This window comes from Aeromonas sp. 601039, assembly GCF_049174415.1.
GTDB lineage: Bacteria > Pseudomonadota > Gammaproteobacteria > Enterobacterales > Aeromonadaceae > Aeromonas > Aeromonas veronii_A.
In genome coordinates this window covers 115343-160459 of sequence record NZ_JAAKTL010000007.1, presented here as the reverse complement: position 1 = coordinate 160459, position 45117 = coordinate 115343, and the positions used below count along the sequence as shown (strand labels likewise).

Below are 45117 nucleotides of genomic sequence, written 5' to 3'. Positions count from 1 at the left end.
CACCACAATAATGGGATACCGCCAGCAAAAGCCGAAGATCGGCCTAACCAAGTGTCCGGATTTAGTTGACCACTACACCCCAGCCGATTGCGGTAGTGCAGCCCCTAACTTCCCAACCAACCAACCAACCAACCAACCAACCAACCAACCAACCAACCAACCAACTAACCAACTAACCAACTCGCCCCAGCCAATCCGCTATCAACATCCCAACCTGTCACTCTGTATTGATGGGCACCTGTGATAACAAGAGCACACTCCATCACCTCCTATCCCCTACCCCCAACGAATTACCCTGACGGGCAGATATGAGCAGTCAACGCCATCTCAAGAGCTAAAGGTGTGATAAACAGGATAAGCGGAGCCTCGCTAACGCAATGCAGCAGAACTGCGACTGGCATACGTACAGGGCCAACCAACTGGCAGAGACAGAGCAATGATAATTCGCAGAGAAAACGGGAAAGATTGTCAGTGAAGAGAATTGTTGCGCCGATTGCTCAACCGACACATCAGCAGTTGCCACGATGCAAAGATAAAAAAATGGCAGCCATCAGGCTGCCATCGGGAGAGCACGATTCAGCGATCAGAGGGTCGCAGCGACTTCATCGGAGATGGAGCCGTTGTGATACACCTCTTGCACATCGTCCAGATCTTCCAGCATGTCGATCAGACGCATCAGCTTGGGTGCAGTTTCTGCATCCAGCTCCGCTTCGGTGGAGGGGATCATGGTCACTTCGGCGCTCTGGGCCTTGAAGCCGGCAGCTTCCAGACCATCCAGCACGGTACCGAAGTCGTTCGGGGTGGTGTACACCTCGATGGTGCCATCCTCTTCGGTGACCACGTCATCGGCGCCCGCTTCCAGCGCGGCATCCATCAGGGCATCTTCGTCTACGCCCACGAAAGTCAGCAGACCTTTCTTGCTGAACAGATAGGCAACGGAGCCGTCGGTACCCAGGTTGCCACCGCACTTGCTGAAGGCGTGACGCACTTCGGCTACGGTACGGTTACGGTTGTCGGTCAGGCACTCTACCATCACGGCAGAGCCAGCCGGGCCGTAACCTTCGTATACGATGGTCTCGAGCTGTTCGCCATCGCCACCACCGGCGCCACGCTGAATGGCACGGTTGATGGTGTCGCGGGTCATGTTGTTGGTCAGGGCGGCAGTCACCGCAGCACGCAGACGCGGGTTGTTGGCGGGATCGGCATCACCCAGACGCGCGGAGGTAGTGATTTCGCGGATCAGCTTGGTGAAGATCTTGCCACGCTTGGCGTCCTGAGCGGCCTTGCGGTGTTTGATGTTGGCCCATTTACTGTGACCTGCCATAGAGACTCTCCGTTATTTTTTAAATGTCAGTAACACTGATCATGACTAACCCAAGGGAAACACAGAGGCCGCACGGCGGCGGCCTCCGGTGCCGGTATCGGCTTACTCGTCGCCCTTGACGGTGGTTGCAATCGCCAGCTCACCCAGTTGGGCGGCGTTGGCAAGGCTGGGGGCGTCTGTCATCAGACAGGCGGCCGCGGTCGTTTTCGGGAAGGCGATGACGTCCCGAATGTTTTCGGTGCCGGTCAGCAGCATGCTGAGACGGTCCAGACCGAAGGCCAGACCGGCGTGCGGCGGGGTGCCGTACTTCAGCGCATCCAGCAGGAAGCCAAACTTCAGGCGCTGCTCGGCCGGGGTGATACCCAGGATATCGAACACGGTGGATTGCATCTCGCTGTTGTGGATACGGACAGAACCGCCACCCACTTCGTAACCGTTGATCACCATGTCGTAGGCGTTGGCGTAAGCACCCACCGGGTTGGCTTTCAGCTCGGCCGGGCTCATGTTGCTCGGCGCGGTGAAGGGGTGGTGCATGGCAGCCAGACCGCCTTCGCCATCTTCCTCGAACATCGGGAAGTCGATGACCCACAGCGGCTTCCAGCTGTTCTCCAGCAGACCCAGATCACGGCCCACTTTCAGACGCAGGGCGCCCATGGCATCGCAAACCACTTTCTTGGAGTCGGCACCGAAGAAGATGATGTCGCCGTCGGCCGCGCCGGTACGGGCCAGGATCTCGCGCACGATGGAGTCAGAGAGGAACTTGGCAACCGGAGACTGCACGCCTTCGATGCCATTGGCCGCTTCGTTGACCTTCATCCAGGCCAGGCCCTTGGCACCGTAGATACCGACAAACTTGGTGTACTCGTCGATCTGCTTGCGAGAGAGCTCGGCACCACCCGGTACTTTCAGGGCTGCCACACGGCCTTTCGGATCGTTGGCGGGGCCCGCGAACACGGCGAACTCGACGGCGGTCAAGAGGTCTGCCACATCGACCAGCTCCATCGGCAGACGCAGGTCCGGCTTGTCGGAGCCGTAGCGACGCATGGCTTCGTCAAAGGTCATGATCGGGAAGTCGCCCAGATCCACGTTCAGGATGTGCAGCCACAGTTTACGGATCATCTCTTCCATCACTTCACGCACCTGCGGCGCGGTCATGAAGGAGGTCTCCACGTCGATCTGGGTGAATTCCGGCTGGCGGTCGGCACGCAGGTCTTCGTCACGGAAGCACTTGACGATCTGGTAGTAGCGATCGAAGCCGGACATCATCAGCAACTGCTTGAACAGCTGGGGGGATTGCGGCAGAGCGTAGAACTTGCCCTTGTGCACGCGGCTCGGCACCAGATAGTCACGGGCACCTTCCGGGGTGGCCTTGGTCAGCATCGGGGTCTCGATATCGAGGAAGCCGTGCTCGTCCATGAAGCGGCGTACGAAGGCGCTGGCCTTGGCACGGGTCTTCAGGTACTTGGCCATCTCGGGACGACGCAGATCCAGGTAACGATACTTGAGGCTGATCTCTTCGCTGTTGACCTGATTGAAGTCCAGCGGCAGCGGCTCGGCACGGTTGATGATGTTGAGTTCGTGGGCGAACACTTCGATGGCGCCAGTGGCCATGTCGCTGTTGCGCTGGGACTCGGGACGGGTGCGCACCACGCCGGTCACCTGGATGCAGAACTCGCCGCGCAGCTCGGAGGCCAGGGCGAACGCGTCCGGCTTGTCCGGATCGAAGAACACCTGAACGATCCCTTCCCGGTCGCGCATATCGATAAAGATCAGACCGCCGAGATCACGACGACGATGAACCCAACCGCACAATGTAATGGTCTGCCCTGCATGGGCCTCATTGACCTGTCCGCAATAGATAGAGCGCATGGACTTCTTCCTTCGAAATTGTAGAGAGACGGTTAACCTTGGGCCGCCGGGCACGACTGGCAAGCACCGTCTGTCTCACAGCTGGCCAGATTCTTTTTCTTACCCGGTTTGAAATCAGTCTCGTACCATCCGGTTCCCTTGAGCCGGAAGCCTGCCGCCGATATCAGCTTGACCAGATTCGGCTTGCTACAGGCCGGACAGTCGGTCAGGGGGGCATCGGAAAGCTTTTGCAGTTTTGCCAATTCATGGCCACAGACGTCGCAACGATATTCGTAGATAGGCATGGGTCACAAGAAATTGAAAAACAAAAGGGCTGGCATTATAGAGGAAAACCCCCTTTTGGGTAAAATGGCCAGCAGCCTCCTTTCGCCAGTTTTTTGCACTCGATGGCAAAAAGCGGGCAAAAAATCGGCTCGAATGCACCAAGAGCGAAGAGAATAGCCATCATGAGCCTCTATTTGGGCCTGCCACAGTGGTCCCACCCCAGCTGGCCCGGCCAGTTGCTGGGCCTTGGCGCCAAGCCTGCCGAACACCTCGCCCACTACGCCACCGTGTTCAATTCGGTTGAGGGCAATACCACCTTCTACGCCCTGCCGACACCGGACACGGTACAGCGATGGGCCGATGCGGTGCCCGACCACTTTCGTTTCAACTTCAAATTTCCGCAAACCATCAGCCACCAGAGCGATCTGGTGAGCGCAGACAAACAAGTCGCCGACTTTATTCGCCTGCTCGCCCCGCTGCACGACAAGCTGGGGCTGCTCACCCTGCAGTTGCCCGCCCGTTTCGGGCCACAGGGGCTGGCCAGACTGGCGGCCTTCATCGATCGGCTGCCGCGGGCGTTTCGCTACGCCCTCGAGGTGCGTCACCCTGACTTCTTCGCCAAGGGGGAGGCCGAGCGGGCATTGAACCGGCTGCTGATGGAACAGGGAGTGAACCGGGTGATGCTCGACAGCCGACCACTCTTCTCGGTGCCAGCAACCACGCCAGCCCTTGTCGATGCCCAGGGCAAGAAGCCACGCCTGCCGGTGCATCTGCTGGCCACCGCCAACGCCCCCATGGTGCGCTTTATCGGCCTGCCGGATCCGGCGGCCAATCACCCCTTCCTGCCCAGCTGGCTCCCCCACTGGCGCCAGTGGCTCGCGGAGGGGAAAGATCTCTACCTCTATATACATACTGCCGACAACGCCCAAGCACCTGAGCTGGCCCGCCAGATCACCCGCTTGCTGGAGCAGGAGATGGCCCCCTGGCCGGGGGAAAACGATCGCGCACGGCAGGGAGTGCTGCGCTTTTAGCCAACCCATTCTGTGGCCATCGTTTCGCTGTAAAAAAAGTACTTTTTTGTGGCGTGGCAAGCCCTGGCGTCAAGACAAACGGCCATCAATCCTCTACACTACCGCCCCAAGTAAGGGTCCGGAACATGGCCCGTACGAACAGGACAGGTCCAAAGGATTTCATGACCAGCCACCCCGTTCGTAAACAGGTGATAAATCTACTCTGATGGGTGTCACCCAACGACTCAATTGAACAATACAGCCGGGTGATGTCCCGACTGTCAGGTTGCGCCAGCATGCATACCAAAGATCAAATTTTTGCCGCCCCGATCGCCCGATTGGGTGACTTCTGTTTTGACGAACAGGTCGTCGACGTATTCCCCGATATGATCCAGCGCTCGGTGCCGGGTTACAGCAACATCATCTCTGCCATCGGCATGATGGCCGCCCGCTACGCCCAACCCGAGAGCCGACTCTATGATCTCGGCTGCTCACTGGGCGCCGCGACCCAGGCGATGCGTCGCCATGTCAGCCAGTCCGGCTGCCGCATCACCGCGGTGGATCTCTCCCATCCGATGATCGAGCGCGCCCGCGCCCACCTCTCCGGTTTCAAATCCGAGGTGCCGGTGGAGCTGGTGGAAGCAGATATCTGCGACATCGAGATCGAGAACGCCTCAGTGGTGGTGCTCAACTTCACCCTGCAATTTGTCGAACCAGAGAAACGGGCCGCCCTGATCCAGCGCATTCACGATGGTCTGCGCCCGGGCGGGATCCTGATCCTGAGCGAAAAGTTCCGCTTCGAAGATGAACCGGTCAACGAGCTGCTGATCGATCTGCATCTCGACTTCAAGCGGGCCAATGGCTACAGCGAGCTGGAGATCAGCCAGAAACGCACCGCCCTTGAGAACGTGATGCGCACCGACAGCCTGCCGGTGCATCAGGCACGCCTGCGGGATGCCGGTTTCGTCCATCAGGATCTCTGGTTCCAGTGCTTCAACTTCGGCTCCATGATTGCCATCAAATCCAGCGACGCCCAGCCATGATCGACTTTGCCAATTTCTATCAACTGATTGCCAAAAACCGGCTGAGCCACTGGCTGCATACCCTGCCCGCCCAGCTGCACACCTGGCAACATGACAACCAGCATGGCGATCTGCCGCGCTGGAACCGCGCCCTCAACAAGCTGCCGGTGGTCTCCCCCGGCAACATCGAGCTGAAAAGCCGGGTCGAGATTGGCTCGGCCGAGAGCCTGGGCGAAGGGGAGCGCAAGAAGGTCGAGAGCCTGCTGCGCCACTTCATGCCCTGGCGCAAAGGGCCGTTCATCGTGCACGGCATCCACATCGATACCGAGTGGCGCTCTGACTGGAAGTGGGATCGGGTGCTGCCCCATATCAGCCCGCTCGAAGGCCGTTACGTGCTGGATGTGGGCTGCGGCAGCGGTTACCACCTCTGGCGCATGGTGGGTGAAGGGGCCAAGCTGGCGGTCGGCATAGACCCGAGTCCGCTATTTCTCTGCCAGTTCGAGGCCATTCGCCACTTCGCGGGCAATGATCAGCGCGCCCACCTGTTGCCGCTCGGCATTCAGGAGCTGCCGGAACTGCGTGCCTTTGACACCGTTTTCTCCATGGGGGTGCTCTATCACCGCAAATCCCCCATCGAGCACATCGAGCAGTTGCGCAATCAATTGAAAGATGATGGCGAGCTGGTGCTGGAGACGCTGGTGATTGACGGCGGGGTCAACGACGTGCTGATGCCCACCGACCGTTACGGCAAGATGCGCAACGTCTGGTTTATTCCCTCAAGCCGCGCCCTCAAGCTGTGGGTCGAGCGCTGCGGCTTCACCGACGTGCGGATAGTAGACGAGAATATGACCAGCACCGACGAACAGCGTCGTACCGACTGGATGATTAATGAATCCCTGAGTGACTATCTGGATCCAGACAATCCGGCACTCACGGTAGAAGGACACCCGGCGCCGAAACGTGCCGTACTGATTGCCCGCAAGGCCAAAGACTAGCCGATGGCGATTCAGGAAGTTACACTGACCCAATTCCAGGAAGCACAGTTAAATGAATGACATGAAAAGCAAATTAAAAGGAATGACCCTGCTCTCCCTGCTTAGTCTCGGCGGGTGTGTCAATATGGAAAAAGCGCCTCAGGTCCCTGCTCTGACGCTGGCCGAGCTTCGTAGCGAGCTGAGCCAGAGCGAGCAGCGCCTGCAAACATCCATGGAACAGCAACAGAAGCAGTATGTGCAGCAACAGCACCTGCTGGTTCAGCTCAACACAGATGTCACCAATATGAAAGAGTCCGTCAAGCAAGTAGACCACAAGCTCGCCACCCTCCCCTCCGAGCCGCCCAAGCCGATGGCCATCCCCACCGAGAAGTGCCCGGCCCCCAATCAGGGTCACACCATCGATGGCAAGCTGATGGTCGGTGAAGCCGAGTGGATCTGGGTTGATGCAGCCAACGACGCCTTCCAGGCCCGGGTCGATACCGGTGCGACCACCTCCTCCATCAGTGCGCAGGAGATCACCATTTTCGAGCGCAACGGCAAAAACTGGGTGCGCTTCTTCCTGAGCCATCAGGAAGTGGACGACAAGATCCAGATCGAAGCGCCGCTGGTACGCCATGTACGGGTGCGTCAGGCCTCTGCCGACGATCTGGACCGCCGTCCGGTGGTGCGTCTGGCCGTGCGCATTGGCGACATGACCGAGAAAGCCGAATTTACCCTGAAAGACCGTAGCGACATGACCTTCCCTGTGCTGCTGGGTCGCGAATTTTTGAAAGACATCGCCGTGGTTGATGTGGCCCGCGAATATATCCAACCCAAACCCAAGCTCAAGGATGTGAAATAATCCATGGTTTCCCGTAAGCCGTTCTATTTGCTGGTAGCCCTGCTGTACATTGTCGGCCTGGGGATGACGATCTATCACCATATCGCGTTGGATGTGCCACTGACGCCCGGTGAAAAGCGCCAGATCTGGTCCATCGAAGCCAAGCTGGAGTTTGAGGCGACCGGTGAGCCGGTGATCGCCTCTCTGGCCATTCCGGGCACCCAGCCCGGTTTCACCCTGATGAACGAGAACGCCGCCAGCCCCGGCTACGGCCTCTCCTTCGTCGAGAAAGATGGTGATGCCCGCGCCGAGTGGTCCATCCGCACCGCCTCCGGCCGTCAGGAGCTCTACTACCGCGTCGACATGATGGCGGATGCCCACGCCAAACCGGCAGCCAATCCGCAGCCGCCTGCCATCGAGAAGCAGATCGAGAGTGAGCCTTATGCCACCGCGATGAAGCAGATCCTCGAGCGGGCACAGGAGCGCTCTGCCGACGGCTACACCCTGACTCGCGAGATCATCAAAGAGATCGAGAAGCAGGAGCAGAACGCCGAGCTGCTGAAAAAGCACAAGAGCCGCGCCAACCTGATCGCCGAGCTGCTCAACAATGCTGACGTCCCCACCCGCGTGGTGCATGCCCTGAATCTGGAAGATGGCCGCCGTCGTCAGGAGCTGGTGGATTACCTGCAGGTATTCAACAGCCCGACCGACTACAAACTGTTCAATCCGCAAACCGGTGAACAGGGTCGTCCGGCCAACCTGCTGCTGTGGGAATACAACTCCGGCGCCCTGCTGGACGTGACCGGTGGTCACAACTCCCGTGTCAGCTTCTCGATGATCGAGCAAGAGCAGCCGGTGAGCGTGGCACTGGCGCAGAAGTTCGAAAAATCAGAGATGATGAACTTCTCCATCCACAGCCTGCCGCTGGAAGAGCAGACCCTGTTCAAGGGCTTGCTGCTGATCCCGATCGGCGTGCTGATGGTGGTGTTCCTGCGGGTGCTGGTGGGGATCAAGACCTCAGGTACCTTTATGCCGGTGCTGATCGCGGTCGCCTTTATCCAGACCTCGCTGGTCACCGGCCTCATCGGCTTCCTGCTGATCGTCGGCACCGGTCTCATCATCCGCTCCTATCTGTCGCGGCTTAACCTGCTGCTGGTCGCCCGAATATCGGCCATCATCATCATGGTTATCTCGATGATCGGTATCTTCTCCGCGTTCGCCTTCAAGCTGGGGCTGACCGACGGCATGAAGATCACCTTCTTCCCGATGATCATCCTCTCCTGGACCATCGAACGGATGTCCATCCTGTGGGAAGAAGAGGGCCCGAAAGAGGTGTTCCGCCAGGGCGGCGGCTCTCTGCTGGTTGCAGTCATCGCCTATCTGGCCATGGATAACGAGCTAATTCGTCACCTCACCTTCAACTTCCTCGGCCTGCAGCTGGTGCTGATGGCGACCGTGCTGTTGATGGGTAACTACACCGGCTACAAGCTGAGCGAACTGAAGCGCTTCAAGCCGCTGGTGGACGAGATGAAATCTGGCGTCACCCCGGGTAAGGACAAGTAACCGATGTGGTTCTGGGAAAAATACACAACCCCGTGGAGCCTATCCCAATCAGGCATCCTCGGCATGAACAAGCGCAACCACTCCTACATCAGCCGCTACAATCCGCGCAGCCTCTATCCGCTGGTGGATGACAAGCTGCAGACCAAGCAAATTGCGCTGGATGCAGGGGTCACCGTGCCTGAGCTGATCGGTACCATCCGTGCCCAGCACGATGTGGGTCGCATCACCGAGCTGGTAAAAGATTGGCCGGGCTTCTGCATCAAGCCGGCTCGTGGCTCGGGCGGCAAGGGGATCCTGGTGATCCTGCGTCAGGAAGATGGCCTCTTCTACAAGCCCAACGGCAGCGCCTCCAACGGTCAGGATCTGGAGCGCCATGTCTCCAACATTCTGGCGGGGCTCTATTCGCTTGGTGGCAAGCCAGACGTAGCGCTGGTCGAAGGCCTTATCAACTTCGATGACGTATTCGACGGCTACTCGTTCGAAGGGGTACCCGATGCCCGGGTCATCATCTTCAAGGGGTTCCCGGTGATGGCGATGATGCGCCTCTCCACCGCAGCGTCCGACGGCAAGGCGAACCTGCACCAGGGCGCCGTGGGGGTGGGTCTGTGCCTGCGTACCGGTCGTGCCCTGCGGGCGGTGCAGTTTGGCAATCCGCTGCGCCACCATCCGGATACCGGCCTCGACCTCTATGAGCTCAAGGTGCCCCACTGGGATACCCTGCTCACCCTGGCAGCCTCCTGCTACGAGATGTCGGGTCTGGGCTATATCGGGACAGACATGGTGCTGGACAAGTTCCGCGGCCCCATGCTGCTGGAGCTCAACGCCCGCCCGGGTCTGGCCATCCAGATCGCCAACGGTCGCGGCCTGGTGCCCAATCTCAAGACTATCGAGAAGCTGGGCCAGGTGAAGATGAACGTGGAGCAGCGGGTCAATTTCGCCAAGGATCACTTCGGGATCTTTGAGGAATAACTTCTTCGCTTGTGAACTGAGCGCGCCTATGGCGCGCTTTTTTTATGGCGATTGTCTGTCGGCATATCCCCCCACCCAGCCATTCGGATCAGCATCTCATTTCGAAACAACGAGTACGCCAGCGAACAGCTGCTTGGAATAGCGATGGAGCGAGAAGAGTGTGACCGCAATGTCAGGGGATGGATAAATCTCAGGTATAAAAAAACCGGCGCCAAGACGCCGGTTCTTCAAGGAGAGTACGACTCGATTACAGGGAGTCAGCATTCTCGGACAGGTACTTGGCAACGCCGTCAGGAGAGGCTTGCATACCTTTTTTGCCTTTTTCCCACTGAGCCGGGCACACTTCGCCGTGCTCTTCGTGGAATTGCAGGGCATCGACCATGCGCAGCATCTCGTCGATGTTGCGGCCCAGCGGCAGATCGTTGACAACCTGATGGCGAACGACACCGTTCTTGTCAATCAGGAAGGAGCCACGGAACGCCACGCCGGCTTCCGGATGCTCAACGTCATAGGCTTTGCAGATTTCGTGTTTCACGTCGGCGATCAGCGGGTACTTGACCTGACCGATACCGCCATCTTCCACTTTGGTGTTGCGCCATGCATTGTGGGAGAATTGGGAATCGATGGAAACACCGATCACTTCCACGCCACGCTTGTTGAACTCTTCCAGACGGTGATCGAAGGCAATCAGCTCGGACGGGCAGACGAAGGTGAAGTCGAGCGGATAGAAGAACAGGACGGCTGCCTTGCCTTTGATGTGGGATGAGAGGGTGAACGAATCAACGATCTCGCCATTACCCAGAACGGCTGCGGCGGTAAAATCGGGTGCGGGACGGCCTACCAATACCATATTCAATTCCTCTTTAAGTGAAGTGAACAATCCAGTCAGGATTGGGCTACCAAGAGCCTAGTCCGTCTAATTCAAGCGACAAACTATAGACCCGGTGGTAGATTAGTTAAATCAAATTAAATAGATAGCATTAATCGGATTTTCCTATGCAACGTTGGCCCAGCCTCAAACAGCTGCAATATCTGGTCGCTCTCGACGAGCACAAGAACTTCAACCGCGCCGCCAAGGCCTGTCATGTCAGCCAGTCGACCCTGAGTACCGGGATCCAGACGCTGGAAGAGATGATGAACCTGCAACTGGTGGAGCGGGACCACAAGAGCTTCATTATGACCCCGGTCGGCATGGAAATCGTCGAGCGCGCTCGCAATTTGCTCTCCGATGCGCGAGATCTGATGGAACTAGGTCAACACCAGGGTGGTGTGATGCAGGGGACCGTGCGTCTGGGCTGTATTCCCACCATCGCCCCCTTCCTGCTCAGCAAACTGCTGAAAGTATGCAGCAAAACCTATCCTGACCTCGAATTGTTACTGCGGGAAGACACCACCAGCAATCTGCTCAAGCAGCTGGAACAAGGTCAGCTCGACTTGCTGATCCTCGCTCTCCCCATCGAGATCGGTGGTTTTCACTGCAAGACCGTCGGCCAGGATCCGTTCCACATGGTGATGCCCGCCAGCATGGCGGCCGGTCTGCACACCCCGTTCGACTACAAGGAGCTGCCAAACCAGAGCATCTTCCTGCTGGAGCGGGAGCACTGCCTCACCGAGCACGCAGTGAGCGCTTGCCGTCTGCGGGACAAGAGCAAGATCAATCCCTTTGCCGCCACCAGCCTGCACACTCTGGTGCAGATGGTCGAGGCGGGACTTGGCACTACCTTCCTGCCTCAGATGGCCATCGACGCCGGCATTCTTGCCAATTCGGATCTGGTCGCCATTCCCCTGCCGGGGGAAAAATCCTATCGCGAGATCGGCATGGTTTGGCGTCCCAGTACCACCCGGGTGCAAACCTTCTATAAGCTGGCCGAATTGCTTACCCCACTGATCAATCCCGCCCACTGACCCCGAATGCCAGCCGCAGGCTGGCGTTTTTCGCTCACTTGCCGCATTTTCTCCTTGCGGGACTAGGTATCAAGCCAGATCCCTGTTTATGATGGAAAAGTTGTCACGCCACTGGCGGCCGTCACCATATTCTGTCCGGGGTGGCGGTTAACAGACGTATCTATTGGTAGACCCCGTTGTGGAGAGCTCTCCGATGTACCGCAAGCTGATGCTATCCCTGCTGACCCTGCTGCTGGCCGCCTGCTCCAGCACGCCAGAGCCACCGCCGCCCCGCCAGCAGAGCAGTGCCTTTGACGGTTTCTACCAGCAGTGGCGTGGCGTCCCCTACCGGATGGGCGGCACCAACCGCGCCGGACTCGACTGCTCCGCCTTCACCCAGCTCGCCTACAATCAGGTGCTGGGAGTCAACTTGCCAAGAACCACCGAATCCCAGGCCAGTATCGGCAAACCGGTGGATCGCTACCGGCTGCAACACGGGGATCTGGTCTTCTTCAAAACCGGCTGGCAGCAGTACCATGTGGGGGTCTATACCGGTGCCGGCGAGTTTATCCACGCCTCCACGAGCAAGGGTGTAATCCGTTCGAGACTCGACAATGTCTACTGGAACAGCCGCTATTGGCAAGCCCGTCGGGTAACCCAGTAAAGGTTCAAACACCTGCCCGTTATACTGCTGGACTCCGTCAATCCCGGTCGCCAGGTCGAGATAATCCCCTGCACTGAAAACTCAATTGGCCCCAAAACCTGCCTTTCATACCATTTTGTGATAAGGTGGTGGCCAATTTTTAGCACTTTCGCGCTTTTCTCATACGCTATCTGTCCTGATTGACAATAAGCGAAGCCGCGAAAGTGGCTGTGACAGCACTGCCGGACGGGTGGCTCACAGCAGCAGTATCAAGGGTTAAATAGATAAGGAGATCATCCAATGAAACAGTATCAAAACTGGCTGGGGCAATACCTGATGAGTCGCCGTGACGGCGACCACGCCATGGCATGCGAGATGGCGAGTTCCATCTGCGAGTTCTGGCAACAACAGGGAGATGAAACCGAACTGGACAAGTGGCAGCAGATTTACCAGAACCATCTGGAAAAGACCACCTGATCCCGACCGTCACCTTGCTGCCAGCCATCTGTTGGCAGCAAGGCTGCCCCCTATTGCTTCGCGCATAGCCAGTTCCCGCATAACGCCCTTTTGCATGCCCCCTCGACCATTTCTTGAGTCCATGACAGTGCTCATCCAGAACCAAGTGTCGAGCTCGTCGATGCAACCGGACACAACAGGGTTCCCCACCCTGTTTCCCCGGGTTTCATCCAAACCAACCGCGTCCTCACGGCGGGTTTTCTGTTTTGAGAACAAGGGGATGGGCAGTTCTGTCGCAATCCATGGCGACAATTTCCCCAAGTTGGTCAGTTTGTGCTAAAATGGCGCTCATTTTTTGACATCTCGCGTCACGTTCGCCGCCAGATTGCTTATCGGGCTCTCTGCCCGGGTCGTGACTTTGCACCATCATGCCTGATGATGTTCCCCCCAGGATGAGCCGACAGGCTCCCGTCAAGGTGGGCGCCTTCAAGGGCACATGAGATAAGGAGATCGGGTAATGAAACAATATCAAAGCTGGCTGGGAGATTATCTGATGAGCCGACGTGACGGAGATCACGCGATGGCTTCGGAACTTGCCAACACCATCTGCGCCTTCTGGAAGGCCCAGGGTGATGAAGCAGAAACCAGCAAATGGCAGCAACGCTATCAGCAACACGTAGAGCAGGCGCAATAAGCCCCTGCACTCTTTCGCGATAAGAAAACCGGCGCACATGGCGCCGGTTTTGCGTTTCTGGCAAGCAGCAGATTACATCTGGTCGATCATGTCCTGAGCAAACTGGGAACAGGAGCGCAGGGTGGCCCCTTCCATCAGACGCTCGAAGTCATAGGTGACGGTCTTGTTGCGGATCGCCGCTTCCATCCCCTTGATGATGAGATCGGCCGCTTCGACCCAGCCCATGTGGCGCAGCATCATCTCGGCGGAGAGGATCAGCGAGCCCGGGTTGACCTTGTCCTGACCGGCATATTTCGGTGCAGTACCGTGAGTTGCCTCGAACAGAGCCACGCCATCACCGATGTTGGCACCCGGCGCGATACCGATACCGCCTACCTGAGCGGCCAGCGCGTCGGAGATGTAGTCGCCGTTGAGGTTCATACAGGCGATGACGTCATACTCGGCCGGACGCAGCAGGATCTGCTGCAGGAAGGCGTCGGCGATGACATCCTTGATGACGATGGTCTTGCCGGTTTTCGGGTTCTTGAAGGAGCACCAGGGGCCGCCGTCAATCAACTGGGCACCGTACTCGTTCTGGGCCAGGGCATAACCCCAATCCTTGAAGGCACCTTCGGTGAACTTCATGATGTTGCCCTTGTGCACCAGGGTCACTGAGTCGCGATCGTTGTCGATGGCATACTCGATGGCGGCACGCACCAGGCGCTCGGTACCGGCCTTGGACATCGGCTTGATGCCGATCCCGCAGGATTCGGGGAAGCGAATTTTCTTCACGCCCATCTCGTTTTGCAGGAAGGCGATTACCTTGTTCGCTTCGGCGCTGTCGGCCTTCCACTCGATGCCGGCGTAGATGTCTTCGGCGTTCTCGCGGAAGATCACCATGTCGGTCAGATCAGGACGCTTCACCGGGCTCGGGGTGCCCTCGTAGTAACGCACCGGGCGCAGGCAGATGTAGAGATCCAGCTCCTGACGCAGGGCCACGTTGAGGGAGCGGATACCGCCACCGACCGGAGTAGTCAGCGGGCCCTTGATGGCCACGCAGTATTCGCGAATGAAATCCAGGGTTTCGGCCGGCAGCCAGGCACCTTCGCCATAGACATGAGTCGATTTCTCGCCGGTGTAGATCTCCATCCAGGCGATCTTGCGCTCGCCCTTGTAGGCTTTCTCGACCGCAGCATTCACCACATTCAACATGGCAGGGGTTACGTCAACACCGATGCCATCCCCTTCAATAAACGGAATGATCGGATGGTTGGGAACCTGCAGCTTGCCGTTGGCATCGACTGTGATTTTCTGGCCCAGGGTCGGGATTACTACTTTGCTTTCCATCGGCATCTCCTAACTTCCGTTTGTTATCAACTTGTTTGTTGCGCGCGGCCATCTTAGCCCATTCATTTTCATAATAAAACGACAAGAAAGCATGTCAGACCAAAGAGGTAGCCACCCGCCAGTGCTCCGTCACAACGCCTTGCCGACCCCGCCCCGTTATCCCTCCAGCTCGCTGGCCGCCGCCTGCGGCTGACTCAGGGAACGGTACTGGGAAGGGGTCAAGCCGGTCTTCTGTTTGAACACCCGGCAGAAGTAGTTCACGTCGGTAAACCCGCAGCGATTGGCGACCTCTTCGAGACGGAAGCGATACTTTTTCAGCATGAACTTGGCCCGCTCCAGCCGCACCCAGCTGATGTAGTCCGCTAGCCGCATGTGCCCCTGCTGGCGGAACAGGCGTGAGAGATGGCTGGGGGAGAGATTGAAGCGGGCGGCGATGCATTCGCGACTGATGGGGCGGTGGAAATTTTCCTGAATGTAGATGCAGATGCCGTGAAAAAGATCGGAGCCACGAGGACGACCGCTCTCCGACTCCACCAGCAACTGCCGTGAGTAACTGAGCAGCGCCTGCAGCAGGTGATTGTCCATCGGTGCCCTTATCGGCTCCTGCGCAAGGGTGTTGAGGGAGAGCAGTATATGATCGAGCGCCCGTCCGGCACCGGCCTGAATACTGTGCTTCTGCACATCGAAGAAGCCGGTGTCTCCCTTGTGCTTGCTCACCAGACTGAACCCTATCTGACGCTTGCCGAACAACAGGCTGAGCACGGAACAGTCATTGTCCCAATCCGGCTTGTTCCAGCCGTTGGGGGGAATGTACATCGCCTCCCGCGGCCCCATCTGTACCGACTGCACATCCCCTTCCGGGGACCAGATCTGGTTGAGATAGTGACCACTGAATACCAGCTCGAGACGCGGAAAATTGACCTGATAACTGAAGCAGGGAGGCACCCCTTTGTCAGAGGCAAACAACACCTTCTCAAAGCCTCCCCCCTCACTTAGAAAGCCGTCCAACAGCTGGGTAAAGATGATACTCATGAATGATCCTGATCAAGATGCAGAGAGCAACCGATTGCGGTGCGCTGCCCCTGCCATGCTATAGTCCGCGCCAGACTGAAATTCCCCAAAAATCGTTCTGATACAAGGAGCCATCCATGAGCTACCCGCCGTTTTTTCTAATGTGCAACCCGATCCAGGATTATGTCTGGGGCAGTCGTGACTCCCTGACCACGCTGTTTGGCATCAAAAATCCCGAAGGCAAACCACAAGCTGAACTGTGGATGGGCGCTCACCCCAATGGCTGCTCCGAAGTGACCCTGGCAGGCGAGACCGTGAAGCTTTCCAGCCTGATTGACGCCAACCCCGTCGCCATGCTGGGCGAAGCTACCCAGGCTCGTTTCGGCTCACTCCCCTTCCTGTTCAAGGTGCTCTGCGCCGAGCAAGCCCTCTCCATTCAGGTACACCCGAGCAAGGCACAGGCCGAAGCCGGTTTTGCCAAAGAAGAAGCCGCAGGCATCGATATCAAGGCGAGCAACCGCAACTACAAGGATCCGAACCACAAGCCGGAGCTGGTCTTTGCCCTCACCCGCTATCAGGCGATGAACGGCTTTCGCGCCATCCCGGCCATCCTGGCCCTGTTCGATCGCATGGCGCTGCCCGCACTGGTCGACCTGACCGCGGCGCTTCGCCAGTCACAGGATGAAGCTGGCCTGCAGCACTTCTTCCACCAGTTGCTGATCCTCAGCGGTGATCGCAAGGACGAGGCGCTGGCTGGCCTGCTGGCCTATGCCGCCGCCCATCAGGATGAAGAGACTTTCGCCACCATCAGCAAGCTGGCCAACCAGTACCCGGGGGATGTGGGGCTCTTCTCGCCGTTGCTGCTCAACGTGGTAACACTTGAGCCGGGTCAGGCGATGTTCCTCGACGCCCAGACCCCCCACGCCTACATCCACGGCACTGGCCTCGAGATCATGGCCAACTCCGACAACGTGCTGCGTGCCGGTCTGACCCCCAAATACATGGATGTGCCGGAGCTGCTGGCCTGCACCCGCTGTGTCGCCAAACCGGACGACCAGATCCTGCTCACCCCTCGCATGGAAGGCACAGTACAGCACTTCGACGTGCCGGTACCGGATTTCACCTTCAGCGTATATGGCGCAGGCGAACATGCCCTCACCACCGGCAATGCCGAGATCCTGTTCGCCATCGATGGGCCCATCACCCTCATTGGCCAGGATGGCGAGCGTCTGACACTGACCATAGGGCAATCTGCATTTGTACCCGCCAGCACCAGCGATTATCGCGTGACGGCTGAAGGGCGTTTTGCCCGCGCCAGCAACCGCTGATCCTGGTGGGCCATCGGCTCATCACCCTCTGTTCAAAGGGCCCAGCAGGGCCCTTTTTTTCAGCTCATCTGACCATGTGGAGCCCGGTACGACTCACAAAATCGGTCATTTAACTCAACATCGAAGAATAACACGCTGACTTATAATGATTAATATCATTTAGCCTCCCTGGTCACGCCACCCTGCAGTTATGCGAGCCAGCTCACACCCTTCCCCACACGTCATAAAAATCCAGTTAATGCCATTTTTTTCCTCTGTCCCAGGATATTAATCAACGAAATAATAGAAACCGTTAATTTACAGGCAGCAGGAAAAACATTTAAGAGCATTTATATATTCCAGATGTAACACAGCTCAGCCACTTATTTCATAAGTGTAAGGGGCGATTTTTTAAATCAGGCTCTGGGTGCCTGTTATTTTTCTGCGCATTTATTTTTCCGCCTGTATGGCCAGATCGTTTTCACGATCCATTTTATCTGGCTGATATTCCCCCCGTCACCCTCTATATCCAGTGACAGTCGGGGTAATACATGCAGATGGCTCTCTCATCCGGCAGATATTCATTGGCTGGCCCGGCGTTCTGCATTATCTGTTTTTATACGTTCGATACCCTACTTTCATTAACCTGTGGCGACAAATATGAAACTGAAACGTTCCCTGCTCGCGTGTGCCGTACTGGCTGGCCTGGTTGGTATATCCGGTTGTCAAAATGACTCGGATACCGCTGTCGATAACAATAAAGAGACTAACGTCTCCCGTTACGTCAATCCATTCATCGGCACAGGTAATTTAGGCAACACCTATCCCGGCGCCACGACCCCGCATGGCATGGTGCAGCTGTCGCCCAATAATGGGGCCAATGGCTGGGAATATATCTCCGGCTATTACTACCACGACAACCGCCTCGCCGGGTTTTCCCACACTCACCTCTCGGGGGCCGGAGCTGGAGATCTCAACGATATTCTGGTGATGCCGATCAACTCACGCTCCAATTTCATGCTGAACGAGGGGTCGGCCTCACTGAATCTGGAGGCCTCCCGCTACAGCCACAAGGATGAAGAGGCAACGGCGGGCTACTACAAGGTCAATCTGAAGGATTACGGGATCAAGGCCGAGCTGACCGCCTCGGATCGGGTGGGGGTTCATCGCTACACCTTCCCGCAAGATAAAAAATCGGAAATCGTGGTCAACCTCGGCTTCAAGGTCAACTGGGACTACACCTCCGACTCCTATCTGAAATGGGACAAAACCCACAACCGGATCGAGGGCCATCGCTTCTCTGACGGCTGGGCCCCCAGCCAGAAAGAGTTCTTCGTGATGGAGTTCGACCAGCCCATCAAAAACATCCGCTTCGCCTACTTTGACAAAGACCAGAACCGCTATCTGGACCTGCCGGAAGGCACCACCGAGATCGGCAACGAGACCCGTGGCAAATATCAGTACGCGCGTGCCTATGTGGAATTTGATACCGCGGCGGCGGGCTTGGTCGTCGAGGCCAAGGTAGCCCTCTCCAACGTCGAGATCGGCCGGGATGGCAACGCTGGCGCCTCACTCAACATGACCGAAGTGGCCAATATGTCGTTTGACGATGTCCGGCAGGCTGCGACCCAAAAATGGGAAAAGGAGCTGGGCAAGATCCGGGTCAGTGGGGATGAGGAGTACAAACAGACCTTCTATACCGCGCTCTACCACACCTATCTGGGCCAGACCATTCACTCCGATCTGGACGGACGCTACCGCCAGGTGCATCAGGGGCGCAACGCCTATCCGGATGGCAACACACCGTGGGGCGAGCAGATCGATACCCTCAAGGAGTCGGTTCGCACCGCCGATGCCAACCGGGATGGCAAAGCGGACTTTACCCGTTACGACACCTTCTCCCTGTGGGACACCTACCGCGCAGTACAACCCCTCTCGTCACTGCTGGAGCCGGATCGCCTCGCCGATGTGGTGCTCTCCATGCTCTCCTACGCCGAGGAGGAGTGGATGGACGATCTGGGCAACCTGCGCAAGGGCAGATTGCCGGAGTGGACCTTCAAGGGTAACGAGACCGGCATGATGATGGGGATGCACTCCACGCCGGTGATCCACGACGTACTCTCCAAAGGCTCGCTGGACAGACGGATGATCGCGCTGGGCTTCAGCGATGCGGAACGTCAGGAGATCAAGGAGCGACTGGTGACCGCCATGATCACCGACGCCCGCGCAGCCACCAGCCAGGGGGTCGCCTGGATCAAGGAGTACGAGCAGCAAGGCTATGTACCTGCCCAGTTGCATGACACACCGCCGGGCAATGACTGGGAATCTCACTCCCCCTTCAAGGATGCCTGGACCTCATCCTACTCGCTGGAGTACTCCATGAATGACTGGGCGATCGCCCAATCGATCAAGGCAGTATTTGGCGAAAGTGACCCCCGCTATCAGGAGTTTGCCGATCGATCCAAGAACTGGCAGGCGCAGTTTGACTTTGGCGGCAAGCAGTACAAGGGGTGGTTCAAGGCCCGCGACTACGCTGGCAAGTTCATTGATGCCGGTTGGGTAGACCCGAAAACCGGCCGGGCAGTGGGCAAGGATTGGCGCCCCGACATGTTCAACTGGTCATTCGCCGAGTCCAACGGCTGGCAATACGCCTTCAGCGTTCAACATGACATTCATGGCCTGGTCGATCTGATGACCCGCTTCGACCAGACCCAGAATCCTCAGGCCAAACGGGGCGAACTGTTTGCCAAACGGCTGGACGAGTATTGGAGTACCTATCCGGATCGCAACGCTGGCGACAACCAGTTCCCGGTATTCAACACCGGCAACGTGGGACAGCATGTGCAGGGCAACGAGCCCGATATCCATGTGCCCTACCTCTACAACTACGTAGGACAGCCCTGGAAGGGACAGGCCGCCATCGTGGCAGCCACCAACGTCTGCTACAAGAACACCCCTGACGGCATCTGTGGCAACGATGACTTTGGCACCCTCTCTGCCTGGTTCGTGTTCCGGGCGCTGGGCTTCTTCCCGGTCAATGCCTCCTCCGGCATCTACGAGATTGGCACCCCCATGTTCGAAACCGCCTCGCTCGATGTGGGTGCGGGCAAACAGTTCACCGTCACGGCCCAGAATGTCAGCCGCGACAACATCTACATCCAGTCCGCTCGCCTCAATGGCAGCGAGTTCAATCGCAGCTACCTCACCCATGAGGAAATCCTCAGTGGCGGCAAGCTTGAATTCGTGATGGGCGATAGCCCCAACCAGAATTGGGGCAGCCAGCCGGAAGATCTGCCGCCCGCGCAAGGTATCGGCACCTTCCTGCACGAAGGCGACCTGCCTGCCGGTTCCCGTTAATCACCTGTTCGGGGGAGGACTTCCTCCCCCATCACCACTCAAAAATGGAATGACCATGTTCAAGTGCAATCTTCTTTCTCTTGCGGTGATTGCCGCACTGACCGGTGGCATCGCCGGTTGCAACAGTGAGAGCGAGTCTACCGCTATCGAGAAACCGGTAACTCCGGTTGTCGATCTGTCGGTACTGAAATACGTTGACCCCATGATAGGCACCGCCGCATCAGGCCACACTTTCCCCGGTGCCACCCGCCCTGCCGGCATGGTGCAGCTCTCGCCGGATACCTTTATTGGCTCCAACACCGATCACGAGAGCGGACTCAACCCCTGGCACTCAGCCTCCGGCTACTGGGACTCTTCCAATTACCTCACGGGCGAGATCGTCGCAACCGATGTTCCGCTCTACGGCTTCTCCCATACCCATCTCTCCGGCACCGGTGCCACCGATCTGGGCGACATTCTGGTACTGCCCTACGCCGAGATGGCCGACGCCCAGATAAACGCCTTTGACAAAACCAATGAGCACGCCAGCGCCGGTTATTACAAAACCAGACTGAACAAGGGGGAGATTGAGGTTGAACTGACCACCACCAAACGAGTCGGTTTGCACCGTTACACCTTCGCCAAAGGAGCGGATCGGAATGTGAAATTCGATCTGGGTCATACCCTGCTGAACAACAACGGCCAATCGCTGAAAAACAAAATCGAAGTGGTGGATGAGTACACCCTGCGTGGCCGCAAAACCTCCACTGGCTGGTTCCAGGGACAGAACCATCAGGGCCAGAACATCTTCTTCTACGCCAAATTCAACCAACCTGTGGCCAGGGCCATGCTGGGCGAGCAGGACAAGATGCCCACCCGGGAGATGCGCCCCAACAGCGTCTATCAAGGGGATGACCTGACCGCCTACCTCAATTTTGGCCAGGGTGACCAACCGCTCGAGATCCGGGTCGGTATCTCGGCGGTGAGCTGGCAAGGAGCACAGAAGAATCTGGAGGCGGAAGCCCCCACCTTTGATTTTGCCAAGGTGAAGTCAGACGCAGAATACGCGTGGGCCGAAAAGCTGGCAACACTCAAAACCGAAGGGGGGACGGAGACCGAGAAGACCAATTTCTACACCGCTCTCTACCACATGATGATCGCCCCTATCGAGCTCTACGATGTGGATGGCAAGTATCTTGATATGCAAGGCACCCTGCGCACCCTGCAACCTGGCGATACCCCCAACTACTCCATCTACTCGACCTGGGATACCTTCCGCGCCGTTCACCCCATGTGGACCATCATGGACCCGCCACAGGCGACTCTCTACGCCAAGGATCTGATCCGCAAATCCAACGTGGAGTTCGGCCTGCTGCCCAAATGGGAAGGCCACGGCTCGGAAACCGGCACCATGATTGGCTACCCCTCGGCGGCCATCCTTGCCGATGCGGTGACCAAGGGGCTGATCGATGCGCAAGAGGCACTGGAAGCCTCGGTCAAATCGGCCCACTACCGGCCTGCCGATTACCCGCAGATCCATGACGACATCCTGAGCTCGCTGATGGCCGGTCAGCTCAGCTATCACGAGAAAGAGCAGTGCGTCCGTTATCCCAACTGGAACTCGGTCTCCTACTCGCTGGAGTTCTCTTTCTACGACTGGACCATCGCCGAGATGGCGAAAGCCGCGGGCGACATGACTACCTATCAGGAGTTCAAGGCACGATCCTACAACTCGCTCAAACATTGGGATCCCCAGGCTGGCAATGCCGATGGCAAAGGCTTCTTCGTACCGACCGAGCTGAAAAACGGTGACCCGTGCGCCCTGAAATACGCGCCAGCCGATTTCGATCCCTACAAGTCGGATGCCTTCTACTACACCGAGGGCAATGCCTGGCAGTGGCAGTGGTCCTTCATGCAGGATCTCGACAAGCTGACCGAGATCATGGGCGGCCAGCAGGGACTGAACGACAAGCTCGACAACCTGTTCAACGCCGACCCCAACGGGGGCGAAGCACATCAGGACATGACCGGTTACATCGGGCAGTACATTCATGGCAACGAGCCCTCACACCACGTCATCTATCTCTACAATCGCACCGCCCAGCCCTGGAAAGCGCAGGAGTACCTCGACCGGGTCTATAAGGAGTTCTACAAAACCACCCCGGATGGCCTGATCGGCAATGAAGACGTCGGCCAGATGTCGGCCTGGTACATCATGAGTGCCATGGGCTTCTATCAAATCTCCCCGGGCGACCCGACCTACACCATCGGTCGTCCCATCTTTGACAAGGTCACCATCAACCTGCCCGACGGTCAGTTCAACGTGGTAGCGCAGAACAACAGCCCGGACAACCTCTATGTCAAAGAGGTCACCATCAATGGCAAGCCACTCAACCAGTACAACACCTTCGCCCACAGCGAGATCCGTCCCGGTGGTGAGCTGCGTTTTGTGATGACCAACCAGCAACCGACCCCGTAACTCTACAAGCGGCAAGCCACCCGGCTTGCCGCTTTTTCATCTCCGGAATTTGAGGAACAACAATGTTCAAACCCCACAAGCTGGCCATCATGGTGACAGCCCTGCTTGGCCTCTATGGCTGCAACACAAATGATGAGACTACTGACAATGGCCGTCCCGATAATGCCCTGCAGGTGCTGCAATATGTCGATCCGCTGATCGGCACCGATGGGCTGGGCAATGTCAATCCGGCCCCGGTCATGCCGGAAGGGATGATCCAGCCGGGCCCGGACAACTGGAATCCGGCCAACTGGAATGGCAAGGGATCCCCTTCCGACTATCACCACCATCTGGCCAAGCTTTCCGGCTTCAGCAGCACCCATATCTCGGGGGCAGGCAAGGGGGATCTCAATGATTTCGCCTTCTTGCCCTTCATCGGCAGCAATACCGACCCGGTCACCATCAACAAGACGAGCGAACAGTCGGAAGTAGGCTATTACAAAGCGGATCTGGTGGAGACCGGCATCAAGGCCGAACTCACTGCCACCCAGCGGGTCGCCTTCCACCGTTACAGCTATCCGGCGGGTGAAGATCGCAAAGTCCAGCTTGATCTGCAGCACGAGCTGCTGGAGCAGTACGGTAACCACTCCCGCAATATTTACTTCAAGCGGGTGAGCGACAACGCCATTGCCGGAGCCAGAACCAGCAACGAGTGGGGGCAGTGGCAGACGGTCTTTTTCTACGCCGAGTTTTCCGAGCCGTTTGTGGATCAGATCCTCTATGTCGATGGCAAATTGAGCAACGACACCGAGGTGGGGTTGGCCGATTACATCGGGTATGGCGAAACCAGACCCCGGGTACGGGATGTGGTGACCCAGCTCAACTTTGCCAAAGGGGAACGGCCCATCACCATGAAGATGGCCATCTCGGGCACCGGCATTGAGGGGGCCATGGCCAACCTGCGCGCCGATGAACATGACTACCGCTTCGATCAGGTGGTGCAGGAGAACAAGCAGGCATGGGCGAAAGTGCTCAATAAGTTCACCCTGGAGGGTGGCAGCGATGCCGACAAGACGATGTTTTATACCTCGCTCTATCGCACCTACATCGCCCCCTTCGTCTATCAGGATGTGGATGGTCAATATCGCGGAATGGATGGCAAGGTGCATCAGGCCAAGCCGGGCTTTACCAACTATTCGGTCTACTCCATGTGGGACACCTTCCGCGCCGCCCACCCATTGAAGACCATCATCGAAAAAGAGCGATCCATCGACTATGTGCACGATCTGCTCAACAAATATAAAACCGGCGGCATCATGCCCAAATGGGAGCTGCACTCCGACTATACCGGCGAGATGGTCGGCTACCCGGCGGTCTCCATCATCGCCGACGTCATCGTCAAATACCCGGATGCATTCACACAGGAAGAGATAACGCTGGCGCTGCAGGCGGCCAATGTCTCCGCCAACTTTGACCTCGCGCTGACCAAAAGCTGGGTGCCCTATCAGGATCCCTGGAACGGCGACAAGCGCTTCACCGTGATGACCCGTCACGGCCAGTATGCCGAGCAGCACGGCTATGTCCCCGCCAACGTCAAACTCAAGCCGGAAGAGGGCGGCATGGCGCAGGACAAGTACGATGAACTGGTCAACGAGTCCGTCTCGTACGGTGTCGAGAATGCCTACTATGACTGGTGTATCGCCCAGCTGGCCCGACTGGCTGGCGACAAATCTGCCGAGAACCGCTATCTGGCCCGGGCGACTACCTGGCGCGCCTATTTTGACTACAACCCGGCGCAATATGGCAAATATGGCGCGACCGGCTTTATGCGCCCCAAAAATTACGATGGCAGCTGGGTCAACAATTACCCCTCCTGCGCCATCGATGAAAACGGCAATCCCGTTACACCACCACAAAACTGTGACACCAACGACAGCAGCCGTTATGACATCTTCTGGCCCTATCGGGCCGAGCACAGGGGGCAGGACTTTACCGAAGGCAACACCTGGCAGTGGAGCTGGTTTGTTCCCCACGATATCGAGGGGCTCAAAGAGGTGATGGGGGGCGAGGAGGGATTCCGGAAGAATCTGGATGCCCTCTTCACCGCCAACTCCAACGCCGATACCTCGCAAGGGGATATGACCGGCTATATCGGCCAGTTCGTGATGGGTAACGAGCCGGATCACCATGTCCCCTACCTCTATAACTGGACCAGAGAGCCGTGGAAAACCCAGGAGTATGTGGATCAGGCGGTACGCAGCTTCTTCCACCCGACCACCACAGGGCTGATTGGCAATGAGGATGTGGGGCAAATGTCCGCTTGGTACATCATGAGTGCGCTGGGCTTCTATCAGGTCACGCCGGGGCTCCCGGTCTACACCATAGGTCGGCCACTGTTTGACAAGGTGACCATGGATATCGATGGCGGAAAATTCACCGTGATCGCCGAAAACAATGGTCCCCAAAATATCTATGTGGAATCGGTCACCATCAATGGCAAACCGTTGGGGGAAAACCTGACGTTCAGCCACAGCGATATTCGGGCTGGTGGTGAACTGAAATTTATCATGACGGCGCAAAAACCGATCCGCTCAGATAATAAATAACCATCATGCATTATCAATATATGTTCAGGCCCAAAGCTTCCTTTGGGCCTCTTTTTTTGTCGACTCACCAAGCACCTCAAAAAATATGAGATGTTGCATCAGATGATGCGCAGATCACAAACAGACTGCCTTGCCACAAAAATCTAGTGAATGACACTTTTTTACTCTGTCGATGAAACAGATGGCATGGGAATAATAGTACTCGCCGGGATCAATGCCATCGAGCACCAATATTGCTCAGGGATCGCTCCGGTCTCATAAAAATAGATCATGACTGCTCACCCTCTACCCGATGGAGCCGCTCAATATGTTCAAGAAAAATATTCTGGCCATTGCCCTGACCAGCACAGTAGCCATGTTATCCGGCTGCGATTCAGATAACAGCAGCGACAATAACGACGATCAAAAGCCAACGCCAACCAATGTGTTGCAATATGTGAACCCATTCGTTGGCACTGGCTTTAACGGTCACACCTTTCCCGGCCCTGTGGTACCGGAGGGCATGGTGCAACTCTCGCCGGATACCGAGTTGATAGGCTGGCACTCCTCCTCCGGCTATCACTTTGACAAAGATACCCTGTTCGGATTTTCCCACACCCACCTCTCAGGCACCGGCATGGGGGGGCTGGGGGATATTCTGTTCCTGCCCTTTACCGAAGATAAATCCAAATACATCGAGCAAAGCGATGATTACCGCAAAGCCATCTCGGTCAAAATGGACAAAAAATCCGAGCAGGCCGAGCCTGGCTACTATGCGGTGCGCATCGCCGAGAATGGCATCAAGGCCGAGCTGACCGCCTCCGAGCGGGTGGGCTTTCACCGCTACACCTATCCGCAGGGGCAACCCCAACGGCTGAAGATCGATTTGAACTCGATCCTCAACAGCGACTGGGGATCGAGTTCGCTGCGCAACAAACTCACCGTCAGCGAAGATGGCTACACCATCACCGGCGAACGAGATGCGACTCACTTCTCCGGCTGGGCGAAAAACCAGAAGATCTTCTTCCACGCGACCTTCGACAAGAAGATCAAAGAGGTCTACATCCTCGCTGGTGGTGTACCGGTAGAGGGCTTGAGCGCCGAGCACAAGGCCAAATCCAAAGCGGATGTCACCGCTTACGTCGAATTTGAAGAGGGCGGTTCCGCCCAACTGAACGCCAAAGTAGCCCTCTCGGCGGTCGATGCCACCGGCGCACGGAACAACTACCAGGCCGAAGGGGATGTTTCGTTTGACGAGGCCCGCGCCAACGCCCGCGAGAAGTGGGCCAACGCCCTCAATTTCACCATCGAGGGGGGCAGCAAGGAGCAACACGAGATCTTCTACACCGCCCTCTACCACACCAAGATCGCCCCCATCGTCCATCAGGATGTGGATGGCAACTACCGCGGCATGGGCAAAGGGGCGCAGGCCAAGGGGGAAGGCAACTACTCCATCCACTATGGCCAGGCAAGCGAAGATCAGCCCAACTTCTCGATCTACTCACTGTGGGACACCCAGCGAGCGCTGCACCCGCTCAAAACCATCACCGAACCTACCCGCGCCGTGCAATATGCCAAAAACCTGATCCAGAAGTATCTGGAGAGCGGCCTGCTGCCCAAGTGGGAGCATCTGGGGGATGAGACAGGCACCATGGTGGGCTATCCGGCAGTAGTGGTGATTGCCGACGCCATCACCAAATACCCCGATGCCTTCACCGCGCAGGAGAAAAATTTGGCGCTCACGGCCGCCATCGACTCCTCCACCTATACCAACTACCCCATGCTGGCGACCGAGTGGGACAAGGCGGTGCTGGACAAGACCCTGACCAACCACATCGATTACATCGAAAAGAACGGCTTTGCCCCGGCAGTGCAGCGGATCGACGGTCAGCCCGTCTTCGCTGACTACACCCTCGAGTCGGTCTCCTACGGTCTGGAGAACGCCTTCTATGACTGGGCCATCGCCCGGATCGCCAAGGCGGCCGGCAACCCGGCGGCCGAAGCGCGCTATCTGGCCCGTTCTAACGGCTATCAGCGCTACTTCGACCACAATACGGCCGAATACGCCCAGTACGGGGTGACCGGTTTCATGCGTCCGGTGATGATCGATGGCGCCTTCATGACGCCGTTTGATCCCTATGGCACCGAACATGAGACCGGCAACTATACCGAGGGCAACGCCTGGCAGTGGACCTGGTTTGTGCCCCATGACATCAAGGGTCTGAAAACCGCGATGGGCGGAGAAGAGGCCTTCAAGCAGAATCTGGACGCCACCTTTGCCGCCGAGAGTCAGGGGTCGGAGACCGCTGACATGACCGGGATGATGGGTCAGGTGGCCTTCGGCAATGAACCCTCCCACCATATTCCCTACCTCTACAACTGGACATCGGAGCCCTGGAAAACTCAGGAGACGGTCGACTACATCCTCGACACCATGTACTCGAACACCCCGGCAGGCATCATAGGCAACGAGGATGTTGGCTCCATGTCTGCCTGGTATGTGATGTCAGCACTTGGCTTCTATCAGGTGAATGCGGCAGACCCCGTTTACACTATTGGCCGCCCGCTATTTGCCAAAGCGACCATCCCGGTCAAGGGGGGAACCTTCACCATCATCGCCGATAACAACAGCGCCAAGAACCGCTATGTCCAGTCGGTCACCATCAATGGCAAACCGCTCAAGGATGGTCTCTTCTTCGAGCACAAGGAGTTTGTACCGGGGGGCAACCTCCACTTCGTGATGGGCGATACCCCGCCACAAAAGTAACGGTCGATAGCATTGAAGTGACATTCAGCACACAACTTGAAAATGTCACTTTGTGATACCCGACGGCCCACGCCAGATGGATTGATAAAATCCAATTAGCGCTGGGCCATTTTATTTTCCAGTGGGAAGCCCTGGTTCAGCCATTAACCCGTTTTTCTCAAATCAGCCTTAAATCGGGTAATAAACCGCAAAAAATGGCGGTAAATCCCATTACAAGGGTTTTTCTGTCATATCTTGACCGCTGTCACATCCTGCCATTAATTAAACAAAAACCACTACTGAGTTAAAGATCAACACTTTGCGAGCTGGATCACACCAGCAAAACCATGCAACAAAAATCCAGTTATTGCTACATTCATCGCCTGTCCAACCCTACCCTTGAGGGCAATAATGAGCCCAATTCGCAACGCATGACTTAGCCCTTACAGGGAAGGAGAGTGAGATGTTACCCACCATGACCAACGGCAGACTCATCTGCCTGGAGTTGAAGGCCACCAGCAAGGAGGCTCTGTTCGACGAGATGGCACAGATGCTGGCGCGCGATGGCGCCGTGTCTGATCAACAGCAATTCGTCAAGGATATCTGGGCCCGCGAGCAGCTGGACTGCACCGGCTTCGAGCAGGGTGTCGCCCTGCCCCATGCCAAGAGCAAGGCGGTCAGTCGTCCGGCCATTGCCATCGGTGTCAGCCGTCAGGGTATCGAGTACGGCGCCGAAGATGGCAAGCCAACTCAACTGATCTTCATGATCGCCTCCCCGGATGGCGGCGCCAACCACCACATCGAAGTGCTGGCCGAGCTCTCCACCCGTCTGCTGGAACCGGGCTTTATCGAGCAGATGAAAGCCGCCACCACCGTCGAGCAAGCGCTGACCCTGCTCAAGCAAGGCCCGAAAGTGCAAAAACCGGCCCCAGCCGCCAAACCGGCTGCCACTGCACCGGCTGAACCCGAAGAGCGCACCTTCAAGGATCGCCTCAATACCATGAAGCAGCACCTGCTGTTTGGTACTTCCCACATGATCCCTTTCATCGTGGCGGGCGGTGTGCTGCTCTCCCTGTCAGTGATGATGAGCGGCAAGGGCGCCGTGCCGGAAGCGGGCTTCCTCAAAGACATGGCAACCATGGGGATCGCCGGTCTGACCCTGTTTACCGCCGTGCTGGGTGGCTATATCGCCTACTCGCTGGCTGACAAGCCGGGCCTGGCCCCGGGCATGATCGGCTCCTGGATTGCCGTTCAGCACTATCAAACCGGTTTCCTCGGCGCCATTCTGGTGGGCTTTATCGCAGGTTTCGTGGTCAATCAGCTCAAACGGATCAAGCTGCCTGACTCCATGACCTCCCTCGGTTCCATCTTCATCTATCCGCTGATCGGTACCTTTCTGGTGTGCGGCATCGTGATGTGGGGGATCGGTGCCCCGATCGCCGCCATGATGGAAGGGATGAACCACTGGCTCTCCAGCATGGCGGGCTCAGGTAAAGTGATGCTGGGTGCCATTCTGGGTGGTATGACCGCCTTCGATATGGGCGGCCCGGTCAACAAGGTTGCTACCCTGTTTGCCCAGACTCAGGTCAACACCCAGCCCTGGCTGATGGGCGGCGTCGGTATCGCCATCTGTGTGCCGCCGCTCGGTATGGCACTGGCTACCCTGATGTCTCCGAAGCGTTACAAGAAAGAGGAGCGTGAATCCGGCAAAGCGGCCGCCATCATGGGCATGATCGGTATCAGTGAAGGTGCCATCCCGTTTGCCGCTGCTGACCCCATGCGCGTTATCCCGGCCATCGTCGCAGGCGGCATCGTCGGCAACATCACCGGCTTTATGATGCACAGTATCAACCACGCCCCTTGGGGTGGCTGGATTGTCCTGCCGGTGGTTGAAGGCAAGATGGGTTACATCCTGGGTACCATCCTCGGCGCTCTGACCACCGCCATCATCGTCAACCTGCTGAAGAAGCCGGTGAGCGAAGAAGATGACGTCACTACCACCCAAACCAGCTTCGAAGTCATTGAAGCGGAAGGGGAAGCAGACGTTCTGGCCATCACTGCCTGCCCGTCTGGCGTGGCCCACACCTTCCTGGCCGCCAAGAGCCTGCAGAAGGCCGCTGCCAAGCAGGGGATCAAGATCAAGGTCGAGACCCAGGGCGCCAACGGCATCATCAACCGCATCACCGCCAAGGATGTCGCAAACGCCCGCTGCGTCATCTTCGCCCACGACGTGGCGATCAAGAACCGCGAGCGCTTCACCAATATCGAGGTCATCGATGTGAAAACCAAAGAGGCGATTCACAATCCGGAAGCACTGCTGGCCCGCACGCTGGGCAACAAGGCAAACGCCGCCTGATAACCGTCAGACTCCACCTATAACAAGGGGCCCATCACTGGCCCCTTTTCGTTACCTGCTAAGCAACCGCATATCATCCCACCGACCAAGCCACTGATTTAAAACATATTAACCAGTCACATCACGGTTCTTGGCGAGCCGTCACAGAACGGTGACGTGTAAAAAAACAGCAATTGAAGCGCTAGTCAGATCTCATGTCAAATGGCTCCGCCTACTAAACTGGAGCATCACAAAAATGATAAAAATCAATAAATTGGTTCTGGCTGTTACCCTCACCCTCACTGCCACCCCCTTGCTGGCAGCACATTGGGAGTGCGGTGAGCACGTGCGCTTCGGCCTGCCCTCCGAATCGGATCAGAAGCTCTGCCGTGAAGGGTATGCCGTCGGCTACAACTACGACTACAAGGTGGCAGACTGGGTCTCCTACCGGATGACAGCCCAGAGCGCACAGGGCACAGTGCCGCGCAAGGATGCCTTCGCCGAGGACAGGGAGGTCCCGGTTGCCTACCGCGCCACCCTCTCCGACTACAAGGGCTCGGGCTACGACCGTGGCCATCAGGCCCCGGCGGGGGACATGAAATCGAACAAGAACACCATGAAAGAGAGCTTCCTGCTGAGCAACATGACACCGCAGATCGGGGTGCTCAACCAGAAGGCGTGGCGCGTGCTGGAGGACAAGGTGAACAAGTGGGCGGTCTCCCGCAAGGATGTGCAGGTGATCACCGGCCCCATCTTTACCGGCTCTGAAGAGTCCATCGGTCAGGGTGTGGCGATCCCGAGCGCCTACTACAAGATCGTGATGGACCCGGCCAGACTGCAGGCCATCGCCTTTATCATGCCGCAGGAAGAGGTGCCCATCAGCCAGATCGCCGACTACCGGGTCTCGGTACGTGAGGTGGAAGAGCAGACCCAGCTCAACTTCTTCAGCGATATGCCCGAAGAGCAGCAAGAGACCCTGGAAGCCCGCATCTCCCCGATGTGGAACTGACCGCGAACACTCGTCAACAGATGGATTGACACCCCATCTGTCTTGCATCGCGATAGATAGATAGAGGAAGGGGCCAGCGCCCCTCCCAGCAGGGGGAGTCACGCTCCCCCTGCCCTGTTCAGATGGCTGCTGACCCGTTGCGGCCATTTTTGCGGCCACAGGTGTGGCATCACCCGACGACTCGCCCCGACTCACAGTTTGCCGCACCGTTAACTGGTATATTGCCCTCTCTTTGGCACTAACAGACTGAATTGACGCACATTTGCCTTATCCCATCGGCCCGCAAACCGGAGCCCACGGCGCGATTCAGCCCGACAGAGGACCTTTTGATGAAACAGACCCTTCTTGCCCTCACCCTCGGCGGCCTGTTGGCGCTCTCGCCCCTCGCCCTGCAAGCGGCCGAGAGCTCGATGCAAATGGAGCACGACCTCAATACCCTGGTCAGCAAACGCCAGGCGGTGGACATGTTGCTCGGCGAAGCGCTGCAGATCTACAAGTCGCCAGCCAAAATCTCCCACGCCGGTTTTACCGCCAAAATGCCGAGCAATATGGAGCTGGTGACCGAGCGGCTGCTGGCCGCCTACCAGCTTGAGCCCTACCGCACCGACCTGCTCATCTCGGCGGCCAACGCACAGATCTACAACGGCAACCTGAGCCGCGCCATCACCTTGCTGGAGCAGGCGCAGGCCGTCGCCCCCGATGATCTCGACATCAACAGCTATCTCGCCATCTGGCAGCTGGTGAAGGGTAACAAGGAGGCTTCCCGCAGCTATCTGGCGAAAGTGGCGGATCGCAACAGTGGCCGCGCTGCCGATCTGGAGGAGATCATCGCTCGGGTGCAGCGGATCACCGCCGCCCCGCTGCAGACCGAACTAACCGAGGATCAGGTCAAGGCCAGCAGGGAGGGCAAACGCGCCATCGTCACCCTGGGCTACGCCCTCAATCCCGACGGCAGCATGGACAAGATCCTGCTGGGCCGGCTGCAAACCACCCTTGAGCTGGCCAAGGCCGACCCGGAAGCGCTGATCATCCTGACCGGCGGCGTGCCCCAGAACCGCCAGACCGAGGGCAAGCTGATGGCCGACTGGCTGGCCAACCACGGCATCGATCGCAGCCGCCTGATTGAAGAGAACTACGCCACCAGCACGGTGGATAACGCCCTCTACAGCGCCTATGCCCTCGCCCGCCACCAGATTGACTATGCGGTGCTGGTGAGCTCAGCCAGCCATGTGCGCCGCGGTCAGACGGTGCTGGAAATCGCCTGCGACCAGATTGGCCCAGCCAACATCAAGGTGGCGAGCGTCAGCTACCCTGACAAGCCCCTCGAGGAGCTGGCCACCCCGAGCGAGAGCGAGCTGCTCGGCATCTACCGCGACGCCCTGCGCACCTACGGCATGTGGAGCTACCGCTCCGCCCCGCTGATTGAGCGTTGATCGGCCATCAAAACGAAAAAGAGAGGGAGGCGTGATGCCTCCCTCTCTTTTTATTGATCGATGATTGGCCAAGCCGCGCCCGTTAGCTGACGATAAAACCCTGCGAGGGGGCCGCTTTGGGATCATCACCGAAGCGGTTTGGTCCCTGCTGACCGTTGCAAACCATAAAGTAGATAAGCACCAGAGTACCGATAATGGGGATAAGCCCGAGCAGCAGCCACCAAGCGCTGCGGTCGGTATCGTGCAGGCGACGGGCCGCCACCGCCAGCGAGGGCAGCAGCACAGCCAGCGAATAGATGGAGCTGAGCAGCTCCTTGTCGCCGCCAATCAGCTTGTCCACCATGCCGAGCAACAGCATGACGATGACGTTGCACAGCACAAACATCCAGTATTCGGTGCGACGGGCCCGTCCGCTGAATACCGCATATTGCTTGAGGACCGAGAGATACCAGTTCATTGCGCCTCCAGACTGTTTTCAAAAACAAGTAGTTGCAGATCCGAACCGAGCTTAGCGCGATCAGTGTCCGGCGTCGATCACCAGCTGCTCCAGATCCTGGCGACTGACCCGTTTGCTGTCCACCTTCACATAGAGCGAACGTTCCTTCCGTGCCAGCAGTACATCGTTCACCCCATCGCAGGCACGGAGTTTCTGCTCCAGTGCAGGGCTCGCCTCCACCCCTTCCGGTAACAGGATGCGCAGACTGCTCACATAGGGGGGCTCCTGCATGGTGAGGCTGACCCCGAGCCAGACAAGGGCCAGCGCAGAGCAGCCGCCAAACACCAGGGCGCCACCACCCAGACTGTAGAGCAGGCCCCCCAGGCTGCCACCGATAGCCACTCCGATAAACTGGCTGGTGGAGTAGATCCCCATGGCCGTCCCCTTGTAACCCGGTGGCGACTCCTTGCTGATCAGGGATGGCAGCAACGCCTCCATCACGTTGAAGCCGATGAAGAAGAGCTGCAGGCCGGCGAGCAGGCCCCACAACTGCAGGCCAGCCTGCCACAGCACCACTTCGGCGCTGAGCATCACCAGCACGCAGATCTGGAACACCAACTTCATCTTTCTGCGCGTCTCGGCATAGATGATGAAGGGCACAACGCTGACGAAGGCGATCAGCATGGTGACCAGATAAGCCTGCCACTGGCTGTCCCGAGGCAGACCCGCTTGCTCCAGCAGCGGCGGCAACGCCACGAAGCTCGACATCAACAGGGTATGCACGCACAAAATGCCGAGATTGAGTTTGAGCAGGCGCGGATTGGTCAGCACAGTGCGCATCCCGCCCCTGACCATGCCGGACTCTCGATTGAGCAGATGAGTTGTCGGTGTCGGCACCAGCCAGAGGGTGACGGCGATGCCCCCCAGCGCCAGCAGGGCGATGAGCCAGAACAGGCCGGAGAGTCCCAGCGCATGAGTAATCAGGGGGCCACTCACCATGGCAATGGCGAAGGTGATACCAAAGCTCACCCCGATAAAAGCCATCGCCTTGGTGCGGTTCTGTTCGCGGGTGAGATCCGACAAGAGCGCCATCACGGCCGCCGAGATGGCGCCGCTCCCCTGCAGGGCGCGGCCGAGGATCACGCCCCAGATAGAGTGAGTCAGCGCAGCGATCACACTGCCAAGAGCAAACACCAGCAGACCGCCGATGATGAGTGGCTTGCGGCCCACCTTGTCGGAAAGCAAACCGAACGGGATCTGGAACAAAGCCTGGGTCATGCCGTAGATGCCGATGGCCAGGCCAATCAGCGCCTCGGAGGCACCGGCCAGCGACATGCCATAGGTAGTCAACACCGGCAGAACCATAAACATGCCAAGCATGCGCAGAGAGAAGACGGAGCCGAGCGCCCAGGTGGCACGGCGCTCGCCCCTCGTCATGGTGAAATCATTCATGATGGCCTCGATAGTTCAGGGAACAAGGAAGAGTCAAGGGGTGGCCGACACGCACCATGCCACACCCTACACAGGGGAAAAGTACCCGATGGGCGGCCCCATAATAACAGAGCCGGGAAGGTTCCCGGCTCTGGATCTCGTGCAATCGGAAGCAACGCACACTATCGGAGCAACATGCTCACCAGCGCCACAGGCTCGGCCTCTGGCTGGAAGTCTACCGACATCATGACACTCAGACAGGTAATGGTGACGATGGAAAACATAAACAGCTTGCGCGCCCAGAGAGCATCATCAACCAGCTGTTTGTAACCCGACAGCGCCATCCCCAGCCACCAGACACTCACCGCAGTGGCCACCACCAGATACTTGTAGCCGGCGTAACCGCCGAGGAACAGCATCAGGGTCGGCACCATAAAGGCCAGGATGTAGAGGGTAATGTGGTGCTTGGCCACCGAAATTCCCTTCACCACCGGCAACACCGGAATGTTGGCCGCCTGATAATCCTTGAAGCGGAAAATGGCGATCGCATAGGAGTGCGGCATCTGCCACAGGCTGAAGATCGCCAGCAGGATCAAGGCCCCCGAGTCGAACTGACCGCTCACCGCACAGTAGCCGATGACCGGCGGCGCGGCGCCGGAGAGGCTGCCCACCAGGGTGCCGTAGACCGAGTGACGCTTCATGTAGAGGCTGTAGACCCCCACATAGACAATGAAGCCCAGCACCGCCAGCAGAGCGGCCAACGGATTGGCCGCCCAATAGAGCAGTGCAATGCCCGCCATGCCAAGCGCGGTGGCGTACCAGAGCGATACGCCGGGGGCGATCAGCCCCTTCACCAGAGCACGGTTCTTGGTGCGCTCCATGATGCAGTCGATGTCCCGGTCGATGTAGTTGTTGAACACGCAACCGGAGGCCACCACCAGCGAAACACCCACCATGGTCAGAATGAACAGGGGCAGGTCCAGGCTTCCTTTTGAAGCCAGCAGAAATCCCCCGATCACCGAGATGAGGTTGCCGAAGATGATGCCCGGCTTGGTCACTTGCAGGTATTGCTTCATCATTGCCAGCCTGCTCAGTGGACCATCATGTTGATGTTGAGGTTGTACATGATCCACAGGGAACCCACGACCACGATGGCAATGATGAGCACGGTAAAGACCAGTGCCACCAGGTTCCAGCGCTCTTCAGACGAGGTATTCATATGCAGGAAGTAGATCAGATGCACGAAGATCTGCACCACCGCCATGCCAACCACGGTGGCCAGCACGGTGGTGTGGGAGGCGGAGCCATCTATCACCATCCAGAACGGTACGGCAGTCAGGATCAGTGACAGCACGAAGCCGATCAGGTAGCTCTTGGCGCTGCCGTGGCTGGCGCCGTGAGAATCAACGGAATGACTCATTTACATTGCTCCCATCAGATAGACCACGGTAAAGACGCAGATCCACACAACGTCGAGGAAGTGCCAGAACAGGCTCAGGCACATCAGGCGGGAGCGGTTGCGATCGGTCAGCCCCTTCTTGGCCACCTGCACCATCATCACGATGATCCAGATCAGGCCACTGGTCACGTGGATACCGTGAGTACCAACCAGGGTAAAGAAGGCTGAGAGGAAGGCACTGCGATCCGGGCCGTAACCTTCTGCGATCAGGTGATGGAACTCGTAGATCTCCATCGCGATAAAACCGGCACCCAGCACAAAGGTCACCAGCAACCAGCCATTGACGGTAGACACCCGGTTCTTGTTCATCGCCAACATGGCAAAACCGAAGGTGATGGAGCTCAACAGCAGCAGCATGGTTTCGGCAAATACGAACGGCAGTTCGAAGATATCCTTGCCGCTCGGACCGCCGGCAGTGCCGTTGACCAGAACCGCATAGGTTGCAAACAGACATGCAAACAGAATGCAGTCACTCATCAGGTAGATCCAGAAACCAAACACCTTGTTGGCACCGGCATCATGGTGCCCATGGTCATGGGCACTCTCGTGAGTGTGATGTAGAACGTCGGTCGCCATAGCGTCACGCCCCCTTGTTAATGTTGGCAAAATGCTGATCTTCGATGCGCGTGATCTCGTCAACCTGGACGTAGTAGTCCACGTCATCGTTGAAGCTGTGGATGATCCAGCTGCCAATCATGGCGGCAAAGGCAAGGATGGCCATCCACCAGATATGCCAGATCATGGCAAAGCCAAAGACGGCGCTGAAGCCCGCGATGATCACCCCTGCCCCGGTGTTCTTGGGCATGTGGATCGGTGCATACTGCTTGGGCTGCTGATAGGCTGAACCGTTTTGCTTGGCCTCCCAGAAGGCATCCAGACCGGTGATCTTCGGCTCGATGGCGAAGTTGTAGAAGGGCGGCGGTGAAGAGGTCGCCCACTCCAGCGTCCGGCCACCCCAGGGGTCACCACTCACATCACGGTTCTGCTCGCGGTCACGGATGCTGACCACCAGCTGGATCACCTGGCACAAGACACCAAGGGCAATCAGGCCGGCACCACAGGCGGCTACCACCAGCCAGGGGTGGAAGGCCGGATCCAGCTGTTGACTGATGCGGCGGGTCATCCCCATGAAGCCCAGTACGTAAAGCGGCATGAAGGCAACAAAGAAGCCGATAATCCAGCACCAGAAAGCACGCTTGCCCCAGGTTTCATTCAGGGTGAAGCCGAACGCCTTGGGGAACCAGTAGGTGATTCCTGCAAAGCAGCCAAATACCACGGCACCAATGATGACGTTGTGGAAGTGAGCGATGAGGAACAGGCTGTTGTGCAACACGAAGTTGGCCGCCGGCACCGAGAGCAGTACCCCTGTCATGCCACCTATGGTGAAGGTGATGATGAAACCGACGGTCCACAGCATGGGTGAGGTGAACTCGATGCGACCACGGTACATGGTGAACAACCAGTTGAAGATCTTCACCCCGGTCGGGATGGAGATGATCATGGTGGTGATGCCGAAGAAGGCATTCACGTTTGCGCCCGAGCCCATGGTGAAGAAGTGGTGCAACCAGACAATGAAGGAGAGCACGGTAATAGCAATGGTCGCCCATACCAGCGAGGTGTAGCCGAACAGCTTCTTCTTGCTGAAGGTGGCCACCACTTCGGAGAAGATCCCGAATACCGGCAACACCAGGATATAAACCTCGGGGTGGCCCCAGGCCCAGATCAGGTTGATGTACATCATCATGTTGCCACCCATGTCATTGGTAAAGAAATGGGTACCCAGATAGCGGTCTGCGGTGAGCAGGGCGATGGTAACGGTCAGGATCGGGAAGGAGGCGATGATCAGTACGTTGGAGCACAAAGCCGTCCAAGTGAACACCGGCAGACGCATCATGGTCATGCCAGGAGCGCGCATCTTGATGATGGTGGCGAAGAAGTTGACGCCAGTCAGCAAGGTACCAAGACCCGAGATCTGCAGACTCCAGATCCAGTAATCAACCCCGACCCCCGGGCTGTACTCCAGCCCGGAGAGGGGCGGATAGGCCAGCCAGCCGGTCTGGGCGAATTCACCGACCCCGAGGGAGACGTTGATCAGCACCACGGCGGCGGCGGTGAACCAGAAGCTGATGTTGTTGAGGAAGGGAAAAGCCACATCACGGGCACCGATCTGGAGCGGCACGACGATATTCATCAGACCGATCACCAGTGGCATGGCCACGAAGAAGATCATGATGACCCCGTGGGCGGTGAAGATCTGGTCGTAGTGATGCGGCGGTAAAATGCCGTCACCACCAGCCGAAGCCATCACCTGCTGGGTACGCATCATCACCGCATCGGCGAAGCCGCGCAGCATCATGACCATACCCAGGATCAGATACATGACCCCAAGACGCTTGTGGTCGACCGAGGTAAGCCACTCTTTCCACAGATATTGCCACTTGCCGAAATAGGTGATCAGGCCGGCAACGGCCAGCCCCCCCAAAATGATACCGGCTACCGTCACCATGATGATGGGTTCATGGAACGGAATGGCATCGAGTGTTAATTTTCCAAACATCGGTTATTCCTCGGATCCTGCTTGCACAGCCTTGTTATCCAACGGCGCGTTCATATGTCCGGCATGCTCCTTCTGCCCGTCATGCGCCATAGCGGCATGGTCCATCTGCATATGTGCCATGTCATCGTGATTCATGGCGGCGCCATGCTCTGAGGGGGCTTTATGGGTCATCCCCTTGTGCTCGCCATGCCCCATGTCACCCATAAACTTGTTGATCAGCTTGACGAAAAGGGCCGGATCGGCACTTGAGAAATACTCCACCGGGTGGTTTTCGCTCTTCTTGGCCAGCGCATTGAACTCATCCATGGTGGTCAGCATCTTGGGAGAGGCCCTGACTTTGGCAACCCAGGCATCAAAACCGGCCTGATCCTGCGTGGCAATCGCCTTGAACTTCATGCCCGAGAAACCGGCTCCGCTATAACTGCTGGAGATACCGTCATACGCGCCTGCTTCATTGGCAATGAGATGCAACTTGGTCTGCATACCTGCCATGGCATAAATTTGCCCGCCTAGCTTGGGAATGAAGAAAGAGTTCATGACTGTGTCTGAAGTCACCCGGAAATTGACGGGGGTATTGACCGGGAATGCTAATTCATTGACCGAGGCAATCCCTAATTCTGGGTAGACAAACAGCCATTTCCAGTCGAGGGAAATAACATCAATCTGGATCGGCTTCACCGTAGACTCCAGCGGCTTGTAGGGATCCAGTTCGTGGGACGTTTTCCAGGTAATGGTTGCCAGAATGACGATGATAATAATTGGTACGGTCCAGACAACCGCCTCAATTTTATTGGAGTGAGACCAATCCGGAGTATATTTGGCATTGGTATTTGATGCCCGGTATTTACGAGCAAAGACCACCGCCATAATAATCACAGGGATCACCACAATTAACATCAGCCCCAAGGCGGTTAATATCAGTGATTTCTGTTCCAGACCAATCTGCCCTTTGGGATTCATCAAGGCCATGTCGCAGCCGGTCAGCAAGCTGGCCGATGCGAGCAACAGCAAAGCACCCAAGCCCCTCTTTAATTCAAAAGGTCTCATGCAGTGTCCTTATGGTCGCAAGGCTAAAGTTGTAAAAACGGGCAACATTGTGATCAGAACCGGAACATGTAAACAACATGGAAAATTAATCTTAAGATTGTGCCAAACTTGGACTTAGCATGTGAAAAATGTTAATTTTGCATCCGTATCACTATTAATGGCGCCTTTCCCTATAATTAATCAATGACACTCTCTTCTCAATTTATAATTGGACAGGGAGCATTATCTCGCCAACTAACCTTACATAGCATATGGGTATATATGACGAAAAATTAATCCTCCAGCATGAATAATAAACACCTGTCGACTTTGATGATCTGCGACAATTTGAACTCATCATCATTTACGTAATTAAACGCGACGAACAGAACACAGCACGATATTTTTTAGCTGGATTGTTTTTTAACAATTCGAACCCAAACAGATATGTCACTCCATACTCGTTTGATTAATCTGTTTAATAAGTTATTATCAACCCATATAGACGCCATAAAAATATGGCGGTAGGTTGCGTCCTCTTGCTGCTGGCCAGCTACCCCACTCTGTACTTTTCCATTTTTCATACAGCAGGTATTGCCATGAGTATTACACGCAGAGATTTTCTCAACGGCGTTGCCATCACCATTGCGGCAGGCGTCGCCCCCATCAATCTGCTCAAGGCTGCCGAAGGCGGCAGCACGCTGGCGGATAAAACCCTGGCCTACCCGCCCGCCCTCACCGGCCTGCGCGGTAACCACCCGGGCTCCTTCGAACCGGCCCACAGCATCGCCCGTGACGGCAAGCAGTATGACTTTGCCAATATTCCCCTTGAGGGGGAGTACGATCTGGTGATCGTCGGCGCCGGGATCAGCGGTCTGGCCGCCGCCTGCTTCTATCAGCAACTGCTCGGCGCGGATAAGAAGATCCTGCTGCTCGACAACCACGACGACTTTGGCGGCCACGCCAAGCGCAACGAGTTCACCACCCCCGATGGCCTGCGTCTGGGTTACGGCGGCAGTGAATCCCTGCAATCACCGCGTTCGGTCTACAGCCCGGTGGCGCTCGGTCTGCTCAAGGCGCTGGAGGTCAACATCGACGAGCTGGCCGCCGGTTTCCAACAGACCTTCTATCCGGATCTGGGGCTCAGCCGCGGCGTCTATTTCGACGAGAAGCACTTTGGCGTCAATAAGATAGTGAACGGGGATCCGGGCCACAACGTGGCGGACGATATCCCCCGCGATCGCCTGAACGGCCGGCCGCTGGCAGAATTTATCGGTGACTTCCCCCTCGATGATGCCGACAAGGCCGCCCTGTTGGCCCTGCACGAATCGAAGATCGACTACCTGAGCGGCATGACCCGCGAGCAGCAGGACGAGTGGGTGACCCGCAACAGCTACACCACCTTCCTGCGCGATAAAGTGGGCCTGAGCGAGCGCGCGATCACTTACTTCCAGCAGCGCACCAACGACTTCCAGGCGGTCGGCATCGACGCCACCGCCTGCGCCGATGCGCGTCTGTGCGCCTTGCCGGGTTTCGACGGCCTCAATCTGACGCCGCTTGATGCCGAGGAGCAGGCGGAGCTGGACGATCCCTACATCTTCCACTTCCCCGATGGCAACGCCGGTCTCACCCGCCTGATGGTACGCAAGCTCATTCCGCAGGTGGCGCCGGGTCACACCATGCAGGATGTGGTGCTGGCCAAGTTTGACTACAGCAAGCTCGACCTGCCTGAGCACAAGGTGCAACTGCGCCTTGGCAGCACGGCGTTGCAGGCCAAAAACGTGCGCCTCGCCGACGGCAAGCTGGCGGTGGATGTCACCTATATCAAGGAGGGGAAACTGCACCGGGTGCGGGCCAAGCAGTCGATCATGGCTGGCTACAACATGATGATCCCCTACATGGTGCCCGAGATGCCGGAGCCCCAGAAGGAGGCGCTGCGCCAGAATGCCAAGGCGCCGCTGGTCTACACCAAGGTGGTGATCAAGAACTGGCAAGCCTTCGTCAAGCTGGGGGTACACGAGGTCTACTCCCCCGCCGCACCCTACAGCCGGGTCAAGCTCGACTATCCGGTCAGCATGGGTGGCTACGAGCATCCCAAGAGCCCGGATCAGCCGATGTGCCTGCACATGGTCTATGTGCCGACCCTGCCGGGCAGCGGCCTCTCGGCCCGCGAGCAGTCTCGCAAGGGGCGCGCCATGATCCTCGGCATGCCGTTCGAGCAGCATGAGCAGATGATCCGCGAGCAGTTGCAGGGGATGCTCGGCAGCGCCGGTTTCAACCATGAGCAGGACATCCTCGCCATCACGGTCAACCGCTGGTCTCACGGCTACTCCTATGTCACCAACACCCTGTTTGATGACGAAGCACAGTGCGAAAAATGGATTGAACTGGGTCGCCAGCCGATCGGCAACATCACCATCGCCAACTCGGATGCAGGCTGGAGCCCCTACGCCCACGCCGCCATCGACGAAGCGTGGCGCGCCGTCAACGAGCTGGTAGCCATGAGCAAGGGAGGTGCCCAATGAACCGCGCCCTGTCACTGACCGCCAGCGCCCTGCTGCTGGCCCTGCCCGCCCTTGCCGCCAACGCAGCCCCCGCCATGTCTGCGGGGGAATACGTGGCCAAGCTGGGCGATTGCGCCGCCTGTCACACCAGCGAAACCAGCAAGCCGCTGGCGGGCGGCAAAGGGTTCCCGACCCCCATCGGCACCGTATTTGCCACCAACATCACCCCGGACAAGACCCACGGTATCGGCAACTACAGCCTGCCGGAGTTCATCAAGGTGATGCGCGAAGGGGTGGCCCGCGATGGCCATCGCCTCTATCCGGCCATGCCCTACACCGCCTACGCCAAGATGAGCGATAAGGATCTCGAAGATCTCTATCACTATCTGATGAAGGAGGTGCAACCGCTGGCCATCGCCAACAAGGAGAGCGACATCCCCTGGCCGCTCAACATGCGCTGGCCGCTGATGGGCTGGAACTGGGTCTACCACGATGACAGCCGCTTTACCCCGGTGGCGGGCAAGAGCGAAGAGTGGAACCGCGGCGCCTATCTGGTGCAGGGTGCCGGCCACTGCGGCAGCTGCCACACTCCGCGCGGGCTCGGCATGCAGGAGAAAGCGCTGACCGAGGCGGATCCCGTCTACCTGAGCGGTGCTGCGCTGGATGGCTGGTATGCCCCCGACATTCGCGGCAGCCGTTACAGCAAGCAGGCGCTGATCGACCTGCTGAAAACCGGCCGCAGCCAGCATGAAGCGGTCGCGGGCCCCATGGGGGAAGTGATCACTCACAGCAGCCAGTATTTCAGCGACGCCGATCTGGCCAGCATCGCCACCTATCTGACCGATCTGAAAGATGAACCGGTGGCGGAGAAAGGGGCCCGCGCCTACGCCAGTGCCAGCGGCAAGGCGGACTACGCCATGTACTGCTCCACCTGTCACGGGGTCAACGGCCAGGGCAATGACCACGTCATCCCCTCGCTGGTCAACAACCGCACCGTGCTGGCGAGCGATCCGTCGAGCCTGATCAATGTGCTGCTGCACGGCGCCGAGACCCCGGTCACCCACGACCATCTGGGTTACCACATGCCGGGTTATGGCTGGACCATGGATGACGAGCGGCTCGCCGAGCTGGTCAACACCCTGCGCGCCTCCTGGGGCAATGAAGGCACCGCCGTCAAGGCGGCGGCGGTCAAGGCCCAGCGCGAGCTGCACGGCAAGGAGTAAGGGCTGTCCGCTCTCTCTTGACCAAGTGCCATAAAAAACGGGCCTCCACTGGAGGCCCGTTTGCTATTGATGAACCACGTTCCGGTACTTATCCCTTGCGAGATTTGGGCCCCGGCAGCGGTGCCGTTGGCTGGCGGTAATCGCCATAGGGGAAGATATTGCGAAACCGCTGGGCCACCGGTTCGGGGATGGAGCGGGAGAAGATCAGCTTCACGCCATCGCCATCACGCTGCCCCACAATGCGACCGCGCACCGTGTCGTGGCGCAGGATCTGCTTGGCATGCTCAATAAAGGCGGGTGACACCTTGCCCTGCTTGACCACTACCTTGCCGGGTGCAAGACGGATCTCGAACAGGGCGCCACGCCCCAGCTTCATCAACCACCAGATCAGGGCTATCGCCACTATCAAGGAAATCCAGGCCATCTTCATCCCTCCCAAGCTCTTGATATAAGGCAGTATAAGCGGCCGAGCGTTCCGATTGTTTGGCGCCGATCACAGCCCCCGCCTCAACGTAATAGCGCCTCTTTGCTCAGCAATCCTTGCCCCAGCCCACCAGCGTCTCGCGATAGAGCGCCAGCAAGGCTTCATCGCGCACCGCCACCCCGACCTGCTGCGGACGATAGGCTGCCCAGTCATCGTGGGAGTGGCGCTTGCCATCGAACTTTTGCAGGGTGTGGCCGATGGCCGGGCCGCTGGTAATCACCCGCACCGGCCCCTCGCGCAGGGTAAAGAGGGTCGGATCAATCACATAGGCGATGGCGGACGGGTCGTGAACGTGGCAACCGGAGAGCCCCAGCTTCTCGGAGTAGAAGCGCAGGTAGAAGCGGCTCACATCCCACAGGAAGCGGCCCGGCTCCCCCGCCTTGTCCCTGAGCTCATCCAGATAGGCGCTGCTGAAGAAGCTCTGCTGGGTCACATCCAGCCCGATGATCACCACAGGCCAATCGGCGGTAAAGACCCGGTCGGCGGCATCGGGATCATCGTGAATATTGGCCTCGGCATAGGGGGTCACGTTGCCGCGATGGCCGTTGACGCCAAAGGCTCCGCCCATCACTACCACCTGTTTCACCAGCGAGACAATCTCGGGCGCCTGTTGCAGCGCCAGCGCCAGATTGGTCAGCGGGCCGATAGTGACCAGGGTGATCTCCCCCGGTGCGGCTTTCACCGCCTCGACAATATATTGCCAGGCGGGGCGGGGATCCGGAGCGATAGTCACCTCCCCCGCCTCCATGTCGCCAAAGCCGCTCGGGCCGTGGACTATGGTGGTGGGGCCGACCGGCTCGCGCTGCAGCGGGGCGGCAGCACCTTTGGCCACATCCGCCTTCATGCCGTACTTCTGCTTGAGCCAGAGGGCGTTGCGGGTGCCATTGTCGATGGTGGCGTTACCAAAAACTGTGGTGATGGCGAGCAGCTCGATGGCG

Annotated in this window: 35 protein-coding genes and 1 pseudogene (1 of these 36 running past the window's edge); 21 read left to right on the top strand and 15 right to left on the bottom strand. The window is 57.9% G+C overall.

Annotated elements, in window-relative coordinates:
• Positions 1-244, top strand: a pseudogene (locus G5195_RS08590) (hypothetical protein); the annotation flags it as partial.
• Positions 245-583: 339 nt separating this feature from the next.
• On the opposite strand, the gene G5195_RS08585 reads toward G5195_RS08590, so the two are convergent.
• The 3 genes from G5195_RS08585 to G5195_RS08575 all read right to left on the bottom strand — a co-directional run bounded on the left by G5195_RS08585 (position 584) and on the right by G5195_RS08575 (position 3477).
• Positions 584-1324, bottom strand: coding sequence for a YebC/PmpR family DNA-binding transcriptional regulator (locus G5195_RS08585; protein ID WP_005337681.1), 741 nt, complete (start codon positions 1322-1324; stop codon positions 584-586).
• A 102-nt stretch (positions 1325-1426) separates the two neighbouring features.
• Entirely contained in the window at positions 1427-3193 is a 1767-nt protein-coding gene (gene aspS / locus G5195_RS08580) for an aspartate--tRNA ligase (protein ID WP_157162313.1), read from the bottom strand.
• Between the two features lie 32 nt (positions 3194-3225).
• Entirely contained in the window at positions 3226-3477 is a 252-nt protein-coding gene (locus tag G5195_RS08575) for an FmdB family zinc ribbon protein (RefSeq protein WP_005337686.1), read from the bottom strand.
• A gap of 162 nt (positions 3478-3639) precedes the next feature.
• On the opposite strand from G5195_RS08575, the gene G5195_RS08570 reads away from it, so the two are divergent.
• The 6 genes from G5195_RS08570 to G5195_RS08545 all read left to right on the top strand — a co-directional run bounded on the left by G5195_RS08570 (position 3640) and on the right by G5195_RS08545 (position 9836).
• Complete coding sequence (locus tag G5195_RS08570; RefSeq protein WP_108541294.1) at positions 3640-4488, top strand: DUF72 domain-containing protein; 849 nt, start codon at positions 3640-3642, stop codon at positions 4486-4488.
• A gap of 275 nt (positions 4489-4763) precedes the next feature.
• Positions 4764-5510 carry a carboxy-S-adenosyl-L-methionine synthase CmoA gene (cmoA, locus tag G5195_RS08565; protein ID WP_069529805.1) on the top strand — a complete coding sequence of 249 codons (747 nt, stop codon included), beginning with the start codon at positions 4764-4766 and terminating at the stop codon, positions 5508-5510.
• Entirely contained in the window at positions 5507-6484 is a 978-nt protein-coding gene (gene cmoB / locus G5195_RS08560) for a tRNA 5-methoxyuridine(34)/uridine 5-oxyacetic acid(34) synthase CmoB (RefSeq protein WP_421236031.1), read from the top strand. Before cmoA ends, cmoB begins: the two co-directional genes overlap by 4 nt.
• 52 nt (positions 6485-6536) lie before the next feature.
• On the top strand, positions 6537-7325 hold the full coding sequence (locus tag G5195_RS08555; RefSeq protein WP_005337698.1) for an ATP-dependent zinc protease: 789 nt from the start codon (positions 6537-6539) through the stop codon (positions 7323-7325).
• Positions 7326-7328: 3 nt separating this feature from the next.
• Entirely contained in the window at positions 7329-8867 is a 1539-nt protein-coding gene (locus tag G5195_RS08550) for an inactive transglutaminase family protein (protein ID WP_005337699.1), read from the top strand.
• Positions 8868-8870: 3 nt separating this feature from the next.
• On the top strand, positions 8871-9836 hold the full coding sequence (locus G5195_RS08545) for an alpha-L-glutamate ligase-like protein (RefSeq protein WP_005337700.1): 966 nt from the start codon (positions 8871-8873) through the stop codon (positions 9834-9836).
• A 247-nt stretch (positions 9837-10083) separates the two neighbouring features.
• On the opposite strand, the gene G5195_RS08540 is transcribed toward G5195_RS08545, so the two are convergent.
• The gene (locus tag G5195_RS08540; protein ID WP_421221417.1) at positions 10084-10686 is read right to left on the bottom strand and encodes a peroxiredoxin C; all 603 of its coding nucleotides are present in this window, start codon (positions 10684-10686) and stop codon (positions 10084-10086) included.
• 146 nt (positions 10687-10832) lie between these two features.
• Between G5195_RS08540 and G5195_RS08535 the strand changes: the two genes are divergently transcribed.
• From G5195_RS08535 to G5195_RS08520, 4 genes are all read left to right on the top strand, one after another.
• Positions 10833-11741 carry a hydrogen peroxide-inducible genes activator gene (locus tag G5195_RS08535; RefSeq protein ID WP_216953260.1) on the top strand — a complete coding sequence of 303 codons (909 nt, stop codon included), beginning with the start codon at positions 10833-10835 and terminating at the stop codon, positions 11739-11741.
• Between the two features lie 193 nt (positions 11742-11934).
• Complete coding sequence (locus G5195_RS08530; protein WP_216953259.1) at positions 11935-12384, top strand: C40 family peptidase; 450 nt, start codon at positions 11935-11937, stop codon at positions 12382-12384.
• Positions 12385-12663: 279 nt separating this feature from the next.
• Positions 12664-12840: a hypothetical protein gene (locus G5195_RS08525; RefSeq protein ID WP_005347176.1), complete on the top strand. Its 177-nt coding sequence runs from the start codon at positions 12664-12666 to the stop codon at positions 12838-12840.
• Between the two features lie 496 nt (positions 12841-13336).
• Positions 13337-13513, top strand: a complete 177-nt coding sequence (locus G5195_RS08520; RefSeq protein WP_005337712.1) for a hypothetical protein — start codon at positions 13337-13339, stop codon at positions 13511-13513.
• 72 nt (positions 13514-13585) lie between these two features.
• On the opposite strand, the gene icd is transcribed toward G5195_RS08520, so the two are convergent.
• Both icd and G5195_RS08510 read right to left on the bottom strand, forming a co-directional pair.
• A complete protein-coding gene (gene icd, locus G5195_RS08515; RefSeq protein ID WP_421208704.1) occupies positions 13586-14839 on the bottom strand; it encodes an NADP-dependent isocitrate dehydrogenase in 1254 nt (417 codons plus the stop codon).
• A 156-nt stretch (positions 14840-14995) separates the two neighbouring features.
• Positions 14996-15871, bottom strand: a complete 876-nt coding sequence (locus tag G5195_RS08510; RefSeq protein WP_005347181.1) for an AraC family transcriptional regulator — start codon at positions 15869-15871, stop codon at positions 14996-14998.
• Between the two features lie 116 nt (positions 15872-15987).
• On the opposite strand from G5195_RS08510, the gene manA reads away from it, so the two are divergent.
• The 8 genes from manA (at position 15988) to G5195_RS08470 (ending at position 33059) form a co-directional block, all read left to right on the top strand.
• Positions 15988-17178 (top strand): mannose-6-phosphate isomerase, class I, encoded by a 1191-nt coding sequence (gene manA / locus G5195_RS08505; protein ID WP_201991827.1) that lies wholly within the window; start codon positions 15988-15990, stop codon positions 17176-17178.
• A gap of 639 nt (positions 17179-17817) precedes the next feature.
• Complete coding sequence (locus G5195_RS08500) at positions 17818-20514, top strand: GH92 family glycosyl hydrolase (RefSeq protein WP_216978430.1); 2697 nt, start codon at positions 17818-17820, stop codon at positions 20512-20514.
• Positions 20515-20569: 55 nt separating this feature from the next.
• Complete coding sequence (locus G5195_RS08495; RefSeq protein ID WP_216978429.1) at positions 20570-22972, top strand: GH92 family glycosyl hydrolase; 2403 nt, start codon at positions 20570-20572, stop codon at positions 22970-22972.
• Between the two features lie 62 nt (positions 22973-23034).
• The gene (locus G5195_RS08490; RefSeq protein ID WP_421236030.1) at positions 23035-25557 is read left to right on the top strand and encodes a GH92 family glycosyl hydrolase; all 2523 of its coding nucleotides are present in this window, start codon (positions 23035-23037) and stop codon (positions 25555-25557) included.
• 307 nt (positions 25558-25864) lie between these two features.
• On the top strand, positions 25865-28303 hold the full coding sequence (locus G5195_RS08485; RefSeq protein ID WP_421236029.1) for a GH92 family glycosyl hydrolase: 2439 nt from the start codon (positions 25865-25867) through the stop codon (positions 28301-28303).
• 442 nt (positions 28304-28745) lie between these two features.
• Positions 28746-30638 carry a PTS fructose transporter subunit EIIC gene (locus G5195_RS08480; RefSeq protein ID WP_227342359.1) on the top strand — a complete coding sequence of 631 codons (1893 nt, stop codon included), beginning with the start codon at positions 28746-28748 and terminating at the stop codon, positions 30636-30638.
• Positions 30639-30873: 235 nt separating this feature from the next.
• Positions 30874-31626, top strand: a complete 753-nt coding sequence (locus G5195_RS08475) for a DNA/RNA non-specific endonuclease (protein ID WP_376902724.1) — start codon at positions 30874-30876, stop codon at positions 31624-31626.
• 329 nt (positions 31627-31955) lie between these two features.
• Positions 31956-33059: a YdcF family protein gene (locus G5195_RS08470; RefSeq protein WP_111899504.1), complete on the top strand. Its 1104-nt coding sequence runs from the start codon at positions 31956-31958 to the stop codon at positions 33057-33059.
• An 82-nt stretch (positions 33060-33141) separates the two neighbouring features.
• Here G5195_RS08470 and G5195_RS08465 read toward each other — a convergent pair whose 3' ends face one another.
• The 7 genes from G5195_RS08465 to cyoA all read right to left on the bottom strand — a co-directional run bounded on the left by G5195_RS08465 (position 33142) and on the right by cyoA (position 39989).
• A complete protein-coding gene (locus G5195_RS08465; RefSeq protein WP_421236028.1) occupies positions 33142-33516 on the bottom strand; it encodes a DUF805 domain-containing protein in 375 nt (124 codons plus the stop codon).
• Between the two features lie 60 nt (positions 33517-33576).
• Positions 33577-34947, bottom strand: coding sequence for an MFS transporter (locus G5195_RS08460; protein ID WP_421236027.1), 1371 nt, complete (start codon positions 34945-34947; stop codon positions 33577-33579).
• A 161-nt stretch (positions 34948-35108) separates the two neighbouring features.
• Entirely contained in the window at positions 35109-36005 is an 897-nt protein-coding gene (gene cyoE / locus G5195_RS08455; protein WP_216978421.1) for a heme o synthase, read from the bottom strand.
• A gap of 11 nt (positions 36006-36016) precedes the next feature.
• Entirely contained in the window at positions 36017-36346 is a 330-nt protein-coding gene (locus tag G5195_RS08450; protein ID WP_216978420.1) for a cytochrome o ubiquinol oxidase subunit IV, read from the bottom strand.
• Positions 36347-36961, bottom strand: a complete 615-nt coding sequence (locus G5195_RS08445; RefSeq protein WP_216978419.1) for a cytochrome o ubiquinol oxidase subunit III — start codon at positions 36959-36961, stop codon at positions 36347-36349. It lies immediately after the preceding gene.
• 4 nt (positions 36962-36965) lie between these two features.
• Complete coding sequence (gene cyoB, locus G5195_RS08440; protein WP_216978418.1) at positions 36966-38942, bottom strand: cytochrome o ubiquinol oxidase subunit I; 1977 nt, start codon at positions 38940-38942, stop codon at positions 36966-36968.
• 3 nt (positions 38943-38945) lie between these two features.
• Complete coding sequence (cyoA, locus tag G5195_RS08435) at positions 38946-39989, bottom strand: cytochrome o ubiquinol oxidase subunit II (RefSeq protein WP_421236026.1); 1044 nt, start codon at positions 39987-39989, stop codon at positions 38946-38948.
• 578 nt (positions 39990-40567) lie between these two features.
• On the opposite strand from cyoA, the gene G5195_RS08430 reads away from it, so the two are divergent.
• Both G5195_RS08430 and G5195_RS08425 read left to right on the top strand, forming a co-directional pair.
• Complete coding sequence (locus tag G5195_RS08430) at positions 40568-42493, top strand: NAD(P)-binding protein (RefSeq protein ID WP_043821315.1); 1926 nt, start codon at positions 40568-40570, stop codon at positions 42491-42493.
• Positions 42490-43695 carry a c-type cytochrome gene (locus G5195_RS08425; protein WP_158109354.1) on the top strand — a complete coding sequence of 402 codons (1206 nt, stop codon included), beginning with the start codon at positions 42490-42492 and terminating at the stop codon, positions 43693-43695. The genes G5195_RS08430 and G5195_RS08425 overlap by 4 nt, the downstream gene beginning before the upstream one ends.
• 88 nt (positions 43696-43783) lie before the next feature.
• On the opposite strand, the gene G5195_RS08420 is transcribed toward G5195_RS08425, so the two are convergent.
• Positions 43784-44119: a DUF3634 family protein gene (locus G5195_RS08420; RefSeq protein WP_005353195.1), complete on the bottom strand. Its 336-nt coding sequence runs from the start codon at positions 44117-44119 to the stop codon at positions 43784-43786.
• A 106-nt stretch (positions 44120-44225) separates the two neighbouring features.
• Positions 44226-45117, bottom strand: partial view of a nucleoside hydrolase gene (locus G5195_RS08415; protein ID WP_421208688.1) — the 3' portion only. 77 nt of this gene lie beyond the right edge of the window; only the last 892 of its 969 coding nucleotides appear in the window; its start codon lies beyond the right edge, outside the window; it ends in the stop codon at positions 44226-44228.

Excerpts from the sequence above, each read along its gene's own strand:
- G5195_RS08575 (WP_005337686.1), bottom strand. The coding sequence starts at position 3,477 with ATGCCTATCTACGAATATCGTTGCGACGTCTGTGGCCATGAATTGGCA.
- G5195_RS08485 (WP_421236029.1), top strand. The coding sequence starts at position 25,865 with ATGTTCAAGAAAAATATTCTGGCCATTGCCCTGACCAGCACAGTAGCC.
- aspS (WP_157162313.1), bottom strand. The coding sequence starts at position 3,193 with ATGCGCTCTATCTATTGCGGACAGGTCAATGAGGCCCATGCAGGGCAG.
- G5195_RS08445 (WP_216978419.1), bottom strand. The coding sequence starts at position 36,961 with ATGGCGACCGACGTTCTACATCACACTCACGAGAGTGCCCATGACCAT.
- G5195_RS08500 (WP_216978430.1), top strand. The coding sequence starts at position 17,818 with ATGAAACTGAAACGTTCCCTGCTCGCGTGTGCCGTACTGGCTGGCCTG.
- G5195_RS08425 (WP_158109354.1), top strand. The coding sequence starts at position 42,490 with ATGAACCGCGCCCTGTCACTGACCGCCAGCGCCCTGCTGCTGGCCCTG.
- G5195_RS08510 (WP_005347181.1), bottom strand. The coding sequence starts at position 15,871 with ATGAGTATCATCTTTACCCAGCTGTTGGACGGCTTTCTAAGTGAGGGG.
- G5195_RS08475 (WP_376902724.1), top strand. The coding sequence starts at position 30,874 with ATGATAAAAATCAATAAATTGGTTCTGGCTGTTACCCTCACCCTCACT.
- G5195_RS08460 (WP_421236027.1), bottom strand. The coding sequence starts at position 34,947 with ATGAATGATTTCACCATGACGAGGGGCGAGCGCCGTGCCACCTGGGCG.
- cyoE (WP_216978421.1), bottom strand. The coding sequence starts at position 36,005 with ATGATGAAGCAATACCTGCAAGTGACCAAGCCGGGCATCATCTTCGGC.
- G5195_RS08555 (WP_005337698.1), top strand. The coding sequence starts at position 6,537 with ATGAATGACATGAAAAGCAAATTAAAAGGAATGACCCTGCTCTCCCTG.
- G5195_RS08420 (WP_005353195.1), bottom strand. The coding sequence starts at position 44,119 with ATGGCCTGGATTTCCTTGATAGTGGCGATAGCCCTGATCTGGTGGTTG.
- G5195_RS08520 (WP_005337712.1), top strand. The coding sequence starts at position 13,337 with ATGAAACAATATCAAAGCTGGCTGGGAGATTATCTGATGAGCCGACGT.
- G5195_RS08540 (WP_421221417.1), bottom strand. The coding sequence starts at position 10,686 with ATGGTATTGGTAGGCCGTCCCGCACCCGATTTTACCGCCGCAGCCGTT.
- cyoB (WP_216978418.1), bottom strand. The coding sequence starts at position 38,942 with ATGTTTGGAAAATTAACACTCGATGCCATTCCGTTCCATGAACCCATC.
- G5195_RS08570 (WP_108541294.1), top strand. The coding sequence starts at position 3,640 with ATGAGCCTCTATTTGGGCCTGCCACAGTGGTCCCACCCCAGCTGGCCC.
- G5195_RS08530 (WP_216953259.1), top strand. The coding sequence starts at position 11,935 with ATGTACCGCAAGCTGATGCTATCCCTGCTGACCCTGCTGCTGGCCGCC.
- G5195_RS08450 (WP_216978420.1), bottom strand. The coding sequence starts at position 36,346 with ATGAGTCATTCCGTTGATTCTCACGGCGCCAGCCACGGCAGCGCCAAG.
- G5195_RS08430 (WP_043821315.1), top strand. The coding sequence starts at position 40,568 with ATGAGTATTACACGCAGAGATTTTCTCAACGGCGTTGCCATCACCATT.
- G5195_RS08525 (WP_005347176.1), top strand. The coding sequence starts at position 12,664 with ATGAAACAGTATCAAAACTGGCTGGGGCAATACCTGATGAGTCGCCGT.
- icd (WP_421208704.1), bottom strand. The coding sequence starts at position 14,839 with ATGGAAAGCAAAGTAGTAATCCCGACCCTGGGCCAGAAAATCACAGTC.
- cmoA (WP_069529805.1), top strand. The coding sequence starts at position 4,764 with ATGCATACCAAAGATCAAATTTTTGCCGCCCCGATCGCCCGATTGGGT.
- cyoA (WP_421236026.1), bottom strand. The coding sequence starts at position 39,989 with ATGAGACCTTTTGAATTAAAGAGGGGCTTGGGTGCTTTGCTGTTGCTC.
- G5195_RS08465 (WP_421236028.1), bottom strand. The coding sequence starts at position 33,516 with ATGAACTGGTATCTCTCGGTCCTCAAGCAATATGCGGTATTCAGCGGA.
- G5195_RS08490 (WP_421236030.1), top strand. The coding sequence starts at position 23,035 with ATGTTCAAACCCCACAAGCTGGCCATCATGGTGACAGCCCTGCTTGGC.
- G5195_RS08495 (WP_216978429.1), top strand. The coding sequence starts at position 20,570 with ATGTTCAAGTGCAATCTTCTTTCTCTTGCGGTGATTGCCGCACTGACC.
- G5195_RS08585 (WP_005337681.1), bottom strand. The coding sequence starts at position 1,324 with ATGGCAGGTCACAGTAAATGGGCCAACATCAAACACCGCAAGGCCGCT.
- G5195_RS08545 (WP_005337700.1), top strand. The coding sequence starts at position 8,871 with ATGTGGTTCTGGGAAAAATACACAACCCCGTGGAGCCTATCCCAATCA.
- G5195_RS08550 (WP_005337699.1), top strand. The coding sequence starts at position 7,329 with ATGGTTTCCCGTAAGCCGTTCTATTTGCTGGTAGCCCTGCTGTACATT.
- G5195_RS08535 (WP_216953260.1), top strand. The coding sequence starts at position 10,833 with ATGCAACGTTGGCCCAGCCTCAAACAGCTGCAATATCTGGTCGCTCTC.
- G5195_RS08470 (WP_111899504.1), top strand. The coding sequence starts at position 31,956 with ATGAAACAGACCCTTCTTGCCCTCACCCTCGGCGGCCTGTTGGCGCTC.
- G5195_RS08480 (WP_227342359.1), top strand. The coding sequence starts at position 28,746 with ATGTTACCCACCATGACCAACGGCAGACTCATCTGCCTGGAGTTGAAG.
- manA (WP_201991827.1), top strand. The coding sequence starts at position 15,988 with ATGAGCTACCCGCCGTTTTTTCTAATGTGCAACCCGATCCAGGATTAT.
- cmoB (WP_421236031.1), top strand. The coding sequence starts at position 5,507 with ATGATCGACTTTGCCAATTTCTATCAACTGATTGCCAAAAACCGGCTG.